The 57,671-nt window shown below is 71.2% G+C and carries 49 protein-coding genes (1 of these 49 running past the window's edge); 34 read left to right on the top strand and 15 right to left on the bottom strand.

Going from position 1 to position 57,671, the window contains the following annotated elements; all coding sequences use genetic code 11:
• On the bottom strand, positions 1-420 hold the 5' portion of the coding sequence (locus ACFWV3_RS21365; RefSeq protein WP_382413151.1) for a DUF1996 domain-containing protein. The gene continues 489 nt to the left of window position 1, outside the view; 420 of the gene's 909 nt are visible here — the first part of the coding sequence; its start codon is at positions 418-420; its stop codon lies beyond the left edge, outside the window.
• A gap of 187 nt (positions 421-607) precedes the next feature.
• Between ACFWV3_RS21365 and ACFWV3_RS21360 the strand changes: the two genes are divergently transcribed.
• Positions 608-2,725, top strand: a complete 2,118-nt coding sequence (locus tag ACFWV3_RS21360) for a discoidin domain-containing protein (RefSeq protein WP_382413150.1) — start codon at positions 608-610, stop codon at positions 2,723-2,725.
• A 138-nt stretch (positions 2,726-2,863) separates the two neighbouring features.
• On the top strand, positions 2,864-3,250 hold the full coding sequence (locus tag ACFWV3_RS21355; RefSeq protein WP_382413149.1) for an STAS domain-containing protein: 387 nt from the start codon (positions 2,864-2,866) through the stop codon (positions 3,248-3,250).
• Here the strand turns inward: ACFWV3_RS21355 and ACFWV3_RS21350 are convergent, their stop codons facing one another.
• Complete coding sequence (locus tag ACFWV3_RS21350) at positions 3,251-4,168, bottom strand: MerR family transcriptional regulator (protein ID WP_382413148.1); 918 nt, start codon at positions 4,166-4,168, stop codon at positions 3,251-3,253.
• Positions 4,169-4,504: 336 nt separating this feature from the next.
• On the opposite strand from ACFWV3_RS21350, the gene ACFWV3_RS21345 reads away from it, so the two are divergent.
• The 3 genes from ACFWV3_RS21345 to ACFWV3_RS21335 all read left to right on the top strand — a co-directional run bounded on the left by ACFWV3_RS21345 (position 4,505) and on the right by ACFWV3_RS21335 (position 7,229).
• The gene (locus ACFWV3_RS21345; protein ID WP_382413147.1) at positions 4,505-5,065 is read left to right on the top strand and encodes a snapalysin family zinc-dependent metalloprotease; all 561 of its coding nucleotides are present in this window, start codon (positions 4,505-4,507) and stop codon (positions 5,063-5,065) included.
• Positions 5,066-5,209: 144 nt separating this feature from the next.
• Positions 5,210-5,875 carry an SGNH/GDSL hydrolase family protein gene (locus tag ACFWV3_RS21340; RefSeq protein ID WP_382413146.1) on the top strand — a complete coding sequence of 222 codons (666 nt, stop codon included), beginning with the start codon at positions 5,210-5,212 and terminating at the stop codon, positions 5,873-5,875.
• 253 nt (positions 5,876-6,128) lie between these two features.
• Positions 6,129-7,229, top strand: a complete 1,101-nt coding sequence (locus ACFWV3_RS21335; protein WP_382413145.1) for a DUF4268 domain-containing protein — start codon at positions 6,129-6,131, stop codon at positions 7,227-7,229.
• 15 nt (positions 7,230-7,244) lie between these two features.
• Here ACFWV3_RS21335 and ACFWV3_RS21330 read toward each other — a convergent pair whose 3' ends face one another.
• From ACFWV3_RS21330 to ACFWV3_RS21315, 4 genes are all read right to left on the bottom strand, one after another.
• Positions 7,245-8,210: an ABC transporter permease subunit gene (locus tag ACFWV3_RS21330; protein WP_382413144.1), complete on the bottom strand. Its 966-nt coding sequence runs from the start codon at positions 8,208-8,210 to the stop codon at positions 7,245-7,247.
• Positions 8,207-9,091 (bottom strand): ABC transporter ATP-binding protein, encoded by an 885-nt coding sequence (locus ACFWV3_RS21325; RefSeq protein ID WP_382413143.1) that lies wholly within the window; start codon positions 9,089-9,091, stop codon positions 8,207-8,209. The genes ACFWV3_RS21330 and ACFWV3_RS21325 overlap by 4 nt, the downstream gene beginning before the upstream one ends.
• The gene (locus ACFWV3_RS21320; RefSeq protein WP_382413142.1) at positions 9,088-9,483 is read right to left on the bottom strand and encodes a GntR family transcriptional regulator; all 396 of its coding nucleotides are present in this window, start codon (positions 9,481-9,483) and stop codon (positions 9,088-9,090) included. The genes ACFWV3_RS21325 and ACFWV3_RS21320 overlap by 4 nt, the downstream gene beginning before the upstream one ends.
• Positions 9,484-9,546: 63 nt before the next feature.
• Positions 9,547-9,879, bottom strand: a complete 333-nt coding sequence (locus ACFWV3_RS21315; protein WP_382413141.1) for a hypothetical protein — start codon at positions 9,877-9,879, stop codon at positions 9,547-9,549.
• 157 nt (positions 9,880-10,036) lie between these two features.
• On the opposite strand from ACFWV3_RS21315, the gene ACFWV3_RS21310 reads away from it, so the two are divergent.
• On the top strand, positions 10,037-10,321 hold the full coding sequence (locus ACFWV3_RS21310) for a winged helix-turn-helix transcriptional regulator (protein WP_382413140.1): 285 nt from the start codon (positions 10,037-10,039) through the stop codon (positions 10,319-10,321).
• A gap of 15 nt (positions 10,322-10,336) precedes the next feature.
• Here ACFWV3_RS21310 and ACFWV3_RS21305 read toward each other — a convergent pair whose 3' ends face one another.
• Positions 10,337-10,699, bottom strand: a complete 363-nt coding sequence (locus tag ACFWV3_RS21305; RefSeq protein ID WP_382413139.1) for a winged helix-turn-helix transcriptional regulator — start codon at positions 10,697-10,699, stop codon at positions 10,337-10,339.
• A 60-nt stretch (positions 10,700-10,759) separates the two neighbouring features.
• On the opposite strand from ACFWV3_RS21305, the gene ACFWV3_RS21300 reads away from it, so the two are divergent.
• The 4 genes from ACFWV3_RS21300 to ACFWV3_RS21285 all read left to right on the top strand — a co-directional run bounded on the left by ACFWV3_RS21300 (position 10,760) and on the right by ACFWV3_RS21285 (position 13,215).
• Positions 10,760-11,266, top strand: coding sequence for a hypothetical protein (locus tag ACFWV3_RS21300; RefSeq protein WP_382413138.1), 507 nt, complete (start codon positions 10,760-10,762; stop codon positions 11,264-11,266).
• Positions 11,267-11,269: 3 nt separating this feature from the next.
• The gene (locus ACFWV3_RS21295; RefSeq protein ID WP_382413137.1) at positions 11,270-12,286 is read left to right on the top strand and encodes an LLM class flavin-dependent oxidoreductase; all 1,017 of its coding nucleotides are present in this window, start codon (positions 11,270-11,272) and stop codon (positions 12,284-12,286) included.
• A 56-nt stretch (positions 12,287-12,342) separates the two neighbouring features.
• Positions 12,343-12,768 (top strand): MarR family winged helix-turn-helix transcriptional regulator, encoded by a 426-nt coding sequence (locus ACFWV3_RS21290; RefSeq protein WP_382413136.1) that lies wholly within the window; start codon positions 12,343-12,345, stop codon positions 12,766-12,768.
• A gap of 108 nt (positions 12,769-12,876) precedes the next feature.
• Entirely contained in the window at positions 12,877-13,215 is a 339-nt protein-coding gene (locus ACFWV3_RS21285; protein ID WP_382413135.1) for a DUF1330 domain-containing protein, read from the top strand.
• Here the strand turns inward: ACFWV3_RS21285 and ACFWV3_RS21280 are convergent, their stop codons facing one another.
• Positions 13,216-13,518, bottom strand: coding sequence for a hypothetical protein (locus tag ACFWV3_RS21280; RefSeq protein WP_382413134.1), 303 nt, complete (start codon positions 13,516-13,518; stop codon positions 13,216-13,218).
• A 20-nt stretch (positions 13,519-13,538) separates the two neighbouring features.
• On the opposite strand from ACFWV3_RS21280, the gene ACFWV3_RS21275 reads away from it, so the two are divergent.
• Positions 13,539-14,216, top strand: coding sequence for a FadR/GntR family transcriptional regulator (locus ACFWV3_RS21275; protein ID WP_382413133.1), 678 nt, complete (start codon positions 13,539-13,541; stop codon positions 14,214-14,216).
• A gap of 24 nt (positions 14,217-14,240) precedes the next feature.
• Here ACFWV3_RS21275 and ACFWV3_RS21270 read toward each other — a convergent pair whose 3' ends face one another.
• Positions 14,241-15,077 carry an alpha/beta fold hydrolase gene (locus tag ACFWV3_RS21270; protein ID WP_382413132.1) on the bottom strand — a complete coding sequence of 279 codons (837 nt, stop codon included), beginning with the start codon at positions 15,075-15,077 and terminating at the stop codon, positions 14,241-14,243.
• Between the two features lie 192 nt (positions 15,078-15,269).
• Here ACFWV3_RS21270 and ACFWV3_RS21265 point away from each other — a divergent pair, with 192 nt between their 5' ends.
• A complete protein-coding gene (locus ACFWV3_RS21265; protein WP_382413131.1) occupies positions 15,270-15,617 on the top strand; it encodes a 2Fe-2S iron-sulfur cluster-binding protein in 348 nt (115 codons plus the stop codon).
• A gap of 2 nt (positions 15,618-15,619) precedes the next feature.
• Positions 15,620-16,531: a catechol 2,3-dioxygenase gene (locus ACFWV3_RS21260; protein WP_382413130.1), complete on the top strand. Its 912-nt coding sequence runs from the start codon at positions 15,620-15,622 to the stop codon at positions 16,529-16,531.
• A 94-nt stretch (positions 16,532-16,625) separates the two neighbouring features.
• Here ACFWV3_RS21260 and ACFWV3_RS21255 read toward each other — a convergent pair whose 3' ends face one another.
• Positions 16,626-17,075 carry a DUF5980 family protein gene (locus ACFWV3_RS21255; protein ID WP_382413129.1) on the bottom strand — a complete coding sequence of 150 codons (450 nt, stop codon included), beginning with the start codon at positions 17,073-17,075 and terminating at the stop codon, positions 16,626-16,628.
• A gap of 224 nt (positions 17,076-17,299) precedes the next feature.
• Between ACFWV3_RS21255 and ACFWV3_RS21250 the strand changes: the two genes are divergently transcribed.
• From ACFWV3_RS21250 to ACFWV3_RS21230, 5 genes are all read left to right on the top strand, one after another.
• The gene (locus tag ACFWV3_RS21250) at positions 17,300-18,319 is read left to right on the top strand and encodes an aldo/keto reductase (protein ID WP_382413128.1); all 1,020 of its coding nucleotides are present in this window, start codon (positions 17,300-17,302) and stop codon (positions 18,317-18,319) included.
• Between the two features lie 77 nt (positions 18,320-18,396).
• Positions 18,397-18,882, top strand: a complete 486-nt coding sequence (locus tag ACFWV3_RS21245) for a TetR/AcrR family transcriptional regulator (RefSeq protein ID WP_382413127.1) — start codon at positions 18,397-18,399, stop codon at positions 18,880-18,882.
• Between the two features lies 1 nt (position 18,883).
• Positions 18,884-19,237, top strand: a complete 354-nt coding sequence (locus ACFWV3_RS21240) for a hypothetical protein (protein WP_382413126.1) — start codon at positions 18,884-18,886, stop codon at positions 19,235-19,237.
• 82 nt (positions 19,238-19,319) lie between these two features.
• Positions 19,320-20,009: a M15 family metallopeptidase gene (locus ACFWV3_RS21235; RefSeq protein ID WP_382413125.1), complete on the top strand. Its 690-nt coding sequence runs from the start codon at positions 19,320-19,322 to the stop codon at positions 20,007-20,009.
• A 71-nt stretch (positions 20,010-20,080) separates the two neighbouring features.
• Positions 20,081-21,295 (top strand): CynX/NimT family MFS transporter, encoded by a 1,215-nt coding sequence (locus tag ACFWV3_RS21230; RefSeq protein WP_382413124.1) that lies wholly within the window; start codon positions 20,081-20,083, stop codon positions 21,293-21,295.
• A 3-nt stretch (positions 21,296-21,298) separates the two neighbouring features.
• On the opposite strand, the gene ACFWV3_RS21225 is transcribed toward ACFWV3_RS21230, so the two are convergent.
• The 3 genes from ACFWV3_RS21225 to ACFWV3_RS21215 all read right to left on the bottom strand — a co-directional run bounded on the left by ACFWV3_RS21225 (position 21,299) and on the right by ACFWV3_RS21215 (position 24,429).
• Positions 21,299-21,793 (bottom strand): SCO family protein, encoded by a 495-nt coding sequence (locus ACFWV3_RS21225; RefSeq protein ID WP_382413123.1) that lies wholly within the window; start codon positions 21,791-21,793, stop codon positions 21,299-21,301.
• The gene (locus ACFWV3_RS21220; protein ID WP_382413122.1) at positions 21,790-23,337 is read right to left on the bottom strand and encodes a hypothetical protein; all 1,548 of its coding nucleotides are present in this window, start codon (positions 23,335-23,337) and stop codon (positions 21,790-21,792) included. The genes ACFWV3_RS21225 and ACFWV3_RS21220 overlap by 4 nt, the downstream gene beginning before the upstream one ends.
• Before the next feature lie 84 nt (positions 23,338-23,421).
• Positions 23,422-24,429, bottom strand: coding sequence for an SDR family NAD(P)-dependent oxidoreductase (locus ACFWV3_RS21215; RefSeq protein WP_382413121.1), 1,008 nt, complete (start codon positions 24,427-24,429; stop codon positions 23,422-23,424).
• A gap of 74 nt (positions 24,430-24,503) precedes the next feature.
• Between ACFWV3_RS21215 and ACFWV3_RS21210 the strand changes: the two genes are divergently transcribed.
• Positions 24,504-25,430 (top strand): AraC family transcriptional regulator, encoded by a 927-nt coding sequence (locus ACFWV3_RS21210; protein ID WP_382413120.1) that lies wholly within the window; start codon positions 24,504-24,506, stop codon positions 25,428-25,430.
• Positions 25,431-25,439: 9 nt separating this feature from the next.
• Here ACFWV3_RS21210 and ACFWV3_RS21205 read toward each other — a convergent pair whose 3' ends face one another.
• Positions 25,440-28,457, bottom strand: coding sequence for a BTAD domain-containing putative transcriptional regulator (locus ACFWV3_RS21205; protein WP_382413119.1), 3,018 nt, complete (start codon positions 28,455-28,457; stop codon positions 25,440-25,442).
• 172 nt (positions 28,458-28,629) lie between these two features.
• Here ACFWV3_RS21205 and ACFWV3_RS21200 point away from each other — a divergent pair, with 172 nt between their 5' ends.
• From ACFWV3_RS21200 to ACFWV3_RS21130, 15 genes are all read left to right on the top strand, one after another.
• On the top strand, positions 28,630-28,788 hold the full coding sequence (locus tag ACFWV3_RS21200) for a hypothetical protein (RefSeq protein ID WP_382413118.1): 159 nt from the start codon (positions 28,630-28,632) through the stop codon (positions 28,786-28,788).
• Between the two features lie 4 nt (positions 28,789-28,792).
• The gene (locus ACFWV3_RS21195; RefSeq protein WP_382413117.1) at positions 28,793-29,359 is read left to right on the top strand and encodes an SdpA family antimicrobial peptide system protein; all 567 of its coding nucleotides are present in this window, start codon (positions 28,793-28,795) and stop codon (positions 29,357-29,359) included.
• Positions 29,356-30,246 (top strand): sporulation-delaying protein SdpB family protein, encoded by an 891-nt coding sequence (locus tag ACFWV3_RS21190; protein ID WP_382413116.1) that lies wholly within the window; start codon positions 29,356-29,358, stop codon positions 30,244-30,246. Before ACFWV3_RS21195 ends, ACFWV3_RS21190 begins: the two co-directional genes overlap by 4 nt.
• 158 nt (positions 30,247-30,404) lie before the next feature.
• On the top strand, positions 30,405-31,355 hold the full coding sequence (locus ACFWV3_RS21185) for a ParB/RepB/Spo0J family partition protein (RefSeq protein ID WP_382413115.1): 951 nt from the start codon (positions 30,405-30,407) through the stop codon (positions 31,353-31,355).
• 172 nt (positions 31,356-31,527) lie between these two features.
• Positions 31,528-31,980 (top strand): VOC family protein, encoded by a 453-nt coding sequence (locus ACFWV3_RS21180; protein ID WP_382413114.1) that lies wholly within the window; start codon positions 31,528-31,530, stop codon positions 31,978-31,980.
• Complete coding sequence (locus tag ACFWV3_RS21175) at positions 31,977-32,858, top strand: hypothetical protein (protein ID WP_382413113.1); 882 nt, start codon at positions 31,977-31,979, stop codon at positions 32,856-32,858. Before ACFWV3_RS21180 ends, ACFWV3_RS21175 begins: the two co-directional genes overlap by 4 nt.
• 41 nt (positions 32,859-32,899) lie before the next feature.
• Positions 32,900-33,091 (top strand): MbtH family protein, encoded by a 192-nt coding sequence (locus tag ACFWV3_RS21170; RefSeq protein ID WP_382413112.1) that lies wholly within the window; start codon positions 32,900-32,902, stop codon positions 33,089-33,091.
• The gene (locus tag ACFWV3_RS21165; protein ID WP_382413111.1) at positions 33,088-39,339 is read left to right on the top strand and encodes an amino acid adenylation domain-containing protein; all 6,252 of its coding nucleotides are present in this window, start codon (positions 33,088-33,090) and stop codon (positions 39,337-39,339) included. The genes ACFWV3_RS21170 and ACFWV3_RS21165 overlap by 4 nt, the downstream gene beginning before the upstream one ends.
• Positions 39,336-46,511, top strand: a complete 7,176-nt coding sequence (locus ACFWV3_RS21160) for an amino acid adenylation domain-containing protein (RefSeq protein ID WP_382413110.1) — start codon at positions 39,336-39,338, stop codon at positions 46,509-46,511. Before ACFWV3_RS21165 ends, ACFWV3_RS21160 begins: the two co-directional genes overlap by 4 nt.
• The gene (locus ACFWV3_RS21155; protein WP_382413109.1) at positions 46,504-47,742 is read left to right on the top strand and encodes an MFS transporter; all 1,239 of its coding nucleotides are present in this window, start codon (positions 46,504-46,506) and stop codon (positions 47,740-47,742) included. The genes ACFWV3_RS21160 and ACFWV3_RS21155 overlap by 8 nt, the downstream gene beginning before the upstream one ends.
• A 15-nt stretch (positions 47,743-47,757) precedes the next feature.
• Positions 47,758-48,501 (top strand): TauD/TfdA family dioxygenase, encoded by a 744-nt coding sequence (locus tag ACFWV3_RS21150; RefSeq protein ID WP_382413108.1) that lies wholly within the window; start codon positions 47,758-47,760, stop codon positions 48,499-48,501.
• Positions 48,498-50,039 carry an acetolactate synthase large subunit gene (locus tag ACFWV3_RS21145; RefSeq protein WP_382413107.1) on the top strand — a complete coding sequence of 514 codons (1,542 nt, stop codon included), beginning with the start codon at positions 48,498-48,500 and terminating at the stop codon, positions 50,037-50,039. The genes ACFWV3_RS21150 and ACFWV3_RS21145 overlap by 4 nt, the downstream gene beginning before the upstream one ends.
• 11 nt (positions 50,040-50,050) lie before the next feature.
• Complete coding sequence (locus ACFWV3_RS21140) at positions 50,051-50,932, top strand: NAD(P)-dependent oxidoreductase (protein WP_382413106.1); 882 nt, start codon at positions 50,051-50,053, stop codon at positions 50,930-50,932.
• Positions 50,929-51,138, top strand: coding sequence for an MbtH family protein (locus ACFWV3_RS21135; RefSeq protein WP_382413105.1), 210 nt, complete (start codon positions 50,929-50,931; stop codon positions 51,136-51,138). The genes ACFWV3_RS21140 and ACFWV3_RS21135 overlap by 4 nt, the downstream gene beginning before the upstream one ends.
• 12 nt (positions 51,139-51,150) lie before the next feature.
• Entirely contained in the window at positions 51,151-55,989 is a 4,839-nt protein-coding gene (locus ACFWV3_RS21130; RefSeq protein WP_382413104.1) for an amino acid adenylation domain-containing protein, read from the top strand.
• A 209-nt stretch (positions 55,990-56,198) separates the two neighbouring features.
• On the opposite strand, the gene bioA is transcribed toward ACFWV3_RS21130, so the two are convergent.
• Entirely contained in the window at positions 56,199-57,527 is a 1,329-nt protein-coding gene (gene bioA / locus ACFWV3_RS21125; RefSeq protein WP_382413103.1) for an adenosylmethionine--8-amino-7-oxononanoate transaminase, read from the bottom strand.
• Between the last annotated feature and the right edge of the window lie 144 nt (positions 57,528-57,671).

Below are 57,671 nucleotides of genomic sequence, written 5' to 3'. Positions count from 1 at the left end.
GACCACGAACCGGAGCCCCGGCGGGAACGGCACGACGTCCTGGTACCTGAGGATGCCGGACTTGTAGTAGATGACCTGCGGGAAGTTGGGCGGGACGATCTGGTCGCCGTTGTAGACCGACGGGAACCAGTACGCCGACTTGTCGTCCGGGGTCTTGCAGTTGGTCTGGGCGGTTTTGAGGGAGTCGTTGGTGCTGCGGGCGTTGGTGGACGGGTTGCCCAGGAACGTGTGCATGTGCGACGCGCCCGGCAATCCCGGGAACACGATCGGGTCGTCCGGGAGATGGGTCGTGACCGAGCAGTTCGCCTGGAACTCGTGGTGCGTCACCAGGTCATCGGCCTGAGCCGACTGGGCGGCCACCGCGACCACGGCGGTGACCAGGCTGGCCGCGACGGCCAGCGCGCTGAGTTTTCGGGACAACTGGAATCCTCCTGCCGACGTGCGAACACGGGCTGGGAGAGCGCTCTCCCAAACAGCGTCCCGCTGGTGAGGGGCGGTGTCAAGAGAGCCGTTGACATCCCTGATGCCTGTTCGTAACATTCGCCGCCAGGGGTTGTGAGAGCGCTCTCCCGCATCTCGTTCCCCATTCGACCCCGCAGGAGACGCAATGCTCCGCCTCCGCTCAATCGGCACGGTGCTCGCCGTGCTCGTGGGACTGGCACTCGTACCGGGCACGGTCAGCGCCGCGCCCTCCCTCCTCTCCCAAGGCAAACCCGCCACCGCCTCCTCGTCGGAGGGAGCCGGCACCCCGGCCTCCGCGGCGGTCGACGGCGACTCCGGCACCCGCTGGGCCAGCGCGTGGAGCGACCCGCAGTGGCTGCGCGTCGACCTGGGCGCGACCTCGACCGTGACCAGGGTCGAGCTCGACTGGGAGTCGGCCTACGCCACCACCTTCGAGATCCAGGTGTCGGCCGGCGGCGACTCGTGGACGTCGATCCGCTCGGTGACCGGTGGCGCCGGTGGCCGGCAGGGCTTCGACGTGAGCGGCACCGGCCGGTACGTCCGCGTCTACTCCACCCAGCGCGCCAACGGGTACGGCGTCTCGCTGTGGGAGCTCCGCGTCTACGGCGAGCAGGGTTCGAACCCGCAGCCCGGTTCCGGCGTGCACGTGACCGGGACGCAGGGCAACTGGCAGCTGCTGGTGGACGGCAAGCCGTGGACGGTGAAGGGCCTGACGTGGGGTCCGCCCGCCGCGGATGCCGCCAGGTACATGCCGGAGCTGAAGGCCATGGGCACCAACACCGTGCGCACCTGGGGCACCGACGCGTCCACCAAGCCGCTGCTCGACGCGGCGGCGTCGAACGGGTTGCGCGTGATCAACGGGTTCTGGTTGCAGCCCGGTGGCGGTCCCGGTTCCGGCGGGTGCGTGAACTACGTGACCGACGGGCAGTACAAGGCGGACATGCTCGGCCAGATCCGGCAGTGGGTCACCACCTACAAGGACCACCCCGGCGTGCTGATGTGGAACGTCGGCAACGAGTCCATCCTCGGCCTGCAGAACTGCTACTCCGGCACCGAGCTGGAGAACCAGCGCATCGCCTACGCCAAGTACGTCAACGAGGCCGCGCGGGCGATCCACGCGATCGACACCAACCACCCGGTGACGAACACGGACGCGTGGACAGGCGCCTGGGTCTACCTCAAGGCCTACACCCCTGATCTGGACCTGTACGCGGTCAACTCCTACGGCAACGTGTGCAAGGTCCGGCAGGACTGGGTCAACGGCGGCTACACCAAGCCGTACATCCTGACCGAGGCCGGCCCGGCGGGGGAGTGGGAGGTGCCCAACGACGCCAACGGGGTTCCCCTCGAACCGACCGACGTGCAGAAGCGCGACGGGTACACGCAGGCGTGGAACTGCATCATCGGCCACACCGGCGTCTCCTTCGGCGGCACGTTGTTCCACTACGGCACGGAGTACGACTTCGGCGCGGTGTGGTTCAACCTGACGCCCGCGGGCAAGAAGCGGCTGTCGTTCTACTCGGTGCAGCGCGCGTTCGGCGGCCCCACGCCCGCCAACACGCCGCCGGTGATCTCGTCGATGAGCGTCCCGCAGACCGTCGCGGCGGGTGCGTCCCTGCCGATCGACGTGGCGGCGTCGGACCCGAACGGCGACGCGATCACGTGGTCGGCGGCGTTCAACAGCAAGTACATCGACAACAGCGGCGGTCTCGCGAACGCCCCGGTCCAGGTCAACGGCAACCGGCTGACCGTCACCGCCCCCGACCGGCTGGGCGTGTGGAAGGTCTACGTGATGGCCGAGGACGGCCGCGGCAACATCGGCATCGAGACCCGGTCCGTGCGGGTCGTCGCGCCGCAGCCGGCCGGGGTGAACGTGGCCCAGGGCAAGGCCGTCACGGCGTCGTCGTACCAGCAGGTCGGTGACGGTGCGCCGTATCCGCCGTCCAACGCGGTCGACGGCAACGCCTCCTCCCGCTGGGCCACCGACTGGGCCGATCCGCAGTGGCTCCGCGTCGACCTCGGCGCCGTCACCACGTTCCAGCACGTCCAGCTCGTCTGGGAGGGCGCTTACGGTCGTGCCTACGAGATCCAGGTGTCGGACGACGGCACCAACTGGCGCTCGGTCTACGGCACCACCAGCGGAAACGGTGGTGTGGACTCGATCGACGTGACGGCCACCGGCCGATACGTGCGGTTGTACGCCACCCAGCGCGGCACCGGCTGGGGCTACTCGCTGTACGAGCTCGGCGTCTACCGCCGCTGAGGCGAGCACGGGGTCCACATCGGCGCGAACCAGTCGTCCGGTGTGGACCCCGGAGCGGTGCTTTTCGTCACCTCCGTGTTTGAACCTCCCTCCCTCCGGGCAAAGCCGGTGGACAGCGATGTTCCTGGAGGGGGCGCGATGACCGTCGAGCCAGTCGAGCCAGTCGAGTCCGTCGACGGCCCTGCAGCCGGTGTGGACACCGACGACCGCGACGGGGTGCTCGTCGCGACGATCAGCGGGGAGCTCGATCCCGACACCGTCGACGCGGTCGGAGCCGCCCTGTTCGACCTCTTCGACGAGAAGCCGCACGCCCTGGTCGTCGACCTCGCCGTGGCCTTCATGAGCTCGGCCGGGTTGTCGATGCTGCTGAAGCTGCACAGCCGGGCGCAGACCGACGAGATCGGGTTCGCCGTCGTGGCGAAGAACAACGCCGCTCAGGACCCGTTGTTCATCAGCGGGTTGAGCGAGGTCCTGCCGCTCGCCGACACCGTCGACGAGGCGGTCGAGTCGTTGCGCAAGAGCTGATCAGCTCGGTGTCCTGCCGTCGATCACGATCCGCAGGGCGGTGGCCAGCCACCGCAGTTCCGCGGTGGCGTCCGGCGCGCTGCGCCGTCCCCGCACACGGCCGACCAGGCTGCGGTACCGCTCCGCACCGGCGTCGATCCCGGCGTCGAGGGACACCAGCACCGCGGTGAGGTCGGTGCGGGGGAACAGGGTGGAGATCAGGTCCCTGGCGGCAGGGCTGTCGGGTTCCGCGCCGCTCTCCCGGACGGGTGCGACGCCGGCGATGACGTGCCGGGCCCACCAGATGCCCGCGCCGGGTGGCGGCGGCTGTCCGGGGCTCGAGACGGTGAGCTCGAAGAAGGCGGTCAGCCGACCGCGGAAGTCCTCGTCCTGCACCAGTTCCGCGAGCTCGATCCACGCGTCCACCTGGTCGGGCGTGGGGTCTTCCGGCAGGTCGATGCTGAGGTCGTGCACCCGTGCGCGCAACGCCGGGTCGATGTCGAGGCGGCCGTACACATCCGCCTTGAAGTCGTCGATGATCTGGGCGCGTTCCACGGCCGAGAGCCGTGCCAATCGGTTCATCAGGGTCGTCTCCTCGAAAGTGGGTCGTCGTTTCGCCACGGTGGACAGCACCGCCCGGCTCACCTTCAACGCGCGGATCTGCGCGTCGATCGCGGTCACGTGCGCCGCGGCGACCTCGGCGACCGACTCCTGGCGCTCGAGCACCCGGCGCACGTCGTCGAGCCCGAGACCCAGCTCGCGCAGCGTGCGGATCATGTCGACGCGAGCCACGCACGCGGCGTCGTAGAGCCGGTACCCGCTCGCCGAGCGGCCGGCCGGGGTGATGACGCCCTCGTTCGACCAGAAGCGCAGCGTTCGCGCCGACAGGCCCGTGCGGCGTGCCAGCCGGCCGATGGTGAGCAGGTCGTCTTCGTCCATGGATGAATCCTGAACGTTGCAGCCGCTGGAAGGTCAACGGAAAATTCTCGATCGGACGGCATCGCCTCAGCCGTCGGCGCGAGCTTCAGCGGCGCCACGTGCTCGATGCGAGAGAGCAGCCTCAGGCGGGGCGAAGGCGTCTAACGCACTGTGACGACTATTCGCCCCTTTCTCACGTCTTTCACCGCGTAAGTCCGAATGACGGGCAACGTCAACCGTCAAGAGCGGTGGGCCGCTTCACGCCAATGGCGGGCGAGTGGGCGCGACGACCTTCCTTACGTTGGGTGACGGGACCCCCAGGTTCCATTCTTCGCACCCTGCAAGCGAGGAGAACCCATGTTCAAGAAAGTCGTCCTGTCCGTCGCGCTCGCCGCGGCCACGACCGTCGTCGCACCCCTGACCGCTCAGGCGTCGGCAGCCGAGGGCCCGATCACCGCGGCGGCGGTCAACGTCTACTACGACACGAGCAGCGCACCCACGTTCGCGAGCGCCATCCGGCAAGGCGCGGCGAACTGGAACGCCCGCGTGAGCAACGTGAAGCTGGTCGAGAACCGCAGCGCGGCCACCCTGCGCTACCGCGAGGGCAACGACTCGCGCGGGTCGTACGCCTCCACCAACGGCCACGGCAGCGGCACCATCTTCATCGACTACACCCAGGCGCGGCAGTACTACGTCACCCGCATCACCGCGCACGAGACCGGGCACGCCCTCGGCCTGCCCGACCACTACAGCGGCCCGTGCTCGGAGCTGATGTCGGGCGGTGGCCCCGGCACGTCGTGCACCGTCGCCTCGCCGAACTCCACCGAGGCGGCCCGCGTGAACTCCCTGTGGGCCAACGGGTTCGTCGGCACCTACGAGTGGAAGACGATCTACGAGCAGATCCCCGTCCACTCCTGATCGCGCATCACCGCGAGGCCCGGGTCCTCTGTGGACCCGGGCCTCGCCCCACTTCCGCGCGCTGACGACGACCTGGTGCGCGAACCAGCTCGCTGCCAGCCCGGCGTGCGGGACCTGCCAGCGCACCGGGCCAGGGTCGTCACCATGACGATCACGCTCGACCCCGGCAGCAGGGTCATGTTCACCGGCGACTCCATCACCACCCTCTGGCGCCCACCGGGCGAGGACCGCGCCGCCTACCCGCTGCAGGTGGCCGGCCGCTGGTGCTTCGAGCACCCCGACCGCCCGATGACCTGGCTCAACACCGGCTACCCCGGCAACACGACCGCCGACCTCGAGGCCCGCTGGCAGGCGGAGGTGCTCGACGCCCGCCCGGACGTGCTGTCGATCCTCGTCGGCATCAACGACGTGGGCACGCCGATGATGGTCCCCGGCGCCGAACCGATCTCGCTGGACGAGTTCGCCGCCACCTACGACCGCCTGCTCGCACCGCTCGGGAACACCCGGCTGGTCCTGGTCGAGCCGTTCCTCCTGCCGATCGCCGGCGTGATCGAGCACGATCTCCACCTCGGCACCGGCCCGCACCGGGTGCGGATCGGCCCGGACGAGCGCAAGCAGTGGCGTGCGGATCTGGACCCGCGCATCGAGGTCGTGCACGAGCTCGCTGCCCGGTACGGCGCTGAGCTGCTTGCCGCGGATCGCCTGTTCGCGGAGCTGGGGGAGCCGGAGCGGTGGTCGGACGACGGCGTCCACCCGACTCCGGCCGGGCACAGCGTCCTGGCGGAGGCGTGGCTGGAGCTGGTCGCCTGACCACGTCAGGTCTCCCCGGGCTAGGCCGAACGGGTTGTGGGTCGCGATCAGTGGAAACGATCCGCTGGACGAAGCCGACATGCCGAGCGCAAGCGTGAAGGTTCAGTGGCGAGTCGGGGTGAGGGGGCGGGGCCGCGGGACCTCGTGAGACGAAGAAGCGCTGTTCACTCGGCGTGGGCACGTCGACGATTCCGCGTACGCTCCCGAAGCCCTTTCTGTCCACTGTGGATCCGTGAGGCCGGTGGATGATTCTGTGTCCGACTTGAGCTCGTTGAACGGCGACAGCCTGCTCGTCGCGTCTCACGACGCCGAGGTGGCGGTGGCCGAGACACCGCTGGTGAGCCTGAGCCGGGTGCAGTCCGTGCCGATCACTTCGGTGTGGCCCACCGAGCCGCACCACTTCACGCCGTGGCTGCTCGCCAACGCGGACTTGCTGAGCGAGGTCCTCGGACTCGACGTCGAGCTGGTGTCGCGGGAGTACAAGGTCGGAAAGTTCTCCCTCGACATCATCGGCCACGAGGTCGAGACCGGCACGCCCGTGATCGTCGAGAACCAGTACGGCCAGACGGACCACGGCCATCTCGGGCAGATCCTGACCTATGCCGGTGGCACGAAGCCGACGACCATCGTGTGGATCGCGGAGCGCTTCCGGGAGGAGCACCGCGCCGCGCTGGACTGGCTCAACACCCACACGGAGCCCGGCATCCGCTTCTTCGGCGTCCGGCTCGCCGCCGTCACGCTGACCGGAGCACCAGCAGGACTCATCGCCCCGTGGCTGGAGCTGGTGGTCAAGCCGAACGACTGGGAGAAACACGCGATGGCCGCCGCCACGGCGGGAACGGGCCCATCGCAGACCCAGCAGCTCTACCAGCAGTTCTGGTCGCTCTTCGAACCGCGGGCGAAGGAACGGGGCTGGACCAACGCCTCCGCGCCCGCCCAGAACTGGTGGAGCATGCCGACCGGGGTGTCCCATGCGATCTGGTCGGTGTCCTACGCGACCTTCGGCTGCCGCTCGGAGCTCTACTTCGAGCACCCGGACCCCGATGTCAACCTCGTGCGCTGGCAGACGCTCGACGACCGCAAGCAGGAGATCCTCGACGAGTTCGGCGACGACCTGATCTTCGACGAGCTGCCCGGCAACAAGGGATGCCGCATCGAGACCAGGCTGCACGGTCCGAAGATCGGGGAACAGCAGCGGTGGCACGAGGTTCTGGCGTGGATGCTCGACAGCCAGACTCGCCTTCGGCGCGCGGTGAGCGTGGTGGGCGGAGTGCCCACCACGACCGCGGCCCCGACGAGCGGCTTCGCAGAGGACGCGACACAGGAAGCACCGTCTGCGGCCACCGACGGGTGACCTCGCGGTCAGGCGCTAGATCAGGCGCCGCCGCACCCGCCACACCACCACACCGATCAACACCGCCGCCAGGACGACGAACAACACCGACTCGATGAGCTGGAACGTCCAGAACCGATCAGCCGGGTGGTAGACCATGAACTGCTGAACCCCCTGCGAGTGCAGGAACTGGTTGAGGTTCGTACCGGCCCGATCGGCGGCGGCCTCCAGCGCGTGGTACTCGGACGAGCTCAGCCTGCGCCCGGCGGCGTCCGCGTAGCCGTGCTGGATCGTCCAGCCCGCGAAACCGGGTCCCGCTCGGCCTGTCGAGCCACCGGCGGGGACCGGTTCCACGGCGGTGAGCGGCGTGGCGAACGCGGGGCGGGCCAGCAGCGCCACGGCCATCCGGGCGGCGAGGAACGCCCCGAACGCCACGCCGAACGCGGGCAGGCTGCGCCGCAGGATCGCTCCGGCGGCGGTGGCGACGCCGAACGCGAACAGCGCGTACGTCACCGGGACCAGGCCCTCCAGGTCGAAGGCGTCGTACTGGAACCGGCCCTCCCACGCGTCGAACGGCTGGCGGAACCAGGTGAGCACCGCGGTGAACATCCCGGTGAGCACGACGGTGACGCCGGCCAGCGCCGCGAGTTTGGCGGTCAGCCAGCGCAACCGCGGCACGGCCTGCGTCCAGGCGAGCTGCCAGGTGCCGTCCTCCAGCTCGCGGGCGAGCAGGGGAGCGCCGAGGAACGCGCCGATCACCACCGGGACCAGGTAGAAGAACGCCAGGAGGTTCTCGACGAACCCGTACCCGTCGTCGAGCAGGCGGAAGGAAGCCGTGCAGGCATCGGTGAAGCCCGCCTCTCCCGCGCACCGGGCGGCACCGCCGGGGAACAGGTCATGTGCCTGCGTGCCGAGCACGAGCAGGGCGATGCCGGACAGGCCCACGAGCAGACCCAGGACGCCGACCTCGGTCCGGTGCTGGCGCCAGATCAACCACGTCACGACGCCCCCACCTCCGCGGCCGCCTCGGACGGGCGGCGCAGGTACGCCAGCACCAGGTCCTCCAGCGCGACCGGCTTGGCCTGCCAGCCCGGCGCGGCGGGGAGAGCGCCGTCGCGCACCAGCAGGGTCGTGTGCCGGTCGCTGTGGACGGTCTCCACGACGGCGCCCGCGCGGTCCGGGTCGGCGGCGGTGCGCGGGCCGACGAGCAGCCGGTGCTCGGTGAGGAGGGTGTCGATGTCACCGGTGAGCGTGACCCGGCCGTGGTGGAGCACGACCAGGTGGTCGCAGACGCGTTCCAGCTCGTGCACGACGTGGGAGGAGAACAGGACGGTCACCCCGCCCTCGGCCACCGCTCCCATGAGGACCTGGAGGAACTCGTGCCGTGCCAACGGGTCGAGGCTCGCCACCGGCTCGTCGAGGACGAGCAGGTCCGGCCGCTTCGCCAGCGCCAGTGCCAGCGCGACCTGGGCCTGCTGCCCGCCGGAGAGCGCGCCGGTCCTGCGGTCGAGCGGGATGCCCAGCGTCGCCAGCCGGCGCTCGGCCAGCGCCTGGTCGAACCGCAGGTTGCAGGCCCGGCCGAAGCGGAGCATCTCGGCGACGGTGAAGCGCTGGTACAGCGGGTGGTCCTGCGCCAGGAACCCGATGCGGGACAACGTGTGCGGCGTGCTGGCGGTGACGTCCTGGCCGAGGACCTCCACCGTGCCCGTGCTCGGCGCCACCAGCCCGACGGCCAGGCGCAGCAACGTGGTCTTGCCCGCGCCGTTCGGCCCGACCAGGGCGATCACACCGCCCGCCGGCAGGGCCAGGGTGCAGTCGCGCAACGCCCAGCCCTTCCGGTACCGCTTGCCCAGACCGTCGGTGCGCAGCGCGAGCCCGGTCACGCCACGCCCTCGTTCCTCGTCTGCTGGTGCACGGAGGCGAAGAGCGCGGTGACCGCCTGCTCGTCGAGGCCGGCCGCGTAGGCGCGGCGCAACCAGGTGGCCAGGCCGCGCTGCAACGACGTGTACGTCGACGCCGACATCACGGCCGACTGCTGCTCGGTGACGAACGTGCCCTGGCCGGGCCTGCCGGTGACCAGGTTCTCCTGCTCCAGCTGCCGGTACGCCTTGGCGACGGTGTTCGGGTTGATCGCCAGGTCCTCGACCACCTCGCGGATGAGCGGGAGGCGGTCGCCGGGGTGGAGGAAGCCCAGCAGCACCGCCTGGCGGACCTGCTGGACGAGCTGCAGGTACGGCGGCACGCCGGAGTGGGTGTCGAGCCGGAAGACGAACACGGTAGCCCCTCACTGCTTTACTAGTGTCATAGTAAAGCAGTAATTGGACTGGTCAAGCCCCGGTCATGCGGGGACGACCACGACGCGTCTGCTGTGGACGGTCGGGGTGACGAGCTCGTCGGTCACGGCTCGGGCGTACAGCGCGTGGGGCAGCTGTGCCGTCGCCTGCTCGCGGGTGACGGGTTCGGCGACCAGCCGGTAGTGCTGCTCGTGCCCGGTGCCGAACCCGGCGGGTGGCGCGAGGACGGCCCAGCTCAGCGACGTCGTGTCCAGAGTGGACAGCGCCCGGCCGTGAGCCTCGGCGAACGGCCTGAGCCGGGGCGGGAACAGGGCGGGGTCGTCCATGACGTTCTCGCCCGAGTCGAGTGCGAGAGTGGCTGTCAGGCCGACTGTCACCAAGCGCCGGCTGGGATGGTGCCAGTTGTCGTCCAGGTCCGTGACGATCTTGGCGTAGTAGTCGGCGTCGAAGCCGTCGAACGACTGTGAAGGCGCTGGGCGCCTCTTCGCACCGTGCGGAGTGCCGGGTCGAGCGGCTCGTGGCGGGTGGACCGCGATGATCGTCCTGTGCCTCCAGGCCGGTCCGCGGAGGTTCGGCGTCCTCCGCCGGCACCTCCGTCCGATCAGCGCGAAGGTCCTCGCGGAGAGTCTGCCGGCCATGGAACGGGACGGGCTGGTGCACCGTCGTCCGATCGACGGTGCCGGCGACGGCGGCGTCGAGTACGAACTGACGCCGCTGGGGAGCACGCTGCTCGATCTGATCGAGCACACCCGCGCGTGGGCGCGTTCCCACCTCGGCGAGTGGTCGCGTGCGCGGGACGAGTTCGACGGCGTCTCGTGAACCGCCGGGTGCCGGTCAGCGTGCGTTGTCGCGCTCGGCCCACTCGTTGCTCCACGCGGCCACCGCGTGCAGCACGGGAGCGAGCTGGGCTCCGATCGGCGTCAGCCCGTAGGTGACCTGGACCGGGCGTTCCGGCCCCACGACGCGTTCGACGATGTCGGCGTTCTCCAGTTCGCGCAGCCGCTGCGAGAGCATCGCGTCGGTGAGCCGGGGGACGCCGCGGCTGATCTCCGAGAAGCGCAGGGGCCCCTGCAGCAGTCGTTGCAGGATCACGCCGTTCCAGCGGCGGCCGATCAGTTCGATGGCCGCGTGGAACCGGGGGCAGTGCCCGAGGGTGCCGTCCGGGTCGTCCGCCTCCTGCGTCACGTCACTTGCCACGACCACAGCATAGTGACTATAAAGTCCGTAGTGACTACGGAATCTATAGTTGGAGTGGACATGACCGCCGAGAACACCGCCGCCCAGGTCGCCGGGCCGTCGCCGAGCCCGCGGTTGCGCGAGCTGGACTTCTTCCACGGGGCCTGGGAGGCCTCGGGGCTGTTCCACGAGACCCCGTTCGGTCCGCGCAAGGACATCGAGATGCGCATCGAGACCGCGGCCGTCGAACGCGGTCACTGGGTGATGGTGCGCACGGAGGAGCTCGCCACCCCGGCGAACCCGGCCCCGCTGACCGCGCGCTACCTGTGGGGTCACGACGTCGCGACCGGCGAGTTCGTGGCGGACTGGTTCGACAGCAACGGCGGTCACGCGGTGCAGCGGTCGAGCGGCTGGGACGGCGAGACGTTCGTCCTGACGGGCGTCATGACGATGGCGGGCACCAGCGTGCCCCTCCGCGACACCTTCACGCGGCTGGGTGACAGCTCCTACCACCACATCGGGGAGATCGACCTCGGCGGCGGCTGGATCCCCGTCGACGAGGAGACGGTCACGCGGGTGGGGAACTGACCGGTGGAGATCGGCATCGGCACTCTCGGCGACCTGCCCCAGGACCAGGGGCACGGCGACGCGGGGGACAGGCTGGCCCAGATCATCCGCGAGGCCGAGGCCGCCGAGGCGGCGGGACTCGACGTCGTGAGCGTCGGCGAGCACCACAGCCCCGACTTCGCGGTGTCCTCGCCCGCCGTCGTCCTCTCGGCCATCGCCGCCAGGACGGACCGGCTCCGGCTCACGAGCGGGGTCACCGTGCTCGGCGTCCACGACCCGGTCCGCGTCCTGCAGGACTTCGCCACGGTCGACCTGATCAGCGGGGGCCGGGCGGAGATCACGGTGGGGCGCAGCGCGTTCACCGAGCCGTTCGCCCTGTTCGGCTACGACCTGGAGGACTACGACGACCTGTTCCGGGAACGGCTCGACCTGCTGCTGCGGCTGCGCGACGAGCCGGAGGTCCGGTGGCGAGGCCGCTACCGCGCCGCGCTTCCCGGCATCCCCGTGCCGCCGAGACCCACCCCGTCCGGCTTGCCGATCTGGCTGGGCGTCGGCGGGTCGCCCCGGAGCGCGGAGCGGGCGGGCGGCCTCGGCCTGCCCATGATCGTCGGCTACCTCGGCGGCCCGCCGCACCAGCCGGCCGCGATGGCGGAGATCTACCGCGAGGCCGGCGCTCGGGCCGGCAACGCCGCGGAACTCCGCCTCGGCATCGCGGTGCACCTGCTGATCACCGACGACGAGAAGGAGGCCCGCGACGCCTATCCGCACTACCGGGAGTTCCTGCGGCCCAAGCGACCCGGCGGCTCCGGCTACCTGGTCAGCCCGCAGGCCTACGCCGAGGGGAGGGGCCGCGACGGCGCTCTCCTGATCGGCACTGTCGACCAGGTCGCCGGGAAACTGGTGCGGCTGCACGAGATCACCCGCTTCGACCGGCTGCAGGTGCTGACCGACTGGGGCGGGCTGCCGGACGACCAGGTGCTCACCTCGATCACCCGGCTGGGCAAGGAGATCGCACCGTTGCTGCGTGACCGGGTGAGCTGATCGGGTGCGCGGTCCGCGGCGATAGACTGACCATCCGGGACGGAGAGGAGGCGGGCGTGAACCACGGCGACAAGCTCTTCTGGCTGTCCGTCCTGATCCAGCGCAGGTATGCGCAGATCTGCTCCCAGTACGACCTGACGTCGTCGCAGGCCACGCTGCTGTGCGCGGTGAGGGACGAGCCGAAGCGGATGGCGTACCTCGCCGCGTCGCTCGGCATGGCCAAGAACGCGCTGAGCCAGCTCGTCGACCGCACCGAACGGCGCGGCCTGGTCAGCAGGGCGACCTCGGAGCTGGACCGGCGGGTGATCATGCTCGGCGTGACGCCGGAGGGGAAGGTGCTGGCGGAGGCCGTGTACGCCGAGACCTCCAAGCGCCTTCCTGACATCGCGGGGCACCTCGACGCGGACGACCAGCGCGAGTTCGAACGCCTCACCACCACCATCGTGGACACTTCGGACCTCTCACCCCCCGGCTCGTCCTGACCCGCCTTGCCGGTGCGACCGGTCTGCGGGGCGGGGCCCGCCGCACTCGCGCCGGGAATGGCCCGGGGGCAAGCTGTACACATGGCCGTGGATCCACGTGGTGCGGACTTGAAGCGACTGCTCGCCGAGGACCAGGGCGGGCCGGTGGTGATGCTGAACCTGCTGCGGTTCGCCGAGGGAGGCGCGGAGTCGTACGACGAGTACGCGCGGCACCTGCGCGAGACGTTCCTGCCCCGCTACGGCGGCGAGATCCTCTACGCCGGCACCGGATCGACGGTGCTGGTGGCGGAGGAGGGGCAGAGCTGGGACGCGGTAGTCGTCGTGCGGTACCCGGACCGGGCGGCGTTCAGCCGCATGGTGGCCGACCCCGAGTACCAGGAGGTGACGCGGTTGCGCACGGCCGCGTTGACCGAGGCGGTGCTGCAGGCGACGGTGCCGTGGACCTGATCACCGCTGCGGCACGCCGTGGTGATCAGGGTCGTTCTCGCGGCGGTTCTCCACGGGGCGCAGCTTGAAGATCAGGATGCCGAGGTACCTGTTCAGCCACGCCTTCTTGTGCGGGTGGCGCCGCGCGGCTTCCTCGCCGAGCTGGGGTTCGACGGTGGTCTCGATCCACAGTCCCGCCGCGCTGAACGCGTTGAGCACGTCGGACATGGTGCAGGCGCGCTTGGTCAGCGCGATGTCCTCGTTCCAGCCGGTCCAGTGAGTCCTCCCTGGCGCGGGCCGGCGAGGCGAATCGACCGCGGCCACCCCTGTGCGAGACTGCGGTCATGACGTCTGTGCCGGACCGGATCGCCGCCGAGCTCGAGAAGGAGATCCTCGAGCGGCGGTTCGAGTCGGGCGCCCGCTTCGCCCTGCGCACCGAGCTGATCGAGCGGTTCAGCGTCAGCGCCAACGCGATGAACGAGGCGTTGCGCATCCTCCGCGAACGCGGCGTCGTCCACGTCAAGCCAGGTGCGCAGGGCGGTGTCTTCGTCGCCCAGCCGCCTCCGCAGGTCCGGCTCGGCGTGATCGACGTCTGGTTCCGCGGGCTGAGGGTTCCGGCGGCCGAGGTGTTCGAGGCGCGCACGGTGCTGGAGAACACCTTCGCCGAGGTGGCCGTCGAACGCACGACGCCGGCGGACGCTCGTGACCTGGACTGGGCGTTGGAGGAAATGCGCGCCCGCAAGGGGGACGCGGTGCAGTACCTCGAAGCGAACATGCGTTTCCACGCGGTCATCGCCCGCGCGGCCCGCGTGCCGTTGCTCGCGGACTTCTACGAGTCCATTGTGGTCTTGTTGCGCGGAGCGTTGGTGCGAGCGGAGTTCGCCGTGCCCGACCCGCGTCCCGAGCTGGACGCCAACATCGCCGTGCACGCCCGGCTCGCGAAGGCGATCGTCACCGGCGACCGCCGGCTGCTGGCGGCCGCGCTCGTCGACCACACGGCCGACCTGGTCCGGTTCTCCTAGCCCGTCCGGCACGACTCGCGGTGATCACACGGCGGCCTGCTCGGCCAGGAAGCTCTCCAGCAGCGCCGCGAACCGTTGCCCCTGCTCGATCTGGACCCAGTGTCCGCAACGGGCGAACACGTGCAGCTGCGCCCTGTCGAGCAGTTCCAGCAACCGCACCGAGTTCGACAGCGGGATGACCTGGTCGTCGCGTCCGTGGACGATGAGCGTCTCGTGCGGCACCGCCGCGATGAGCTCGTCCGCGAGCGTGAGCAGGTCGACGCCGTCCTGCCGCGGCTGCGGGAACATGCCGGCGTAGGCCTCGTGCACACCGGGCCTCGTGGCGGCGTCCAGGCGGAGGCGGACCAGGTCCTCGTTCACCGCGGAACCGTTGTAGGTGAACACGCGCATGAGGTTGCGCATGGCGTCCAACGACGGCTCGAAGCCCCACACCGCGTCCAGGCCGGGCGTGATCTCGAACGGGACCCCGACGCTCCCCATCAGCACGAGCCGGTCGACCCGTTCGGGCGCGGCGATGGCCAGTCGCAGCGCGAGCGCGCCACCGAAGCTGTTGCCCACCACGGACACCTTGGGCACGTCGACCGCGTCCAGGAAGCCCAGGAGGTGCTCCAGCCACACGTCGGGTCCGTAGACGAGGCCGGCGGGCCGGTCCGTGTAGCCGAAGCCGACGATGTCCGGTGCCAGCACGCGGTGAGCGCGCCCCAGCAGGGGGAGCACGGTCCGCCAGTTCGCCCAGGCCGACACTCCGGGTCCGGAACCGTGGATCAGCAGCACCGGCGGGCCGTCGCCCAGGTCGTGGTAGTTGGTCTTCACACCGTTGACGTCGACGCTCAGGCCGACTTCCTCGCTGGGCTCATCCATGCCGGCGATAGTTGCACCATTTTGCGTTTCTTCCCTAGGAAGTTGGATCGACGACCGACGGCGGGTCGGTGGATGCCGTGATGAGCACTGCTTTCAGGTCACCAGAGGATCGCCAATCTTGCGGAAGTTTCCGGAACAATCGCGTATGTTCAACCTTGAACTAACTAGGGGAAGGCTCCTAGGCTGACCGGCATGCCCGTCATCACCGTGCTGCCCCACGGCGTGCAGGTGAGCGCCCGGACCGAGGAGTCGGTCGTGGACGCCCTGCGCCGCAACGGATGGCGCAGTCCGTACAAGTGCCGCCGCGGTGGCTGCGGTGCCTGCCGGGCGCGCCTGGTCGAGGGGACGGTCCGCTACTCGGCACCCGTCGCGGCATCCGTGCTGGACGACTCCGCCCGCGAGGACGGCCAGTGTCTGCCCTGCCGCGCGCTGCCCGAGACGGACCTGGTGATCGACATCGGCGCGCACCCCCTCCGTGCCGTGCTGGCCAGTGAGCCTCGCTCCAGCCGGTCCGGCGCCACCATCCCGAAAGGACGTTGACCATGGGAGTCATCAGGCTCGGCTACGTGCACGTGCGGGTCACCGACCTGGCCCAGGCCCGGTCGCACTACCAGGAGACCCTGGGCATGGACGCCGTCCACGAGGAGGAGGGCAAGGTCTACCTCAAGTCGTGGGACGAGGACGACCACCACTCCGTCGTGCTGGAAGAAGGTGGCGTGGGCCTGGTCAAGTTCGGCTACAAGGTCACCGGCGACGGCACGCTCGACGTGATCGAGAACAGGGCGCGCTCGTTCGGCGCCACCTGCGAGCGGATGTCCAAGGGCGACAACACCGGCGTGGGGGACGGCCTGCGCGTCACCCTGCCCTCCGACCACGTCCTGGAGCTCTACTCGGACGTCGAGCTGCTGGGCACCAAGGTCGGCAAGCTCAACCCCGACCCGTGGCCGCGCGACCTGCGCGGCATCGGCGTGCCGCGGATCAACCACGCGCTGGTCACCACCGAGGACCCCGCGCTGCTGGAGCGCTTCTTCGAGGACGTGCTCACCTTCCGCCCCTCCGAGCGGCTGGTGGCGGGCGACGAGGACTCCGACCTCGTCGGCTCCTGGATGTACTGCGGCGACCAGCCGCACGACATCGCGTTCGTCAAGGGCGCCAACGGCAAGCTGCACCACTTCGCCTACGAGATCGACGACTGGAGCGCGTTGCTCAAGGCCGGCGACATCATGTCGATGGACGACGTTCCGATCGACTTCGGCCCCGCCCGGCACGGCATCACCCGCGGCGGCACGATCTACTTCTTCGACCCGGCCGGCAACCGCAACGAGGTCTTCTCCGGCGGCTACCGCACCGGCCCGGACTTCCGGCCCATCACCTGGACCATGGACCAGGCCGCGCGCGGCATCAACTACACCCACCGCGAGGTCGACCAGGACTTCCTCCAGGTGGTCACCTGAGTGCCCGCCTGCGGTGGGGCGCCCGTCCGTCGTTCATCTCCATTGCTTCAGTGTTGGCCGAAATAAATGCTCGACCGATCGGCCGGTGCCGGGTTCACGCCCGATTCATGCACTCCACCCAGGACTCGGTGGAGACGATGATGTCGGTGGGAAGCGTCTCGGTCACAACCCCGTCCGACACCCAGATGTGCGCGCGGTAGGTGGCGATCGGCACCGAGGTGGGCCCCTGCACGGCGACGAACCCGTTGACGGCGATCCCGCCGTCGGGCGTGTGGTAGTTGGAACCCGGTGGGAGGGAGGACTCGGTGGCGCTCCAGCCGGGAGGCAGGTCGCGCATCCCGAACTCGAGGTCGGTGCTCCACTTCCCGCTCACCACGAAGATGAAGTAGGAGCCGTGCGTCCGGTCGGGACCGTGCAGGACGCACATCCGGCTGACTCTGTCGAACTGCTCCAGCTGCCACGTCCGGGTCTGCGACGTCTGTGCCGAGGCGACCGCGGACGTGCCGGCCACGGACAGCAGGACCACCGAGGCAAGGACGAACATCGATCTGGCGATTCGCAACATCACTCTCACTGAACCCCTCCTGAACCTGGCGCGAACGTGCCTCGGCCGACGCTAGCGACTCGGTCTCAGAGCCCTGTGAGAATCGCCGGCTCGGCAGGAGCTCGGGGCGGTGGTGCCACCGCGTGGCCGAGTTCCGGGGATCGATAGTCTGCCTCGCGCAGAAAGACTCTCGGATCCCTTTGTTGCCAATGGAAGGATCTTCAATGGCACGGCTCGGCCGCACTGACGTCGACGTGTTCCCGCTCGTGCTCGGCGGCAACACGTTCGGCTGGACCAGCGACGAGAACGAGTCGCACCGGGTGCTGGACGCGTTCGTCGCGGGCGGTGGGAACTTCATCGACACCGCGGACAGCTACACCGCGGACGTGCCGGGCAACTCCGGCGGTGAGTCGGAGACGATCATCGGTTCGTGGCTGGCCGCCCGCGGGAACCGCGACGACCTGGTCATCGGCACCAAGGTGAGCCAGCACCCCGCGTTCAAGGGCCTGGCCGCCGGCACCGTGACGGCGGCGCTGGACGCCTCGCTGGTGCGGCTGGGGGTCGACCACGTCGACGTCTACTACGCGCACTTCGACGACCCCAAGACGCCGCTCGCCGAGACCGCCGGCGCGTTCGACGCGCTGCACAAGGCGGGCAAGATCCGGGTGGTGGCCCTGTCGAACTACACCGCTCCGAGGATCAGGGAGTGGCTCGACATCGCCCGCCGCGAGGGGTTCGAGCCGCCGGCGGTCGTGCAGCCGGACTACAACCTCGTGACGCGGCACCGCTACGAACGTGAGATCGCTCCCATCCTGGCGGAGGAGGGGATCGCGGCGGTGCCGTACTTCGCGCTGGCAAGCGGTTTCCTCACCGGCAAGTACCGCCAGGTCGGCCCGTACCGCAAGGCGCTGCCGTACTTCCAGCTGATCGGCGCGTTCGTCACCGGCAAGAACCGCAGGAACAAGCAGGAGTTCGGCGAGGTCGTCCGCCGCGTCCTGGCCAGCAGGTACTTCACCGAGGCGGGACTCGCGGTGGTCGAGGCGGTGGAGGAGATCGCGTCCGCCAGGGGAGTGGAGATGTCGACGGTGGCGATCGCCTGGCTGCGCGGGCGTCCCGGTGTCGTCGCCCCGATCGCGAGCGCCCGCACCGCCGAGCAGCTCCCCGCGCTGCTGGCGTCGGCGGAGTTCGAGCTCACCGAGGACGAGGTGGCCGCGCTGGACGAGGTGTCCGCACGGGTCGAGTAGGGGCTCCGGGGTTCTGGCCGAAATTCAGGAACGATTGTTCTTGACTGACCGTTCCTGAAAACGCTAGCGTTGTCGCCATGGGACGACGACGGTCTTTCGACGTGGACGAGGTCGTGGAGGCGGCTGCCGGGTTGTTCGCTCGCCGCACCTACGACGGTGTCTCGATCGACGACCTGGTCACCCGGCTCGGAGTGCATCGCAACAGCCTCTACGGCGTGTTCGGCAGCAAGCGCGGGCTGTACCTCGCGGCGTTGCGCCACCACGTCGACCAGGAGGTGCGTCCGCACCTGGTTCGAGCGGCGCAGTCGCAGGACGCCCCGACGTGGGATCTGCTGCTGCTCGCGGCGGTCGACCGCGCACCGGAGGACTCGGAAGTGGCCGAGCTGGTGTCCGCGGTCTTCGCCGAGCTCGACGAGGCGACGGGTGACCCGGCGGCCACGGATGTGTTGCTGGGCAAGTGGTTGCGCACGCGACCCGGCGCCGGGCACCGCGGAGCGGCCGCGTCCGACCACGTCCCACCGAACCCCGACGCGCCGGAAACGGCGTCCGACAAGGAGATCTGACATGGCTGTGGTCACTGTGCAAGGCCAGGACCTGGTGGTGGAGATGGAGGGTCTGGACAAGCTCTGGGCCCTGAAGAGCAAGCTGACGATTCCGCTGGCGAACGTCCGGGGCGCCACCGTGGACCCGGGCATCGTGGGTGAGCCGAAGGGTGTCCGGGCGCCGGGGACCCACGTGCCCAAGGTGATCACGGCGGGCACGTTCCACCACGAGGGCGAGAAGGTGTTCTGGGCGGTGCGGGACGGGCAGAAGGCCGTTGTGGTGGAGTTGGCCGACGAGACCTACTCCCGGCTCGTGGTGGAGGTCGACGACCCTCGCGCCGTGGTGGCGATGGTCGAGGCCGCGACCAGCCGATGACCTGGTCATCGAAGTTGACGTTGTTCGCGCACCACTGGCAAGGTCGATCTCCTGGGGGCTGGGGAGATCGAGAGGAAGCTCTGTGAAGTCGAGAAACGGACTTTTCGCGCTCGTCACGCTGGCACTGTCCGCGGTCCTGGCCGGGGCAGGCGCGGCGTCCGCCACCACCGCGCAGACCGTGGAGCTCGCCGCGCCCGCAGGCAGCGGCCTCCCGCCGTACGTCGCCGTGATCAAGCCGGTCACGGCGCAGCGGCTCGCTTCCAGCTGGCGTGAGGGTTGTCCCGTCGGGCCCGACCGGCTGCGGCTGGTCAGCCTGAGCTTCGTGGGCTTCGACGGTGCGGTGCACCGCGGTGAGCTGGTGGTCAACGCCGATCTCGCCGTCGAGGTCGCGCGCGTCTTCGCCGACCTGTACTTCGACCGGTTCCCCGTCGAGCGGATGGAGACGATCGAGAAGTACGACTCCGACGACGACGCGTCGATGGCGGCCAACAACACCTCGGCGTTCAACTGCCGCGCGATCACGGGTGGCACCGAGTGGTCCAACCACTCCTACGGGCGGGCCATCGACATCAACACCGTGCAGAACCCGTACATCTCCCGCAGCGGCGCGGTGTACCCGCCCAACGGCGCGCCTTACGTCGACCGCGCCCAGATCGTGCCCGGCATGATCCACGCGGGCGACGCCACCGAGCAGGCGTTCACCACGCGCGGCTGGACGTGGGGCGGTTCCTGGGACACGCCGATCGACTACCAGCACTTCGAGAAGCCCTGACACGAGAGGCGCCTGGGAGGGTGACGCACGGCACGTCCCGCAGGGGCTCTTCGACACCCTAAGGTCGAGGAATGCCCGATGATGGTCACCGTCCACTGTGGGCTGGACGTGTGGCCGCGTTGCTGGGCATCGCGCTCGTGGCGCTCACCCTGCGCCAGGCGGTCGCGGCGGTGTCGCCGATCATCGGCGACATCCGGGTGGACATCCCGATCTCGAACCTGGGCGTCGGGTTGCTCGGCACGTTGCCGCCGGTCCTGCTGGCGGTGTTCGGGTTCATCGCACCGCACGTCGCCCGTGTCATCGGCCTCGACGGCGGCATCGTGCTCGCGCTGCTCATGCTGACCCTCGGTCATCTGGTGCGCGCGTTCGCCCCGAACTTCGGGGTGCTGCTCGTCGGCAGTGTCGTCGCGCTGGCCGGCACGGGCATCGGCAACGTGCTGCTGCCGCCGATCGTGCGCCGCTACTTCCCGGACCGGGTGGCGTTGCTGACCGCGGTCTACGGCTGCATCGTGGGCGTGAGCACGGCCGTGCCCGCCGCGGTCGTCGCCCCCGTCGCCGAACAGCTGGGCTGGCGGTTCGCCCTCGGCATGTGGGCGGCGACCTCGATCGTCGCCCTCGCCCCGTGGATCGTCGTCATCGCCCGCGAACACCGCCGGCGGCTCGCGGACACCGTCGAGGTCTCGCCCTCCGCCGTCGTCACCGGGCTGTGGCGCTCCCGCGTGGCCCTGTCGATCACGGTGCTGTTCTCGACCAGCACGATCTGCACCTACGCGGCGTTCGCGTGGCTGCCGGAGATCCTCGGCGACATCGCCGGCTCGACCCCGACCGAGGCCGGCGTCCTGCTCGCCGTCACCGGCCTGATCAGCGTGCCCGGCGCCCTGGTCGTGCCGCTGCTCGTCGCCCGGCTGCGCAACGTCGGCCGGCTCATCGCCACCGGCACCGCCAGCTTCGTGCTCGGCTACCTCGGCCTGCTCCTCGCCCCGGCGACCCTCACCCTGGTCTGGGTGCTGCTCATCGGGTCCGGGTCGATCCTGTTCCCGATCTGCCTGGTGCTCATCAACGACCGCACCCGCACCCACGACGGCACGGTCGCCCTGAGCGGGTTCGCCCAGGGCATCGCCTACGGGATGGGCGCACTCGGTCCGCTCCTCGTCGGGCTGCTGCGCGACCTGAGCGGTGGGTGGACCGTGCCGTTGCTGTTCCTGCTGGCCGTCATCCTCGTGACCGCCGTCCCGGCCGTCACGCTCGCCAAGCCCGCGTTCGTCGAGGACGAGCTCGCCCGCTAGCGCTCACGAGCTCAGGTGGGCTCGCAGCCGTCCGACGATCTGCTCCTCGCCGAGCGCATCGGGGAAGTGGTCCACGTAGTCCCCTTCCGGCGACACCAGGTAGGTGATGGCCGTGTGCGGCACGGAGTAGCCGTCGGGGTCCTCGGGATCGTCCTTGCGCCGGGCGAAGACGCGGAACTCCTCCTTGGCGTGCTCGACGGCCTCGGCCGAACCGGTGAGCCCGAGGTGGCGGTGGTGCGGGCGCAGGAACTCCGCCAGCACCGCTGGTGTGTCGCGGTCCGGATCGACCGTGATGTAGAGCGGCTGCACGTCGTCCGCCTGGGCGCCCAGCTCACCGAGCACCCCGGACAGCTTCGCGAGGGCTCGCGGGCACACCACCCGGCAGTGCGTGAACCCGAAGAACACCAGCATCCAGCGCCCGCGGAAGGTCTGGTCGGTCACCGGCGTGCCGTGGTGGTCGACGAGGGAGAACGAGGGCCTGTCGAGTCCGGTGGTCATCGGTCCTGCCTGAAGGTGAAGGTGGTCGGCTTGTCGCCGCACAGAAGGAGAAGCTGATCCGCGCGGACGTGCGCGGCGTCCGCCCAAGGGCCGGTGAGCTGGGCGGCGGTGCCCTCGACGTGCCCGATGGGCTGCTCGTCGGCTTCCACCGTCCACCGGCCTCGGCCGACCAGACCGGTGACGACGACGGTGCCGTCGCCGGGATGCTGCCGGTCGCGGCGCAACCGGGTGTGCAGGACGCCGTCGACCACCTCCGCCCTGCTGACCTCGACATCGCGGTCGACCTTGCTCAGCGCGGGTTCGGTGAAGTGCTCCGGCCGCCAGGGCCGGTTGTAGATGCCCCACAGGCCGTCGGGCACGTTGAGCCGTGCGTACCCCAGCAGCACGTTGCCGGTCATGGGATCCATCGCGACCTGGTGCCCGTCGCCGTCGGTGGCGGCGTCGTTGCGCGGGTAGTACAGGCCGCCGTCCCGCCACTTCGGGCTCATGTACCGGTCGGCGTGGGCGAGAAGACCGCGCACGGTGTCGCCGTCCCCCATCTCGGACGCCCACACCGTCGTCCAGCCGAAGTCGCAGTTGTCCGCGACCACCTCCTGGCCCATCACCGGCGCTCGGGGAGGTGTGCGCACCGACAGGGTGCCGTCCGGGCCCGGAACGAGGAAGTCCGCGACCTGCCGGGGGTAGTGGGTGTGCACGAAGTCGTGGTTCCACATGTTCATCAGCGAGCCGCACCAGGCGTCCATCCACGGGGACGGGCCGTGGTTGGCCATGATGGTCCTGGAGTCCTCCAGCACCATCGAGTTGTAGTGCCCGCCGGCGTCGAGCCTGCCGAACCCGGCCCACGCCTGTTCGTACCCGGCGACCACCTCGTCGGCCCTGGTGCCCCCGGTGATCAGGTCGTGCAGCCGGAACCCCAGGATCGCCGGCTGGTTGCAGATCTGGAAGACGCAGTTCGGCTCGCAGGCCACCCCGAGGTAGCCGTTCTGCACCATCTGCCAGTAGATCTTCTCGTTGAGCGAGTGGCGGTCGTAGGAGAACCGCTTCTCCTGCCCGCCCCAGAAGAACGACCAGTGGGCGAACGTCAACGAGTCCTGCCGCGCGTACCGGTCGCTGCCGAAGAGGTGGTCGTGCAGCAGCGACATCGACTGGACGTAGGCGCTGTACATGATGTTGTCGCGCGCCACGGGGTCCCACTCCTCGTGCAGCCGGTCCGCGAGGTGGGCGTTGAACACCGCCCCGCCGCGGCTGACGTCCCGCCAGTACATCCACACCTCCGGCAGGAGGATCTTGTCGACCAGTCGCTGCATCGCCGGCTGGAACAGCCCGGGAGCGGCCGGCAGGCGGTGCACGTGCGTCAGGGCCAGGGCGTAGGCCATGTACGCCAGCTGGAACCGGAAGGCGCCGAAGTCGTCCTGGCCGTGGCCCTTGCCCTGCATCAGGGACCAGTCGTTGGGCAGCAGGCGGGACAGGTTGTCGAAGTGGCGGAGGTGGCCGAGCTGCTCGGCGTCGAGAACCCGCGCCGGCGAGGTGTCAGCGTTGCTCACCGATCCAGTCTCCTTGAAACCCTTGCCGGTGGGGAGGTAAGCGGTTTCCCCTCCGGACCTGGTGTCCGGAGGGGACTTCGGGTGTCAGCCCTTGAGCATCGTCTCGCTCAGCTCCCACAGCCGCCGCGCCGAGCCGGGGTCGACGGCGTGCCGGGCGACCAGGGAGGAGGCCATCGGGTCGAAGACCGGTTCCTCCAGCGCGGAGACCTCGTTGTTGCGCAGGTAGACGCCGCCGATGTCGTCGAGGAGCGGGCTGGTCGCGGCGAACACCGCGGTCGACGCCCCTTGCGCCGGGGTCTTCTTGTCGGTCTCCGGGTCGATGATCGCGGTGCCGTCGGCGTCGACCAGGCCCATCGCCTGGAACTGCGCGAGCGCGCCGTCGTGGAGGACCAGCGGCTCCCCGGCGGCGCGCTGGGGGCCGAGGCCGGTGCCCAGGACGATCCCGGGGTGGACCGCGTAGGCGCGGATGCCCTGCTCGGCGTACCGGCGGTCCAGCTCGACGGTGAACAGGACGTTGGCGGTCTTGGACTGGCCGTAGCCGGCCCAGCCGAGCTCGTCGTAGCCGCCCGCGGCGAACTGAGGGTCGTCCCAGCGGATGTCGGTCATCCGGTGGGCGCCGGAGGTCATGGTGACGACGCGGGCGCCGCCGGCGGCCAGGAGGGCGGGCAGCAGGTCGCGGGTCAGCTGGAAGTGGCCGAGGTGGTTCGTGGCGAGGTGCGACTCGAACCCGCGGGCGTCGTGGACCAGCGGGCCGCCCATGACGCCCGCGTTGTTGATGAGCACGTGCACCGGCTGCCCGGAGGCGACCCGGCGTGCGGCGAACGCGGTGACCGAAGCAGGGTCGGCGAGGTCGAGCCGGTCGACCGCCACGCCCTCGATGCCGGTCAGCGCGGCCGTGGCGCGGTCGACGTCGCGCGCACCGACCGTCACGGACGCGCCCGCGCCGCTCAGGGCGCGGGTCATCTCCCGGCCGAGCCCGGTGTGGCCACCGGTGATGATCACGTTCTGGCCGGTCAAGTCGATGCCCGCGAGGACGTCGTCGGCCGTGGACGCCGCGGTGAACGGGGATCCGATGGGGTGCTGAAGGCTCATGTGATCTATTCTGGGAGCGCCGCACCGGACTGGGAATCATTGAAAGTCCGCATTCCATGCGTGAGAATCCGGATGTGGTGGATGACCAGCTGTCCGAGGTCTTCGAGCTCGTCGAGGTGCGCGGCGTGCTGTCCGACGGCTTCGCCGTGAGCGGGCCCTGGGTCGTGAGCGGGGAGCTCGCGGAGGAGTCGTTGAAGCTCATCGCCTCCGTGACGGGGACGGCCGAGCTCACCGTCGACGGCGTGGACGAGCCTCTGCGCCTCGAAGCAGGGGACGTGGCGGTCCTCAACGGCCGGTCGTGGCTGAGGTTGCGCGGCGGTGAGGGAGACGGACCACCGGCGGAGCTGGTGCCCGGCGAACCCTTCGCGGCCCTGGCGGGCGCGGACCGCGCGGCGGCCGGGAACGTCTGCATCGGCGGCCGCATCGAGCTCAACGAGACGGGCCGCGCCCTGCTGCTGCCGGCGCTCCCACCGGCCGGCGTGGTCAGGGCTCCCGCCGCACCGAACCTGAGGCACGACCTGGACCGGGTGGCCGACGAGCTGATCGGGGGCCGCATCGGCTCGTCGTTCGCCATCCGGCAACGCGGTCAGCTGCTCGCGCTGGAGGTGATGCGCGCCTTCGCCGGCCATTCCGCGTTGCCGGCGGGATGGTTGCGCCTGCTGGCCGACGGCAGGCTGCGCCCGGCGTTGAGCCTGATGAGCGCGGACCCCGGCAGGCCGTGGGGACTCGAGGAGCTGGCTCGCGCGGCCGGCATGTCGCGCACCACGTTCGCGGAGCGGTTCCGCGCCGCGGCGGGGATGCCGCCCCTGGCCTATCTCGGCCACTGGCGGATGCTCCTCGCGCAACGGGCCCTGCGCGACGACGACGCGGGGATCCGCGCACTGGCCGGCGAACTGGGCTACGCGTCGGAGAGCGCTTTCAGCGCCGCGTTCAAGCGGGTGGTCGGTGAGGCGCCCGCGCACTACCGCACCAGGGTCCGCAGCGGTGCTTCCCGGTTCTGACGAAGGGAATCAGCCGACGGCACACCGTTCACACGGGGAGTCGGGGGTCTCCAGGTGCGTGCGAGCGTGAGCCTGGTCGGCGAGCGTCTCCGGGTACTGCGTCAACGCGCGCTCCCACAGCCGCCGGGCCTCCGACGGATGGCCGAGGCGCAGGGCGATGTGCGCCTGGCCCTCGGCGGCGCGGGCGATCTCCAGGGTCAGGTCGTGGTCGGTGGCCAGGCTTTCGGCGCGCTTGTGCAGGTTGGCGGCCATCTCGAGGTCGCCCAGCGCCTGGTAGGTCTCGCCGAGGCAGTTGAGCGCGTCGCACTCGACGTCGGCGACTCCGGCCGCCGCGCCCACGTCCAGGGCCAGCCGGCCCAGTTCCAGCGCTGCCGGGAGGTCGCCCTGGCGGCGGTGCAGGGCGGCCAGCCAGGCCAGTGCCCAGCCCTCGCCGAACCGGTAGCCGATCTCCCGGCTCAGGGTCAGCGCCTCCGTCAGGTGGGACGTGGCCCGGGCGTAGCGGTGGAAACGGCCGTGCAGCCGGCCGATGTTGGCCAGCGACAGCGCCTCGCCCTGCCGGAAGCCGGTGGCCCGGTTGATGGCGAGCGCCCGCTCGAACCGGTCCAGGGCCTCGGAGTGCTCGCCGAGGTCCGCTGCGACGAACCCGAGGTTGTTGATCAGGACGCCGACGTCGCGCAGGCTGCCCAGCGCCTCCGCCAGGTCGTGGGCCGTGCGGAAGCACTCCCGCGCCTCGCGGTAGCGGGCGAGCCGCAGGTAGGTGATGCCCAGGTCCGAGGTCTGGTACGCCTCGCCCGCCTGGTCGCCGGCGGCCCTGCTGATCAGCAGCGCCTGTTGCAGCAGCTCGATCGCCTCGGTGAGCCGGCCGAGCTCGCGGCGGATGACGGCGATGTTGGCCAGTGCGGTGGACTGGCCGCGCGGGTCGTCCAGCTGCCGCGCCGTGGCCAGGGCGCCCTCGAACAGGTGCAGCCAGGCGGCGCGGAGGTTCATCCGCTCGAGGAACGGCCGCAGCACGCAGGGCAGCTGCCAGGAGTGCGCGGGCCGGCCGGACGCCTGCGCCTGGCCGGCCACCGCCATCAGGTTGTGGTGCTCGGCCTCCAGCAGGCCGATCGCCTCGACCTCGTCGAGGGCCGGCGGCACCGGCACCGGGCCGGACGGGATGTCGGGTTCGAAGCGGGAGATCTTGCGCGCCATCGGGTCGCAGTGCAGGTGGGCCAGGTACAGGTAGTAGTCGAAGAGGCGGGCGGCCGCGTCGTGGCGGCCCGCCTCGGTCTCCTCGGCCTCGACGAGCTGCTCGGCGCAGTCGCGGACCAGGTCGTGGAGCTGGTACCGGCCGGCGGCGGGCTGCATGAGCAGGTTGCAGTCGCAGAGGCTCTCCAGCTGCTGCTCGGTCTCGTCCACGGGCAGGCCGGTCAGCGCGGCGACGGCGTACCGGTCGAAGTCCTGTCCGGGGTGGACGCCCAGCAGGCGGAAGGTCCGCCGCTGCAGCTCCGGCAGCGACTCGTAGGACAGCCGCAGCGTCGCGTACACGCTGAGGTCGTCCACGGCCAGCGTGTGCATCCGGCGGCGGGTCTCCCTCAGCCGTTCCGCCAGGTCCGCCACGGTCCAGGCGGGTCTGTGCCGCAGGCGGGACGCGGCGATCCGGATCGCCAGCGGCAACCGGCCGCACAGCTCGACCACGTCGTCGACCCCGGCCGGGTCGTCGGTGGCCCGGTCGGCGATGCGCCGGAAGAGCGCCACGGCGTCGGCGGAGGACAGCACGTCCAGCGAGACCGGTCGTCCGCCGTCCAGCGTCGTCAGCCGGCGGCGGCTGGTGACCAGCGCCAGGCCTTCGGTGGTACCGGGCAGGAGCGGGCGCACCTGGGCCGCTTCCGCCGCGTTGTCGAGCACGACGAGGATCCGCTTGCCCGCTGCCGTCGCACGCCAGCGCTCGACCCGTTCGGCGAGTCCTGGCGGGATCAGCTCGACCGGTGTCCCCGCCTGCCGGAGCAGGACGTCCAGCGCGGCCTCCGCGGTGCGCGGCTGCTTGCCGACCGTGTAGCCGTGCAGGTCGATGAAGTACAACCCGTCGGGGTAGTCGTCGGCCAGCAGCTCGGCCAGGCGGACGGCGAGCGCCGTCTTGCCGACGCCGCCCATCCCGTCGATGGCGGTGATCACCAGCGGTGCGGCCGGATGCCGGCGCACGTCGGTGAGCACCTGGCCGATGTCGGCCGACCGCCCGACGAAGTCGCTCGTGCCCGCCGGCAGGTGGCGTGACCGGGACCGGGGCGGTGGCGGGGGCTCGGGAACGGCACCGCGCAGGACCTGGGCGTGCGCTTCCCGGAGCTGTTCCCCCGGATCGAGGCCCAGCTCGTCGGCGAGCAGCCGCCGGCCTTCCTCGTACACGGTCAGGGCCTCGGTCTGCCGGCCCAGCGCGGTGAGCGTGAGCATGAGCAACGCGCGCAACGGCTCGCGGAAGGGGTGCTCGCCGACCAGACCGATCAGCTGGGCCACGAGCTCGTCGGCCTGGCCGAGCCGCAGCCGGAGCGCGCCCAGCCGCTCCACCGCGACCAGGTGCTGCTCGTCCAGACCGGCGGCCGCGGCGTTGATGGGGTCGAACGCCTGAAGAATGGCTACTGTGTTTACACGCCAAATAGCGGCGTCGTCCGACAGCGCCGCCCCCTTCTTTTCGGGGCCCCCGGACGCCTCCGCCCTCTCCGCCGCCTGGATCTCCGCCGAGAACCTGTGCAGGTCGAGGCTGCTCTCGGGCGCGATCAACCGGTAGCCCGCCGGCTCGGTGGCGATGCTGTCGCCGTCCCCACCGGCCGCGATGAACGCGCGGCGCAGAGCCCAGACCGCGTTGTGCAGCTGCGCCTGGGCCGTCGAGGGCACGGCCTCGTCCCACAGCCCGTCGACCAGGCGGTCAGGGGTCACCACCTCGTTGAGGTGCATCAACAGCATCGCCAGCAACCGCTGCTGGCGGCGGCCACCGAGGCGGACGATCCCCGCTCCCGTTCTCGCCTCGAGCGGCCCCAGGATCCGGAAGTCCATGCGCAACAACCCCCTTTGTGCTGCGTAGCGACACAGACAGTAAACCAACGAACAAGCCCGGCGAGGCCCGATAGAGAACGGAGAGGGGCCGTTGCCACGATGGCCTGGCTGGGGGAACTTCCTGGTGGGCGGCGGGAAATCGCCGCGAGTCGTTCGAAGAAGGAGTGTGCGCATGCGGAAAGCCGTGCTGACCGGCGTGGCCGTCGCGGTGGTCGCCCTGGGCCTGGTGCTGGGCCTGACCGGAGTGAGCGGGGGACCCTCGCCGATCCGGTCCGACGCCGACCCGACGATGATCAACAACGGCATCCCGGTCTGCTCACCCGGTTGCTAGACCGATGACGGAACCAGCTTCCACGGCGGCGAGCACCAGGGGCTTCGTCACGATGGCCGTCGCGCTGGCCGTGGTGTTCGCCGTGACGTGGTCGCTGCAGTTCGTCTCCCCGCGGTCGGCCTCGGTCTGGTGGGCGCGGCAGGCCCAGGCGGCGAGCCTGGTGTGGCACCAGGACTGGCGGGTCTTCACCAAGGTGCCGACCGGGTCGGACGTCCTCGTCTACGACGCACGGACCCTGACGCCGATCACCTCGTACGCCACCAGCGGCACCAACCGCTGGGGCCTCAGCAGGATCGCCTACACCCAGTGGATGGAGACCGCGGCGCTGGACCAGGACGTCCCCGCGGAGCAGTGGCACGACTGCTCCGCCGAGTCGATCGAGCAGTGCCGTCCGGCCCTGGCGTCGATCCCGGTCTTCACGGTGGCGAACCCGACCCGCGACGCGACCCTGTGCGGCCGGATCGTCTTCTCCCGGGAGACCCCGATCTCCTGGCGGGACGCCGAACCCGCCGCGGGCAGGACCCGCCGGATCGACTCCGTCTCGCTGCTGGACGTGACATGCGTCCGGTGACTCGTCTGTGGACGAGCGTGACCCACGCCGCGGACCGGTTCGAGCCGCGCGGCCTGCCGTTGAGCGTGGGCCGGTCCCTGTTGGCTCTCGCCAGCGGGTTGCTGCTGGTGCTCAGCCCGGACCGGGCCTTGTTCCCGCGCACGGCGGGGGTCGCCGACGGGCCGGTCTGCGACGGGATCGGCCGGGTCTCGCTGTGGTGCGTCGCCGAGTCCGCCGGCGTGGACCTCTTGGTGTGCCGGGTGATCGCGCTCGCGGTGCTCGTGGTCGTGGCACTCGGCTACCGGCCGCGGTGGACCTGCGTTCCGCACTGGTACGTCACGTACAGCCTCAGCGTGGCCGTGGTCCTGCCCGACGCGGGGGAGCAGGTGATCCGCATCCTCACGCTGCTGCTCGTCCCCATCTGCCTGGGTGACGGCAGGCGGTGGCAGTGGCGGCAGCCCGACGACCCGATGCCCGCCGTGTGGCGGGGACGGGCCTGGGCGGCGCAGCTGTTCGTCCGCGTGCTGGGCGTGACGATCTACCTCCAGGCGTCGCTGAGCAAGCTCGCCGTGCGGGAATGGCGGGACGGCACAGCGGGCTACTACTGGCTGGTGCACCCGCACTACGGCTCGGACATCGCGGTCCACGCGCCGCTCGGAACCCTTCTGCAGCATCAGATCGGCGTGTCGGCCGTGACCTGGGGCGCGCTGGCGGCCGAACTGACGATGGCCCTGTGCCTGCTCGGTTCCGGTCGCGTCCGCAGGGCGGGCTGGGCGCTCGCGATCGCCATGCACGGCTCGATCTCGGTCCTGATGGGGTTCACCACCTTCGCCATGACCATGGCAGGTCTGTGGGCGATCGCCTGCGCGGGCACGACGAAGTCCCGGGAACCCGCGAACTCCGCCTGACCGGACTCCCTCTCTCCACCGGTGCGAGTGCCGCTCTCCGACCCCCTCTCCGACGAAGAGGACGCCTCTCGCCCGGTGCGAGAGCCGGCTGAGAGAACTCGGTTCTAGCGTCGGACCGGTTGAGTCGATTCCGACAATCCGGCGTTGTGGGGGAAATCGTGTCGGGAACCATCCGCGGCCGTGTGGGCACGGCCTTGTCACCCGAGGTCGAACGGGTATCCGTCGAGATTCCGCTGCCTGCCGAGTCGCCCAGGCTGAACGGGGAGAACCTCGAGTACGTGCGGCTGCTCGCCGAGATCGGCACCGAACTGCCGCCGATCATCGTCAACCGCCGCACCAACAGGGTCGTCGACGGCATGCACCGGTTGCGCGCCGCCCGGTTGCGCGGCGACCGGGAAATCGACGTCCGCTATTTCGACGGCGACGACGAAACCGCGTTCCTGACCGCGGTGGAGATCAACGTCCGGCACGGGCTGCCGTTGTCCCTCGCCGATCGCGAGGCGGCCGCGACACGTGTGCTGGCCATCCGGCCGCACTGGTCGGACCGGGCCGTCGCGGAGCTGACGGGCCTCGCCTGGACGACGGTCGGCGCCCTCCGCAGGCGTGGTGGCGCGAACATCGTGCAGCCCGCGGCCCGGCTCGGCAAGGACGGCAGGAGCCGTCCCGTCGACGGGAGCGTCGGGCGGGTGCGGGCCGGCCAGGAGATCGAGGCCAGGCCGGACGCGTCGTTGCGGCAGATCGCGAAGGCGGCGGGGATCTCCGTGGCGACCGCGCGGGACGTGCGGGACCGGGTGCGGCGCGGGGAGGACCCCGTTCCCGAGCGGTTGCGCCGGAAGGCCGGGCAGGCGGGCAGGCCCGTGGAGGTCGTCGACGTGCTGGCGACCGTGCGCGGCCTGCGGAGCGACCCCTCGCTGCGGTTGACCGAGTCGGGCCGGGCGCTGCTGCGCTGGCTCGACGGCCACGTCATCGAAAGCGAGGAATGCGCGGCACTGGCGGCAGCCGTTCCACCGCATTGCGCCGAAGTCGTCGAGGCGATCGCGCGCAGGTGTGCCGAAACGTGGTCCGAGCTGGCCACCTCACTGCGGAACCACACCTGTTCAACCGGGTGATCACACCGGTCGAACACCGTGTCAGTCGCACTTCTTGCGTACTGGTCGCGGTGGCCGCCATTGTTCTGCGGGCCAGGCCGCGGCGTTTTCGGATTTCGCCCCGGTAGTGAAATCGCCGGCCGATCCGGCCGGGAAACCGTCACACGATGCCGAGCGGCGAAAGGTGCGGACAGTGCTGAGTGTTCACCACGTGGGCGTGCAGACCGACGATTTCGACAATTGCCTGAACTGGTACCTCGATTTCTTCGAGGCCAAGCAGATGTGGCAGCTGGACCGGTTCTCCCGGCTCACCCTGCAGCGGTTGCCGGGAATCCGGCGGCTCACCGAGGTCGGTGTGGGCGACGTCCGGTTCCACCTGTTCGACCGCGCCACGCACACGGGCCGCACGGCGCTGCCCGACGACTTCCAGTTCCAGCACGTGTGCCTGGCCGTCGACGACGCGGAGGACCTGCCGCGGATCCGGCTGCGGTGGGTGCGGCTGTACCAGTCCGGCCGCTACCGGTTCGCGTTGCCGGACCCGCCCACCGAGATCGTCACCGACGCCGACGGCGTCCAGAGCCTCTACCTGTTCGACGTGAACGGCCTCGAGCTCGAGTTCACCCACGTGCCGGAAGACCACCGATGAGTGAGTCGAGGACGGGTGTGCTGGCCCCGGCCGCGCGGCGGTGGGACTACGGCGACTTCCCCTACGGGCTGGAGCCGCTGGTCATGCCGCCCTGCGGGCCCCAGACCGCCGCGACCGTGCAGCCGTTCGACCTGCTCGCGGTGTACGAGGTGGAGCGCGCGCTCATCGACGCCGAGCCGGTGGGCGACGGCGTGGAACCGTCCACTTCGGACGTTCTGTACTGGTTCCGGTGGATCACCGGCCACCAGGTCACGTTCCTGCTGTGGCACCTGATGGCGGCGCACGTCACCGCGATCGGCGACGGTCAGGTGGCCGACGACTCGACGCTGGCGAGCCTGGAGTCGTACACCGACGGCTACTCCGCGATGCTGCACTACAGCGGGTCGTGCCCGGTGGAGGTCTACCAGGCGCTCATCCGGCCCCGGCTCTACCTGCAGCACCGCGGTTTCAGCGGGGTGTGGGCGGCGGACTTCGCTCCCTTGCGGCGGTTGCTGCGCGGGTACGAGCAACCGTGGATGACCGGACCGGGCGGTGCGAGGCTGGCGGCCGCCGTCGACGCCAACCGGACCGCCCACGAGGCTCTCGCGGCGCGGCTCGTGCCCGACGGGAAGTCCCTGCTGCAGGAACGAGCTCCGGGCACGGTCGTCCGGCCTTCTGCGCGCAGCACCGCCTTGTTCGACAACATGTTCCTGACGTTGCGCGCGCCTGTCGACCGGGACGCGGTCCTGGCGCAGCTGTTCCGCCGGCTGCGGGCCGTGCGCGTGGACCTCCTGACCAACGGGCTGCTCCCGGACGGATCCGACGACGACTGGATGGCCGACGTCTTCCGGCAGGTCGTCGCGTCCGCGCTGACCGACCGCGAACGCCTCGCGCGCTGAGCCCTTGCCGCAGTCCCCGCCGAGAACGATGGAGTGGAGCCATGTCCGAGGATCTGATCTACCAGGTCGTCCGCAACCACGAGGAGCAGTACTCGCTGTGGCCGGCCGCGCGTCCGCTGCCGCCCGGCTGGTCGGCGGAGGGAACGACCGGGTCCCGCGAAGAGTGCCTCGCGCGGGTGAGCGAGGTGTGGACGGACATGCGGCCGCTGAGCGTCCGCCAGGCCGCGCGATGACCACCACCGACGCGCCCGCGTCGGTGGACCTCCGGTGGCGACGGGCAGAGGACCGCACCGCGCTCTCGTTCGCCGAGCGGCGGATGTGGTTCCTCGACCAGCTGCACCCGGGATCCACCGGGTACCTCCTGCCGCACGTGTTCCGCGTCCGCGGCCCGCTCGACCACGCGGCGCTGCGCACCGCGATCACCGGCCTGCACCGGCGGCACGAGGTGCTGCGGTCCCGGTACCGCACCGAGGGCGGCGAACCACGACGGGTGGTCGACGCTCCCGGCGAGGTGGCGCCGGTGCTCACCGTGGTGGACCTGCCAGGTGACGAGCCGGGCGTCCGCGAGGTGCTCGCGCGTGATCACCGGACGCCGTTCGACCTGACGGCCGAACACCCGATCCGGTGGACGCTCCTGCGGCTGGCGGCCGACGACCACGTCCTGGCGCTCACCGTGCACCACATCGCGTTCGACGAGTGGTCCGGGTACGTCCTCGGCGAGGACTTCAGCGCTCTCTACGACGCCGCGGTGGCCGGCGTGCCGCCCGCGCTGAGCCCGGTCGTGTTCGACTACGCCGACCACGCGGCACGCGAACGCGTCGGCGGGGCGATCGAGTACTGGGAGCGGCAGCTCGACGGCGTGGGCGTTCTGGACCTGCCGCTGGACCACGCCCGCCCGCCGGTGTGGCGTCCCGGCGGCGACCACGTGCCCGTCGAGCTGCCCGCCGGCCTGGTGGCGGACCTGACCGCACTCGGCCGCACCGCCGGGGCCAGCCGGTTCATGACGATGCTCGCCACGTTCACCGGCCTGCTCGCGAGGCTCAGCGGCGACACCGACATCTGCGTCGGCACGCCGGTGGCCTGCCGCACGGACGAGCAGACCCACGCCATGGTGGGCCTGTTCGCCAACACCGTCGTCATCCGGGGGAAGGTGGGCGAACGCACCACCTTCCGGGACCTGCTCCGCGACACCGCCGAGACGTCGTTGGCGGCCATGGAGCACCAGGACGTCCCGTTCGACCTGCTCGTCGACCGCGTCGGGCCGGATCGCGACCTCGCGCGCAACCCGCTGTTCCAGGTCATGTTCGTGCTGGAGGAGGGGTCCGGCAGCTCGTTCGCGCCCACCGGCCTGCGCTTCGAGGAGATCACCGCGCCGCCGTCGGACGCCAAGGTCGACCTGACGCTCGCGTTGTGGGACAACGAGAACGGCGGGTTGTCCGGCTACTTCGAGTACGCGACAGCGCTGTTCGACCGGGCGACGGTCGAGCGGTTCGCCGGGCTTCTCCGGCAGTTCGCCGAAAGCGCGGTCGCCCGGCCCGGCCGGCGCGTCGCAGAGACTCCGCTGTCCACTGTGGAGCGTCAGCGCGACGAGATGGACCACCGGCCGGCCGACGTCGAGGAAGTCTCGGCGGTGGAACTGGTCGCGCGGCAGGTGCGCCTGCGTCCGGACGCCATCGCGGTCGAGGAAGGTCTTGGCTACCAAGCCCTCGCCGACGCGGCGAACAACGTCGCTCATGCCTTGACACAGGAGGGCGTCGGCCGCGGGTCCGTGGTGGGGGTCTGCGTGCGCAGGGGTCCGCACCTGGTGCCCGCACTGCTCGGCGTCATGGCGTCGGGAGCGACGGTCCTGTGGCTCGACCCCGCGCAGCCGTCGGAACGGTTGCGAGAGCTCGTCGCCGACGCCGGGGCGCGGTCGGTCGTCGTGAGCCGCGGGCTCGGGAACCTCGGCGCACCGGCGCTCGACGTCGAGGCGGAGCGCGCACCCGCCGATCGCGACCACCTGTCCGCGGTGCGGATCGACCCGTCGGACACCGCCTACATCGCCTACACGTCGGGCTCGACCGGAAAGCCCAAGGGAGTGCGGATCTCCCACGCGGCACTGGGCGAGCACCTGCAGGTCATCTCGGCCGAGTACCGGATCACCGAACGCTCCCGCGTGGCGCTGGTCGCGGCCATCGGCTTCGACGTGTCGTTGGAGCAGATCCTCACCGCGCTCGTCCGCGGTGCCCGCGTGGTCCCGCTGGATCCCCGCAGCCTGAGCGCAGACCAGCTCCTCGACGGCATCCGGCGGCACCAGGTCACGCACCTCAACGTGACTCCGCTGTACTACCGGGAACTGGTGGGCCGGGCGGCCGTGCGGGACCCGCGGCTGGCGTCGGTCGAACTGGTGAACCTGGGCGGGGACGTCGTGCGCGGCAGCGACATCCGGCGCTGGCGCGACGGTGGTTTCACCGCGCGGCTCACGTGTTGCTACGGCCCGACCGAGTCGACGGTCACCTGTGCCGTGCTGGACACGCCGGACGCGTTCGCCGGGGAGAACGTCGTCCCCATCGGCCGGCCGGTCGCGGGCACGCGGGCCTACGTCCTCGACGGCGCCCTCCAACCGGTCCCGGTCGGTGTGCCGGGCGAGCTGTTCCTCGGCGGCCGCCGGATGGCCACGGGCTACCACGACCAGCCGGACGTGACGGCGGAGCGCTTCCTGCCCGACCCGTTCACCGACGAGGCCGGGGCCAGGATGTACCGCACGGGCGACGTCGTCCGCCGTCGCGCCGACGGGGTCCTCGAGTTCCGCGGCCGGGTGGACCGCCAGGTCAAGGTCCGCGGCCACCGGGTCGAGCCCGCGGAGATCGAGGCGGCGCTGCTCGCCCACCCGCGGGTCCACGACGCCGTGGTCGTGGCACGCGACGCGGAGCTGGTCGCGTACGTCGCGGCCGGGTCCGACGACGGCATCGGCGAGTTCCTCCGGGACCGGTTGCCCGCTCACCTGGTCCCCACCGCGATCGTCGCGCTGGCCGAGCTGCCGCTGACGCCGTCCGGGAAGGTGCGGCACGCCGCGCTGCCCACGCCGCCGCGGACCCGGCCGACGTCCGGAGCCGAGGTCGTCGCGCCGCGGACCGCCGCCGAGGCCACCGTGGCCGAGGCGTTCTCCGAGGTGCTGGGCGTCACCGGGGTCGGGGTGCACGACGACTTCTTCCGGCTCGGCGGCCACTCGCTGGCAGCGATCCGGTTGGTGGCGAGGCTTCGCGACACGGCGGGCGTCGACCTGCCGGTGAAGGCCGTGTTCACCGCACCGACGCCCGCCGCGCTCGCCGTGCAGCTCGGCAGCGCCACCGCGCACTCCGGCACGTCGACCCACAAGGCCGACCGTGGCGCACCCCTCGTCCTGTCCGCGGCTCAGCGCCGGCTGTGGCTGCTCGACCAGCTCGACGTGTCGCGCCAGGAGTACCTCGTCCCGATGACGTACGTCATCAAGGGCGGCCTGGACGTCACCGCTCTCCAGCGCGCGGCCGACAGCCTCGCAGAGCGCCACGAGATCCTCCGCACGCGCTACGTCGCCGACCACGGCGACCCGGTGCAGGTCGTCGACGAACCCGGCGCCGTCGCGCTGGACGTCGTCGACCCGGGCGGGCGTCCGGTCGAGCAGGTGCTGGCCGGCCTGACGGCGCACGGCTTCGACCTGGCCCGCGACCACCAGTTCCGGCTCGCGCTGGTGCGCATCGCCGCCGAGGACCACGTCCTGCTCGTCCTGACCCACCACATCGCCTGCGACGGCCGGTCGTGGCACATCATCGGCACGGAACTGGCCGAGCTCTACCGCCAGGCGGAACTCCCGCCGCTGACGTGGCAGTACGCCGACCACGCCGCCTGGGAGAGCACGCGGGACCTGGTGCGCGGACTGGGTTTCTGGACCTCGGCGCTGTCCGGGACCACCCCGCTGCACCTGCCGGTCGACCGGCCGCGGCCCGAGGTGCGCGACCCCGCGGGCGCGGTGTGCTCGTTCCGCCTGCCCGGCGACGTGGTCCACCGGGGACGGTCGGCCGGCGCGACCGCGTTCGCCACCTGGTTCGCGCTGTACGCGGCGCTGCTGAGCCGGGTGACGGGGCAGTCCGACGTGGTGGTCGGCACCCCGGTCGACGGACGTGACGGTGCCGGAGCCGACGCGCTGATCGGGTGCTTCGTCAACACGATGGCGCTGCGCGTGCCCGAGGTGGGCGGGAGCTTCCTCACGCTCCTCGAGTCGGTGCGGACGCTGCTGGTCGACGCGTACGAACACCGGCACACGCCGTTCGACGACGTGGTCGCCGCGCTGGGCCTGAGCCGTGACCCGGCCAGGACACCCGTCTTCGACGTGATGTTCCAGGTGCTCGACGAGGCCGCGCCGGCGTTGCCACTGGACGGGCTTTCCGTGCAGGAGCTCGAACTGACCGCGCGTTCGGCCGTGGCCGACCTGAGCCTGTCCCTGCGCCCCAACCCCGACGGCAGCTGGACCGGCGAGTTCGAGTACGCCACGGCGTTGTTCGAGCCCGCCACGATCACCCGGCTTTCCGAGCGGTTCGTGCGGCTCGCGGCCGCGGCGGCCGGGCAGCCGGAGGCGGACCTCGCCGGCTTCGACCTCCGCACGGACGCCGAGCGGGCCGAGCGGACCGCCGGCCACGACGACGATCCGCGGCCGGTGACCGAGATCTTCGCCGAGCACGCGATGAACCGGCCCGACGCGGTCGCGGTCACGGGCCCGGCGGGGACGCTGACGTACCGGGAGCTGGACGAGCGGAGCAACCAGCTCGCGCGGCACCTGGTCGCGCAAGGCGTGGTGCCCGGTTCCACGGTCGCTGTCCAAGTAGGACGGACGGAGTGGACGGTCATGTCCCTCCTGGCCGTGCTCAGGTGCGGCGCCGTCCACCTCCCGATCAGCGAGGCGGAACCGCAGGACCGGATCGACTCGGTGATCGAGGAGACCGCACCGGTCGTCGTGATCGCGACAGGCACGGTCCGCTACGGCGTGCCGGTGATCGACCTCGACCGGGACGCGGCCGCGATCGCCGCGCAGTCGCCCCGGCCCCTGCCGGCACCACGGGCAGACCTCGCCTACCTGATCTTCACGTCCGGCTCGACCGGCCGTCCCAAGGGCGTGGTGGTCGACCACGCCTCGTTCTCCCACCACTGCCAGGTGATGGCGCGGGCGTACCGGCTCGGACCGGGGGAGCGGCTGGCCCTGCTCGCGTCGCTGAGCTTCGACGCCTCGATGGACCAGATGATGGCGCCACTGGTCAGCGGGGCCGCGGTGGTCGTGCTCGACGCGCGGGCGGTCACGCCGGAGCGGATGGTGCAGGACATCCACGACCACGGCGTCACCGTCGTGGACGTCACCCCGGTCTACTACCGGGAGCTGCGCCGCGCGGCACGGCCTGGTGATCCCCGGCTCGCCCGGCTCCGGTTGATGAGCGTCGGCGGTGACGTGGTGACCGGCGTGGACGCTTCGGCATGGCACGAACTGGGCGTACCGGGGGAGTTCGGCTGCACGTACGGGCCGACCGAGGCGACGGTCGCGTGCACGTTCCAGGTCGTGGACGAGCAGGAGGCCGCGCGGGCAGGGGGTGGAGCCCTCCCGTTGGGACGGCCGCTGCCCGGCACCCGGCTGGCGGTGCTCGACCCGGCGATGCGCCCGGTCGTCCCCGGCGCAATCGGCGAGCTGTACGTCGGTGGCCGCCGAGTCGCCCGCGGGTACCTGGACCGGCCGGACCTGACCGCCGACCGGTTCGTGCCGGACCCGGCCGGGGCGCCGGGGGCCCGGCTGTACCGCACCGGCGACCTGGTCCGCGTCCGGCCGGACGGCGTCGTCGAGTTCTTCGGCCGCGCCGACCGGCAGGTGAAGATCCGCGGGTTCCGCATCGAACCGGCCGAGATCGAGTCGGTGCTGTCCGCCTGTTCCGGAGTGCGGTCAGCCGTCGTGGTTCCCGGCTGCCTGCCCACCGGCGAGGAGTGCCTGCTGGGTTACGTCGTCGTGGACGCGGGAACCGGAGCCGACGCCGTCCGTGCGCATGTCCGGCAACGACTCCCGCAGCACATGGTTCCTGCCGCGGTGACCCTCGTTGAGGAGATCCCGTTGACGCCCAACGGGAAGGTGGACCGCGCACGGCTGCCGGAACCCGTCTTCGCCGACAGGCAGGCGGAAGCCCGTCCGATGGACCCCACCGAACAGGCGGTCGCCCGGATCTGGGCCGACGTCCTCGGCGTGTCCGGCATCGGGCCCGCGGACGACTTCTTCCGGCTAGGCGGCCACTCCCTGTCGGCGACACGGGTGTCCATGCGGGCACAACAGGTGTTCGGGGTCGAGCTCCCGCTGCACCGGTTCTTCACGGCGACCACGGTCGAGGCGCTCGCCGCCGCGATCCGCGCCGAGGTCGAAGCGGCCTTCGCCGGTCTTTCCGATGCCGAGGTCATGGCACTAGCAACCGAGAACTTGGAGGCCGACCAGCGATGACGACCGACGCACAGCCCACGGGGCTCACTTCCGGGCGCACGCTCGCCGATCTGCGCAAGGCACTGCTGGAACGGCAGCTGGCCGGCCGGGCACCCGCTCGGTCCGCTGCGGACGAGATCCCGAAGCTCTCCCGCTCGCGGCCACTCGCGCTGTCCTTCGCCCAGCAACGGCTCTGGCTGCTGGACCAGCTGCGCCCCGGCCAGGACGAGTACCTGGTGCCGATGGCGATCCGGCTGGACGGTGAGCTCGACGAACGTGCTTTGGCCGACGCGCTCACCGCGGTGGTCGCACGCCACGAGGTCCTGCGCACACGGTACGTCCTCGACGGTCGCGAGCCGGTTCAGGTGATCGACGAACCCGCACCCGTACCCCTGCACCGGACCGCGTGCGACGAGGCCGGCCTCCAGTCCGCGATCGCCGACCTGACCCGGACACCCGTGGACCTGCGCCGCGACCACCCGATCACGGCCCACCTGGTGGCACTCGGCCCGGACAGCCACGTGCTGGTGGTCTGCGTGCACCACATCGCGTTCGACGACTGGTCCACCGGCCTGCTGCTGCGCGAGATCTCCGAGCTGTACTCGGCGAAGGTCGAGTCCCGGCCGCCGTCGCTGCCCGAGGTGCGCACGCAGTACGGCGACTACGCGCGCTGGCAGCGCAACCGGATCCGGGGGAGCGCCGGCCAGGGACAGCTGGAGTACTGGCGCACCGAACTGGCCGGGCTCGACGCGTTGGCGTTGTTCACCGACCGGCCCCATCCGGCCGAGTGGCAGCCCGCCGGCGGTTCGGAGGGGTTCGTCATCCCCGCGGTGGTGGCCGACGCGGTGCGGGCGAAAGCAGGGGAAGCCGGTGCGACGGCCTTCCACGCCCTGCTCGCCGCGGTGCACACGTTCCTCGGCCGGTGCACGGGACAGCAGGACGTCGCCGTGGGCGTGCCGTCCGCGTCACGGCCCAGGGCCGACCTGGCCGACACGATCGGCTACTTCGGCAACATGCTGGTCATGCGCGCCGACCTGGCGGCCGACCCGTCCTTCACCGGCCTGCTCGACCAGGTGCGGGCCACGGCCGTGGACGCGTACGCCCACCAGGACGTGCCCTTCGACTGGCTGGTCACCGAGCTGCGGCCGAACAGGGACCTCTCGCGCAACCCGCTGTTCCAGGTGAGCCTCACCGTGGCGGAGGGCGACGACGAGGACGTGGCGATGACCGGGCTGACCGGGACGCCTGTGGACGTCGACTGGATCGCGGCCAAGTTCGACCTCTCGTTCGCCGTCACCGTGACCGCGGAGGGCGACTGGACGGGCGACATCGTCTACCCGGCCGCCCTGTTCGACCAGGCCACCGTCCACCGGATGGCCAGGCACTTCGAGGCACTGGTCGCCGCGCTCGCCGCGCAGCCGGAGACGCCCGTGTCCCTGCTCGGTTTCACCACCGCCCTCGACCGCGGGGACACCGTTGCGGCGGCTTCGATCCCGGTCGGCGACGCGATCCACGACGCGGTCGCACGGCGCGCCGCCGAGCTGGGCGAGCGCACCGCGGTGACCTGGGGTGCCACTCGACTGTCCTATCAGGACCTCAACGGACGGGCCAACCAGCTCGCCCGCCACCTGCGGGAGCTCGGTGCCGGACCGGGTGAGCTGGTCGGCGTCCGGCTGACCGGCGGCCCGACGTTGGTCGTCGCGCTGCTCGCGGTGCTGAAGACCGGAGCGGCGTACCTCCCGCTCGACCCGGAGCAGCCGGAGGACCGCGTCAACTTCATGATCGGTGATGCGGCGGCCCGGCTCGTCCTCACCGAGTCCCAGCTGCCCCGGCGACTCGACGCGCAGACCGTCGTCCTCGACGACGCCGCGACGCAGGACGTGCTCGGGGCGTACGCCACGGACGACCTCGATGTCGTCGTGAGCCCGGACGATCTCGCGTACGTCATGTACACCTCGGGGTCGACCGGTCTGCCCAAGGGCGTCATGGTCACGCATCGCAACGTCATGCGGCTGTTCGGCGCGCTGGACCTCGAACTGGCGACCGGCCCGGACGACGTGTGGACGGCTTTCCACTCGTACGCCTTCGACTTCTCCGTCTGGGAGATCTGGGGCGCGCTGGTGCACGGCAGCCGGCTCGTCCAGGTGCCGTTCGAGATCTCCCGTTCGCCCGAGGACTTCCTCCGGCTGCTCGGCGACGAGGGCGTGACGGTGCTCAGCCAGACGCCGTCGGCGTTCACGGGGCTCACCCAGGCGCTCGAGGAACGGGGTGAGTACGGCGGACTGGCCGTGCGGGCGGTGGTCTTCGGTGGCGAGGCGCTCGACCCCGGCCTGCTGGAGCCGTGGTTCCGCCTGGCGGGTCCGGACGCCCCCGCGATGATCAACATGTACGGCATCACCGAGACCACAGTGCACACCACCGTCCGGACGTTGACACCCGCCGAGTGCCAGGTGCGCACGGGAGTGGGCCGCAGCCCGATCGGTCGCGCGCTGGCTGACGTCCGGCTGCACGTCCTGGACGCCGCCGGACAGCCCGCGCCGATCGGCGTGCCCGGTGAGATCCACGTCGGCGGGGCCGGGGTCGCGCGGGGCTACCACGGCCGGCCGGCGCTGACCGCGGACCGGTTCGTGCCCGACCCGTTCGGCACCGAGCCCGGTGCCCGGCTCTACCGGTCGGGCGACCTCGGCAGGCTGACCGCCGGCGGCGAGGTCGAGTACCTCGGCAGGGCCGACCAGCAGATCAAGATCCGCGGCCACCGGATCGAGATCGGGGAGATCGAGGCTGCCCTGGCCGGTCACCCCGCCGTGACCGCGGCGGTCGTCGACGTGGCCTGGTCGGGCCCCGGTGACGGACGCGTCTTCGGCTACGTGGTCACGGCGGGCGACTTCGACCCCGCGGACGTGCTGCGGCACGCGGCGGCGCGGCTGCCCGGCTACATGATGCCCGTCGCGGTCATCGGCATCCCGAGGATCCCGTTGACGGCCAATGGGAAGCTGGACCGGGCAGCGCTGCCCGCACCGCGGGTGGAGTCCACGACCGCCTACGTCGCACCGCGTTCGGCGCCGGAGACCACGGCCGCGGAGGTCCTCGCCGAGGTCCTCGAAGTCCCCAGGGTAGGAGCGCGGGACAACTTCTTCACCCTGGGCGGCGACTCGATCCGGGCCGTGCGCGCGGTGGGAATGCTGCGCGCACAGGGCTTCGACGTCACGGTGGCCGACCTGTTCCGGCGCCAGACCGTCGAGGAGATCGCCGAACTGGCGGGCGGCTCGGTCGAGGCGGAGGAGCTGGTGCCGCCGTTCGCGCTGATCTCGGACGAGGACCGCGACCGCCTGCCGGACGGCGTCGTCGACGCGTACCCGCTGGCCGGGGCGCAGGCCGGCATGCTGTACGAGCTGCTGCGCGACGACGACGTCCATCGCTACCACAACGCGACCAGCTATCCCGTGCGGGAGAAGGACACGTTCTCACTCGACGCGTTGCAGCGGGCCGCCGAGCTCGTGACGACGCGCCACGACGTGCTGCGGACCTCGTTCGACCTCGCGACCTTCAGCACGCCGCTGCAACTGGTGCACGCGCGGTGCGAGGTCGAGATCCGGTACACCGACCTGCGGGGCCTGCCGGAACACGAACACGACACCCGTCTGTGGGAGGTCGTCTCCGCCGAACGGGCCGACGTGTTCGACGTCGCCGCGGCACCGTTGTGGCGGCTGCACGTCGTGCTGTCGGCGCCCGACCGCTGGCAGCTGTGCGTGGTGGAGTCCCACCCGATCCTCGACGGCTGGAGCCACAACTCGTTCGTCATGGAGCTCCTGCGGACCTACGAAGCGGTCAAGGACGGCACGGTTCCCGCGCAGTCCACTTCGGACACCCTGCGGTACGCGGACTACATCGCGCTGGAACAGGCCGCGATCCGGTCGCCGCGGGACCGGGCGTTCTGGGCCGAGCGGGTCACCGGGCAGTGGGACCGCCTGACGCTGCCGGAGCTCTGGTCGGGCCCGGCCGGGGCGCCGCACTACGAGGTGCGCGTGCCCACCGAGGCGATCGAAGGCGGTCTGCGGGAGCTCGCCCGGCTCGCGGGGGTCCCGTACAAGACGGTCCTCTTCGCCGCGTACCTGCGGGTCCTCGGGATCGCCGCGGGCCAGGAGTCGTTCTTCGCGGGCCTGGTGACCAACGGCAGGCTGGAACGCCTGCGGGGCGACGACGTGCGGGGCATGTTCATCAACATCGTGCCCTGCCCGGCACCGGCGGTCGCGGACACGTGGGTGCGGTACGTCGGGGACGTCTTCGCCGAGGAGATCGCCATCCAGTCGCACCGCCACTACCCGCTGGCGACGATGCAGCGCGACTGGGGCGGGGACGTCCCGCTGATCGACACGATCTTCAACTACCTCGACTTCCACGTGCTGGACGAGGACCTGGTCGAGATCGACGACGTCCAGGACGTCAGCCCGAACGAGTTCGCGATCGCGGTGTCCACCGAGCACGACTGCGTGGCGATCACGGCCCGTCCGGAACGGGTCGCGCCGGAGTTCGGTGAGCTGCTCGGCCGGCTGTTCACCCAGGTGCTGACGGCGATGGCGACGGCACCGCACGGCGACCCCCGGCAGTGTCAGCTCGACCCGGCCGACCGGCGGCGCGCCCTGGCCCTGTCGGTGTGGCCCGAGGTGCCCGCCGACGAGTCGATCGTCGAGATCCTGGACCGCTGGGCGGTCGACCGGGCTGGCGAACCGGCCGTGTGCGAGACCGGGCGTGAGCTGACCTACGGCGAGCTGCGCCGGCGGTCGTGCCAGGTGGCCGCCGGGCTGGTGGCCCGCGGGATCGGGCGCGAGGCGGTCGTCGCGATCAACCTGCCGCGGGGTGCGGAGCTGATCGCCACGTTCATCGGCGTCCTGCGTGCCGGCGCCGCGTTCCTCGTCCTCGACCCGACGCAGCCACGGGCCAGGTGGGAGACGTTGCTGCGCGAGTCCGGCGCGGTTCTCCTGGTAGGCCCCGAAATCGACCCCGGCGGGATTCAAGCGGTGGACACCGCTTGGTTCGACGACTTCACCGATCTCGAGGCGCCGGTCGAGGCCGACCCGGAGGCGCTGGTCTACCTGGTCAGCACGTCCGGCTCCACCGGAACCCCGAAGAGCGTCATGCTGAACCACCGCGGCCTGACCAACTTCGTCGGCCCGCAGACCGCGCGGCTGGACGTCAAGCCCGGCGACCGGGTCGCCCAGGTCGCCCCGGTCGTGTTCGACATGGCGCTGCTGGAGATCTTCCAGGCGCTGGCGCACGGCGGCACCGTCTGCGTTCCCGACCCGGACGTGCTCGCGGTCGGGGACGTTCTGGCCAGGCAGCTCGCCGAGTTCCGGGTCACGCACCTGGTCACCGTGCCGTCGGCGCTGGCGGTGCTCGACCCCGACCAGGTGCCGAGCCTCGAGGTGGTGGCCGTCGGCGGCGAGGAGTTCCCGCCGCAGCTGGCCGGCACGTGGGCGCACCGGGTGCGGCTGTTCAACATCTACGGCCCGACCGAGTGCACGATCTTCACCACGGGCACGGAGATCGTCCCCGGTCTCGACCGGGGCATCACCATCGGCCGGCCGCTCGGCAACGTCACCGGGTACGTCCTCGACAGGATGCTCGACCCGGTCCCGATCGGCGTGCCCGGCGAGCTGTGCCTCGGCGGCCCGGCGGTCGGCCGCGGCTACGCCGCCCGCCCGGACCTGACCGCCGACCGGTTCGTGCCGGACCCGTTCGGGGACGTGCCGGGTGCGCGGCTCTACCGCACCGGCGACCGCGTGGTCCGCCGCCAGGACGGCGACATCGTCTTCCTCGGCCGGTTCGACCAGCAGGTGAAGGTGCGCGGGCACCGGATCGAGCTCGGCGAGATCGAGTCGGTGCTGGAGACCCACCCGCAGGTCCGCCAGGCGGTCGCGGTGGTGCAGGGCGACACCGACCTGCGCCGCCTGGTCGTCTTCGCCGCCGCGGCCGACGGCAGCCCCGTCACCGAGGCCGGGCTCGACGACTTCCTGCGCGCCCGGCTGCCGGCGTACCTGCTGCCGGACCGGATCGCCCGGCTCGACGACCTGCCGAGGACCGAGAGCGGCAAGCTCGACCGCAAGGCCCTGGCCGGGATCGAGGTGGCGGAGGACCGCCGGACTCCCCTGGTACCGCCCCGGAACGCCGTCGAGACGACCATCGCGGAGGTCTGGCAGCGGGTCCTCGGCGTCGACCGGCCCGGCGTGCACGACGACTTCTTCCAGGTCGGCGGGCACTCGCTGCTGGCGGTGCGGCTGGCGTCGCAGCTCGCGACCGCGCTCGGGCACACCGTCTCCAGCGCCGACGTGCTGGGCAAGCGGACGATCGCCGGCATCGCGGAAGCCGTGACCACCGGCGACGGCGAGCCGGCGGAGGGACCGCTGGTGTGGTTCCGCCGGGAGGGCAGCCGGCCGCCGCTGCTGTGCGTGCACCCCGGTGGCGGCAGCGCGCACTGGTACGACAAGCTCGCCGACGAGCTGCCGGCCGACCAGCCCGTCGTCGCGTTCCAGTACGAAGGGGCGCAACGGTTCCCGGACGGCCTGACGGCGAACGTGCTGGCCCGCCACTACATCGACTCGCTGGACGTGCCGCTGTCCGAGGTGCGCCTGATGGGCTGGTGCAGTGGCAGCCCGATCGCCTGGGAGATGTCCCGGCTCCTCACCGAGGCCGGCCACGACGTCACGCTGACGCTGCTCGACCCGGTGGCCCCGGTGTCCGACCTGGACTACCTGCTGCGCGACTTCCAGGAGTGCGAGGACCTTTTTGGCCGGCTGTGCGCGACCGGGCCGGACGACCAGGTCCGCGCCCAGGCGCTCGGCCTGCTGATGGGCCTGCTCGCGGCGGAGGTGCCGCAGGACGAGCTGACCGACGACGAGTGGCTGGTGAGCGTCCGGGGCTGGCACAACCTGCTCAAGGCGATCCTGGGCTACGGCTACCCGTACAAGGCCGAGTGGCCGGTGAACCTCGTGTTCAGCCAGGAGGTCGCGAGCGGGAACCACGAGGTGGTCCCGGACAGCGACGCGACCACGTACATCGACTCGTGGAACCCCCTGCTGGCCGACGTGACCCGCACGGAGAACGTCATCCCGCGCGGCCACTACGAGGTCATGGAGCCGGAGCACGTGGGCCTGCTGGCCGAGCTGCTGACCACGCTCTGGGGCACGCGTGAGTGAGCGCGCCCTGCGGCACAACCGGGACTTCCGGCTGCTGTGGCTCGGCCAGGCGTTGTCGGCCCTCGGGTCGACGATGTCCTCGGTGGCCCTGCCGCTGCTGGTGCTGCTGATCACCGAGTCGCCGGTGAAGGCCGGGATCGTCGCGCTGGCGGGCAACCTGCCGTTCGTCCTGCTGCAGCTGCCCGCCGGCGCGTACGTCGACCGGCTCGACCGGCGCGCGGTGATGCTCACGTGCGACCTCGGCAGGGCGGTCGCCGCGGGCAGCGTGGCGGTGGCCCTGGTCCTGGGCGAGGTGCGGTTCGCGCACCTGGTGGTCGTCGCGGCGGTCGACGCGACGCTGGCGGTCCCGTTCCAGCTGGCCGAGTCGGCCGCGCTGCGCAGGATCGTCGACGACGAACGGCAGCTGCCGACGGCGATCGCGCTCAATCAGGCCCGCACCTACGGCACGGAGCTCGCCGGCCAGCCGCTGGGCGGGCTGCTGTTCGGGATCAGGAACTTCCTGCCCTTCGCAGCCGAGGCCCTGGCGTACGTGGGCTCGTTGCTGACCGTGCTGGCCCTGCGCACCCCGCTGCCCGCGCCCAGCCGGACCGAGGCGCCGCACCTGCGCCGTGAGATGAAGGAAGGCCTCGTCTGGTTCTGGCGCAACCGGTTCCTGCGCACGACGGCGTTGCTCGTCTCCGCGAGCGACTTCGTCATCAACGGCCTGTTCCTGCTGCTCGTCGTCATCGCGCAACGCCGCGGGATGTCCGAGGTCGAGATAGGCCTCGTGCTCGCCCTCGGCGGCGCCGGGGGAGTGCTGGGCTCCGTGGTGGCACCGCTGGTGCAGAAGCGGGTCACGTCGCTGCGGCTGATCGTCGCGGGCGTCGCCTGGATCGGCGCTCCCGCGGTCGCGGCACTCGTGCTGGCGACCGACTTCGTGTCGATGGGGCTGCTGCTCGGTCTCACGCTGTCGGTCTGGCCGGTGTGGAACGCGGTGATCATGGCGCGCTGGCTGGTGCTGATCCCGGACGAGCTGATGGGCCGGGTGCAGAGCGCGGCGGTCCTGGTGGCCGGTGCGCCCGTGCCGCTCGCCGGGCTCACCGGTGCCTTCCTGTACGAGAACGTCGGCGCCACCGGTGCGTTGCTGGTGTTCGCCTCGATCATGTTGATCGTGGCCGTCTTCGCCACGGTGAACAGATCGGTCCGCGCCGCGAGTGCGCAGGACCAGCTCGTGACCCACCACAACACCTGATTCGAGGAGGATGTCATGGCCAGGAGTCCCGACAGCGTTCTGTCCTGTGTGGACATGAACGGCACCGGGCTCGCCGACGGCGTGCTGCGGTACTCGTTCCGGCAACTGCTGGGGAACAACGGGTTCGTGCACGTCGTCGACGTTCCGGAGGCGTTCGACCACGTGGCTTTCCTGAAGGAGATGGGCGAGTTCCAGCCCACGTCCACCGGGACGCTCGTGGGGGACGTGAAGCCGGAACGCGGGATGGACGACGTCAACCACGGGCAGAACCGCGGAGCGTTGACGCCGCACACGGAAGGCTACGAGTTCGACGGAACTCCGCCTCGCTACCTCGCTCTCTGGTGCGTCAACCCGCCTGCGGGACAAGGCGGGGAGACCACGATCTTCGACGGTCACCGCATCCTCGCCGAGTTCACCGAGGACGAGCGCGCCCACCTGCGGGACACCGTCTACCGCTGGGGTTCCACCGAAGGCCTCGCCCGCCACGGTGTCCGTCCCACGGCGGAGCACCCGGTGCTGGAGGAACGCGGTGACGACCTGATCCTCCGGTTCTCCACCAACTACCTCGCCGTCCCGGACGGCGACGAGGTGGCCCGGCGGTTGCTCGACCGCGGCAACGAGCTGTTCGCCGGCAGCCACATCGCGGTCCGCTACCGGCGGCGTGACCTCCTGGTCTGGGACAACTGGCGGATGTTGCACTCCCGCAACGCCTTCGAGGACCCCCAACGGCACCTCAAGCGCGTGCAGATCGCGGCATGAACGGCGCCCAGGTGGTGGTGGAGACCCTCGGTGCCGCCGGCATCGGGGTCTGCTTCACCAACCCCGGCACGTCGGAGATGCACCTGGTCGCCGAGATGGCGGCCAGGCCCGCGATCCGCAACGTGCTGTGCCTGTTCGAGGGAGTCGCGACCGGGGCGGCCGACGGCTACGGCCGGATGGCCGGGACACCCGCGGCCACTCTGCTGCACCTCGGGCCGGGGCTCGGCAACGGCCTGGCGAACCTGCACAACGCCCGCCGGGCCGGCACGCCGCTGGTGAACCTCGTCGGCGACCACGCCACGTACCACAAGGCGTTCGACCCGCCGCTGGACTCCGACGTCGAGGCCATGGCCGGCACGGTCTCGGCCTGGGTGCGGCGGACCACGCGCGTCGAGGACGTCGGCAGGGACGTGGCGGAGGCCGTCGTCGCCGCGCGCACGGGACCCGGAGTGGCCACTCTCGTGCTGCCATCGGACGTCTGCTGGTCGGACGGGGCGAGCGTGGCCCCGATCCCGGCGGCGGGGCAGGACGAGTTCGACGCCGCCGAGGTCGAGCGGATCGCCAAGGTGTTGCGGGAGCAGGACGGCTGCCTGCTGTTCGTCGGTGGTGCGAACATGCGGCGGGCCGGACTGCGGGCGGCGAGCCGGATCGCACGGGCGACCGGTGCCGCGCTGCTGGCGGAGAAGTCTCCCGCCCGGCACGAGCGCGGGGGAGGCATCCCGGACCTGGCGCGACTGCCGTACCCGGTCGACGAGGCCTTGGCCGCGTTGCGCGGACATCGGCACGTCGTGTTCGCCGGTGCCCGGCCCCCGGTCGCGTTCTTCGCGTATCCGGGAAAGCCGAGCGATCTCGTCGCCCCGGACACGGAGGTGCACGAGCTCAGCCCGGCACCGGCCGCACTGGAGTACCTGGCCGAACTGCTTGCGGCCGAGGCAGTTCCGGACGACGGCCCTTCGGCACGTCCGAGTCTGCCCACCGGGGCACTGACGGCAGACGCGGTCGCCGCGGTCGCCGGTGCCTTGTTGCCGGAAGGTGCCGTGCTGGTCGACGAGTCCATGACCTCGGGCCAGCGGTTGCCGGCCGCGACGGCCGGTGCGCCGTGGCACGACTGGCTCAGCCTCACCGGCGGGTCGATCGGCATGGGGACGCCCGTCGCGACCGGCGCCGCACTCGCCTGCCCCGACCGGCCGGTGCTCTGCTTCGCGGCCGACGGCAGCGCGATGTACACACCGCAGTCGTTGTGGACGCAGGCACGGGAGGGCCTGGACGTCACCACGGTGATCCTGAACAACTCGTCCTACGCGATCCTGGCGGGCGAACTGGGCCGGGTCGGTGTCTTCGACGACGCGGACCTGGTGCGGGCGCGGGAGTTCATCGACATCTCGGGAGTGGACTTCGTCGCGCTGGCCGCGGGGATGGGCGTGCCCGCCACACGGGCCGACACCGCGGAGGGGTTCGCGGGACAGCTCCGGGAGGCGCTCGCCGAGCCGGGACCCCATCTCATCGAGGCCGTCGTGCCGCCCGTATCAGCGTTGTGAGGTGCTGAGCGATGACATCCACGTTCTCCCAGATCTCCGTGCTGCCGGGGGTCTGGCCGTCCGCCGAGCTCATGGAGCGGTTGCGGCCGATGAGTGAGAGATCGCCGTTGGTCCTCGATGAATGGCCCTCGGCGGTACGAGGTTCGTTCGCCACAACGGACGCAATCCTGGCCGGGTGGAAGGACGAGCTCGGCGCCGAACGGCTGGCGCAGCTGCCCGCGTTGCGCTACATCGGCTTGCGTGCCACGTCGACCGATCGCGTTGACCTGGACTACGCGAGCAGGCACGGCGTCACGGTCTCGCCGATCCACGGTTATGGCGACATCGGCACGATCGAGTTCATCGCCGAGCAACTCCTCCTGCAGGCGCGGCACGCCACCCCTGCGCGCGGAGAGCTGTCCGGACGACGTCTCGGCATGGTCGGCTACGGCAACGTCGGGCAAGGCGTCGGCCGGATCGCGACGGCACTGGGCATGGACGTCGTGTTTCACACCCCCAGGCCGCGCGAGACACCCGCGGGCACGCCGCGGTGGGCTCCGCTGCACGAGGTGCTGGCCACCGACTACCTGTCCTTCCATTCGCCCGCCTACTGCCACGTCGTCGGCCCGGAGGAGTTGAAGATCATCCCGCCGGACGCCGTCGTCCTCCTGACGACCCTCGGCCTGCCCATGGCCGAGACCGCGCTGGTCGAGTGGCAACGAGCCCGCACCGGGAAGGTCGTCCTCGACCTGTGCGCGGGACACGGCCTGTCCGCCACCGCCCGGCAGTTGCCCGGGCTCGAGCTGCACGAGCTCTACGCCGCCAGGACCACCGAGTCGGTGCGCAGGGCCGAGGCCGGGTTGCTGGCCAACCTCGTCTCCGCACTGGACCCGGGTGAAAGGAGAAGTCCTTGAGCACCAACCCGTTCGACGCAGCGGACGAGCAGTTCCGCGTGCTGGTCAACGCCGAGGGACAGCACTCGCTGTGGCCCGCGTTCGCGGACGTGCCCGCGGGCTGGACCGTCGTCTTCGGACTCGCCGGCCGCGAGTCGTGCCTGGCGCACGTCCAGGAGCACTGGACCGACCTGCGACCGAACAGCCTCCGGGCACAACTGAGCTGACAGGAGCGAGCAGTGAACGTCGGTCATCTCATCTACGAACAGATCCGCCTGCGTGGCGACTCCGCGATCGCGGTCGCGGCGGACGACGGCCGGCTGACCTACCGCGAGCTCGGTGTCGCCGCGGGCGAGGTCGCCGCGGCACTCCTCCAGGCCGGTGTCCGGCCGGACGACGTCGTGGCGGTGCGACTGCCGAGGGGGAGCGGACTCGCGGCCACGCTGCTCGGGGTGCTCTGGTCCGGCGCCGCCTACCTTCCGCTCGACCCCGACGTGCCGGATCCACGCGTGCGACGGATGGTCGACGCCGCGGGGGCGAGGTTCATCGTCACCGACGAACCCGCACCTGCTGGTGTGCAGGTGGTCAAGCCGGGGCGGGACGTGACCGGACCGCGCCCGGCGCACCCCGACGACCTCGCGTACGTCGTGTTCACGTCCGGTTCGACCGGCGAGCCGAAACCGGTGGCGGTCCCGCGTCGTGCGCTCGCGAACCACGCGGTCGCCGTGGCGCGGAAGTACGCGCTGACTGCTGAGGACCGGGTGCTGCAGTTCGCCAACGTGGCGTTCGACGTGTACGCCGAAGAGCTCTTCCCGACGCTGGCGGTCGGTGGCCGGGTCGTGGTGATGCCCGAGGCGGTGCCGCCACCCGCGCGCCTGGAGGCCTTGCTGGCGCGCGAACAGGTCACGGTGGTCAACCTGCCCACCTCGTACTGGACGCGGTGGACACGCGGACTCGGGCAGGCACTGCCGGCCAGCCTGCGACTGGCCGTGATCGGCAGCGAGGCGGGCCATGCCGCCGACCTGCGGCTGTGGCGGCAGCACTGCTCGGTGCCGGTCGTCAACGCCTACGGGCTCAGCGAGACCACGATCACGACCACCGCCGCGGAGCTGTCCGATGTGGACGAAGGCGTGCTGCCCATCGGGCGGCCGCTCGCCGGCATGCGGGCCTACGTCCTGGACGACCGGCTCAGGCCGGTCGCGGAAGGGACCGTCGGCGAGCTCTACCTCGGCGGTGCCGGCCTGGCTCGCGGCTACGTGGACCGTCCCGGCCTGACGGCCGAGCGGTTCGTCGCGTGCCCTTTCGAGGCGGGCGGGCGGATGTACCGCACCGGCGACCTCGTCCGGACGAGTCACGACGGCGAGCTGCGGTTCGAGGGCCGGGCGGACGACCAGGTCAAGATCCGGGGAATCCGCGTGGAGCCGGAAGAAGTCCGGGCCGCGCTGGAAGAACATCCCGGTGTCTCGGCCGCCGCCGTGGTCGTCCGCCGGGCCGGCAGCGGCGACAGCGAGCTCGTCGGGTACGTCGTCTCCGAGGAGTCGGCGGAGCGCGTCCGGGAGTGGCTCGGCCACCGGCTGCCGTCGCACCTGGTACCGCGCGCTGTGGTCCGGATGGAGCGTCTTCCGTTCACCGGCAACGGAAAGCTCGACCGGTCCGCCCTGCCGGAACCTCAGGGGGCGGCCACGATCACCCCGCCGCGCAACGCCGAGGAAGCGCGCCTGTGCGCGTTGTTCGCCGAGGTGCTGGGTGTGGCCGAAGTGGGGGTGCACTCGAACTTCTTCGAACTGGGCGGGCATTCGCTGCTGGCCGCTCAGCTGGTCGGCCGCCTCGACGCCGACGTCACCGTCCGGGGTGTCTTCGACGCTCCGACCCCCGCACTGCTGGCGGGTCTGGTGCGAGCGCGGGGGACGGCCCGTGCGGCGGTCCGGCCGGTGGAACGACCCGACCTGGTGCCGCTTTCCCCGGCACAGCAACGCCTGTGGTTCCTCGGCCAGCTGGGCGCGTCGCCGACCTACAGCCTGCCCTCCGCCATCCGGCTGCGCGGCGACCTGGACCGCGCGGCCCTCGAAGCCGCGGTGGCGGACGTCATCACCCGGCACGAGGCCCTGCGCACGGTGTTCACCGAACACCAGGGCACTCCGCACCAGACCGTGCTCCCGGTCGAGGCGGTGCACGTCGACCTGCCGGTCGAGCACACCGACGACCTGGACGCCGCGATCCGGCAGGAGGTCGACACACCGTTCGACCTGGCCGCGGACCTGCCGTTGCGGGTGCGGTTGTTCGGCCTGGGACCCGGCGAGCACGTGCTGTTGCTGACGATGAACCACATCGGCACCGACGGCTGGTCGATGCGTCCTCTGGCACGGGACCTGCACGACGCGTACGCCGCCCGGCTGGCTGGCGAGGCACCGGACTGGTCCCCGTTGCCCGTGCAGTACGTGGACTACACGCTGTGGCAGGCCGGGTTGCTGGGGCCCGCGGGCAACCGGGCACCGTCGATCGTCCGGCAGCTGGACTTCTGGCGCCGGACCCTGCGCGACCTGCCGGAGGACGCACCCGCCGCGGACCTGCCCCGGCCGCCGGTGGCCACGGGCCGCGGGGGAGCGGTGCCGATCGCGATCGGGGCCGAGCCGCACCGGGCCGCGGCCGCACTGGCCAGGCGGACCGGCACCACCGTCTTCATGGTCGTCCAGGCCGCCGTCGCCGCGGTGCTGACGAGACTCGGTGTGGCGGCGGACGTCCCGATCGGCACCCCGGTGTCCGGCCGCGGCGACCCGGCGCTCGACGACCTGGTCGGGTTCTTCGCCAACACCGTGGTCCTGCGCACCGACACCTCCGGCGACCCCACGTTGCTCGACCTGGTGCGCCGGGTCCGGAAGACCGACCTGGACGCGTTCGACCACCAGGACGTCCCGTTCGACGACGTCGTCGAGGCGGTCAACCCCGGCCGGTCGCTCGCCCGCAACCCGCTGTTCCAGGTCATGCTGCTGCTGGCGGGGGAGAGGGACGGCGAGGGCTTCCGGTTGCCCGGCCTGGTGGCCGAGACGACGGACGTCTTCACCGGCGCGGCGCTGGTCGACCTCGTGTTCGACCTCACCGAGCGGCAGAGCGCCGACGGGTCGCTCGCGGGCATCGACGGCAGGCTGGAGTTCGCCGGCGACCTCTACCTGCCGGACTCCGCATCGTTGCTGGCGGCGCGGTTCGCCGCGCTGGTCGAACGCTGGATCGCGGAGCCGGACCTGCCACTGTCCGAAGTGGACCTCTTCGTCGGCGCCGAACGCTCGGACGTCCTGCACACGTGGAACGCGACCGAGGTCCCGCTGCCCGACACCACCCTGCCCGAGCTGGTCGAGAAGCAGGTCGCCGCGACACCGCAGGCCGTCGCCATCAGGTCCGTGGAAGGCGAGATCACCTTCGCGGAGCTGAACGAACGGGCCAACCGGATCGCGCACCTGCTCCTGGCGCACGGCATCGGTCCCGGTGACCACGTGGGTGTCCTGCTGAGCCGTGGCCCGCGGCAGGTCGAGGCGTTCGTCGGCGTGCTGAAGTGCGGCGCCGCGTACCTGCCGATCGACCCCGCCCATCCGGACGACCGCATCCGGTTCATGATCGAGGACGCCCGTCCGGCGATCGTTCTCACCGCGGACGGCTCTTCTCCCTTCGGCACAGTGGTTCTGGACGACCTCGCCGACCGGCCCGCGACGAACCCGGTCGCGGAGGACCGCCCGTCGCCGTTGACACCGGACACGCCGAACTACGTGGTCTACACGTCCGGTTCCACCGGGCGGCCCAAGGGCGTGGTGCTCCCGGCCAAGGTGCTGGTCAACGAGATGCTGTGGCACGCCACCCAGGCGCCGTACGAGCCGGGCTCGCGGGTGGCCCAGTTCAGCGCCGTCGGGTTCGACATGTCGGAGCACGAGATGCTCACCGCGCTGATCAACGGCAAGACGTTGTGCGTTCCCGACGACGACACCCGCGCGGACCCGGCGCGCCTGGCCCGGTGGCTCGACGAGGAGCGCGTCACCGAGCTCTACGCCACCAACGCGGTCATGGCGGCGGTCTACGAGGCCGCGACCGAGCAGGGCCTGGGGCTGCGGGCGTTGCGGCACCTCGTGCAGGGCGGCGAGATGCTCCAGCTGACCCCGGCGGTCCGGGCCTTCCACGCGGCGCGGCCGGATCTGGTGCTGCACAACGAGTACGGCCCGTCGGAGACGCACGGGGTGACCGGCGCCGCCCTGCCGGCCGACCCCGGCGACTGGCCGCGCCAGCCCACCGTCGGCCCGCCGATCTGGAACACCCAGGTCTACGTGCTGGACGAGCGCCTGCGGCCCGTGCCCGTCGGGGTCGTCGGCGAGCTGTACCTGGCGGGCAACAACGTGGCGCACGGCTATCTCGGGCAGCCCGGCCTGACCGCGGCACGGATGGTGGCGAACCCGTTCGGCCCGCCGGGAACGCGGATGTACCGCAGTGGCGACATGGGCCGCTGGCGTCCCGGCGGAGCGCTCGAGCTGGTCGGGCGGGTCGACGACCAGGTCAAGATCCGCGGCGTGCGGGTCGAGCTGGGCGAGCTGAACTCGGTGCTGACGACCCACCCGGCCGTCGGGCAGGCCGCCACCGTGCTGCGGGAGGACCAGCCGGGGGACCGGCGACTGGTCGCGTACGTCGTCCCCGACCGGTCAGGCCCCGCCCCGACACCGGCGGACCTGCGCAGGCATGTCGCCGCGGCGGTGCCGGAAGCCGTTGTGCCGTCGGCGTTCGTGGTGCTGGACGCGTTGCCGGTCAACGCCAACGGCAAGGTCGACCAGGCCAGGCTGCCGAAGCCGGCCAGGGTCGGCACGGCCCGGCACGCACCGACCACGGACCACGAGACGGTGGTGTGCGACCTGTTCGTGGAGGTCCTCGATGCCGCCGAGGTGGGCGTGCACGACAACTTCTTCGAGCTGGGCGGGCATTCGCTGCTGGTGACCCGGCTGGTGAGCCGGGTGCGCGGCAAGCTCGGTGTGGAGCTGACCGTGCGGATGGTGTTCGAGGCGCCGACGCCGGCCGAGCTCGCGGCCCTTCTCGACGCCGCCGTGTGACCGCTGCGAGAAAGGCGGTGAGCGAGAACCGCTCACCGCCTTTTCGCTAGTGGTGTGGCTCGGAACGTTGCCGGGGGAATGCGCGGTCAGACGGGTGCATCGTGGTGCCGCCCCCACGTCTTCGTACTGGTTGTACGTGGGCGTGGGGGCGGTGCCGCGAGGCGCCCTGCTGAGCGTGGATTACCTCGCCGACGTTCCGAGACGCGCCACTAGTTCGGGAAGACGTCGTCCAGCGACGCTTCCACAGCGCCGGCCATGAGCTCGAGTTCGTCGGGCGTGATCGCCAGCGGCGGCATGAGCACCAGCGTGTTGCCCAGCGAACGGATCCAGACCCCGCGGTCCTGCGCGGCCCGGCACACCTGGAACCCCGCTCGCGGCCGGTCCGTGGCCAGCTCGATGCCGGTCATCACGCCGAGCCGGCGCACCTCCCGCACCGCGTCGTGCTTCGCCACGGGCCCGAGCAGGTCACCGAGCAGCTCGCCCTTCTGCCTGGCCACCGCGGACAGGTCGAGCTCGGTCGCGATCGCGAGGTTCTCCAGCGCCGCCGCGCAGGCGAGCGGGTTGCCCGCGTACGTGTGCCCGTGGAAGAACATCAGCGAGGGGTCCGAATCGGCGAACGCGCTCGCCACCCGGTCCGTCGTCAGCAGCGCCGACAGCGGGAGCACGCCACCGGTGATCCCCTTGCCGCACAACATGATGTCCGGCACGATCCCCGCGTGCTCGGTGGCCCACATCCGCCCGGTCCTGGCGACCCCGGCGGCCACCTCGTCGCAGACGAGCAGGAAGCCGTACCGGTCGGCCAGCGCACGGCACGCCCGCAGGAAACTCGCGTCGTACGGCCGCATCCCGCCGGCGCCCTGGATCATCGGCTCGACGATCAGCGCACAACACCGGCCGCCGACCTCCGCGAGCGCCGACTCCAGCGAGGCGATCGCCCGCGCCGCCGCGGCGACGGGATCCTCCCCGTCCACCGGGCCGGGCGACTCGGTTTTCTGCACCTTCAGCAGCAACGGCCCGTAAGCCGACTGCGACTGGTCGCCACCCATGATGCTCGACGCGCCGATGGAGTCTCCGTGGAACGAGCTCTCCAAATGCAGAATCACCTCCCGCGGCTTTCCGGAGCGCACGGAGAACTGATAGGCCATCTTGAGTGCCGCGTCGACCATTGACGCGCCGTCGTTGCCGTAAAAGACCTTCGAAAGACGCTCGGCGCTGTCGGCGGACGTCGGCGCCAGCTCGACCAGGCGCTCGGCCAGCCGAATTCCCGGCGTGTGCGTCGCCCCGAAGAACGACGAGTGGTCCAGCCGCTCCAGCTGCTCGGCCACGGCGGCCTTGATGCGCGGGTCCCCGTGCTGGTAGGCGGTCACCCAGAGCGAGCTGCACGCGTCGAGAAAGCGGCGCCCGGACACGTCCGTCAGCCACACGCCCTCGGCGCGGTCGATGACCAGCGGGTCGTCGGAAATCCAATTCTGGTGCTGCGTGTACGGGTGCCAGACCGCTTTCTCGTCCCGCAGCTGCCAGTCGTGAACAACGCTCATCGCTTTCATCCCGTCTCGGCGAGGTGATGCCAGTCGAACGCGGCATTCGGTTGGTGGAATGCCTGGCGTGGGTCGTTGATGAATGATGACCTCATCCTTGCCGCCGGAATCGCGGGGCGTCAATCTTGCCGTTTGCGTTTACGG

The sequence above is a fragment of the Lentzea sp. NPDC059081 genome (assembly GCF_042738015.1).
In the GTDB taxonomy this organism is placed as follows: Bacteria; Actinomycetota; Actinomycetes; order Mycobacteriales; family Pseudonocardiaceae; genus Lentzea.
This window is presented reverse-complemented; position numbering and strand designations above follow the sequence as displayed.

What these genes read in the sequence shown, in the direction of transcription:
- ACFWV3_RS21200 (WP_382413118.1), top strand. Translation starts at nt 28,630, where the DNA reads ATGCGGAAAGCCGTGCTGACCGGCGTGGCCGTCGCGGTGGTCGCCCTG.
- ACFWV3_RS21205 (WP_382413119.1), bottom strand. Translation starts at nt 28,457, where the DNA reads ATGGACTTCCGGATCCTGGGGCCGCTCGAGGCGAGAACGGGAGCGGGG.
- ACFWV3_RS21230 (WP_382413124.1), top strand. Translation starts at nt 20,081, where the DNA reads ATGCCCGATGATGGTCACCGTCCACTGTGGGCTGGACGTGTGGCCGCG.
- ACFWV3_RS21150 (WP_382413108.1), top strand. Translation starts at nt 47,758, where the DNA reads ATGGCCAGGAGTCCCGACAGCGTTCTGTCCTGTGTGGACATGAACGGC.
- ACFWV3_RS21260 (WP_382413130.1), top strand. Translation starts at nt 15,620, where the DNA reads ATGGGAGTCATCAGGCTCGGCTACGTGCACGTGCGGGTCACCGACCTG.
- ACFWV3_RS21310 (WP_382413140.1), top strand. Translation starts at nt 10,037, where the DNA reads ATGATCGTCCTGTGCCTCCAGGCCGGTCCGCGGAGGTTCGGCGTCCTC.
- bioA (WP_382413103.1), bottom strand. Translation starts at nt 57,527, where the DNA reads ATGAGCGTTGTTCACGACTGGCAGCTGCGGGACGAGAAAGCGGTCTGG.
- ACFWV3_RS21165 (WP_382413111.1), top strand. Translation starts at nt 33,088, where the DNA reads ATGACCACCACCGACGCGCCCGCGTCGGTGGACCTCCGGTGGCGACGG.
- ACFWV3_RS21355 (WP_382413149.1), top strand. Translation starts at nt 2,864, where the DNA reads ATGACCGTCGAGCCAGTCGAGCCAGTCGAGTCCGTCGACGGCCCTGCA.
- ACFWV3_RS21270 (WP_382413132.1), bottom strand. Translation starts at nt 15,077, where the DNA reads ATGGATGAGCCCAGCGAGGAAGTCGGCCTGAGCGTCGACGTCAACGGT.
- ACFWV3_RS21195 (WP_382413117.1), top strand. Translation starts at nt 28,793, where the DNA reads ATGACGGAACCAGCTTCCACGGCGGCGAGCACCAGGGGCTTCGTCACG.
- ACFWV3_RS21340 (WP_382413146.1), top strand. Translation starts at nt 5,210, where the DNA reads ATGACGATCACGCTCGACCCCGGCAGCAGGGTCATGTTCACCGGCGAC.
- ACFWV3_RS21300 (WP_382413138.1), top strand. Translation starts at nt 10,760, where the DNA reads ATGACCGCCGAGAACACCGCCGCCCAGGTCGCCGGGCCGTCGCCGAGC.
- ACFWV3_RS21215 (WP_382413121.1), bottom strand. Translation starts at nt 24,429, where the DNA reads ATGAGCCTTCAGCACCCCATCGGATCCCCGTTCACCGCGGCGTCCACG.
- ACFWV3_RS21265 (WP_382413131.1), top strand. Translation starts at nt 15,270, where the DNA reads ATGCCCGTCATCACCGTGCTGCCCCACGGCGTGCAGGTGAGCGCCCGG.
- ACFWV3_RS21160 (WP_382413110.1), top strand. Translation starts at nt 39,336, where the DNA reads ATGACGACCGACGCACAGCCCACGGGGCTCACTTCCGGGCGCACGCTC.
- ACFWV3_RS21225 (WP_382413123.1), bottom strand. Translation starts at nt 21,793, where the DNA reads ATGACCACCGGACTCGACAGGCCCTCGTTCTCCCTCGTCGACCACCAC.
- ACFWV3_RS21350 (WP_382413148.1), bottom strand. Translation starts at nt 4,168, where the DNA reads ATGGACGAAGACGACCTGCTCACCATCGGCCGGCTGGCACGCCGCACG.
- ACFWV3_RS21170 (WP_382413112.1), top strand. Translation starts at nt 32,900, where the DNA reads ATGTCCGAGGATCTGATCTACCAGGTCGTCCGCAACCACGAGGAGCAG.
- ACFWV3_RS21345 (WP_382413147.1), top strand. Translation starts at nt 4,505, where the DNA reads ATGTTCAAGAAAGTCGTCCTGTCCGTCGCGCTCGCCGCGGCCACGACC.
- ACFWV3_RS21175 (WP_382413113.1), top strand. Translation starts at nt 31,977, where the DNA reads ATGAGTGAGTCGAGGACGGGTGTGCTGGCCCCGGCCGCGCGGCGGTGG.
- ACFWV3_RS21275 (WP_382413133.1), top strand. Translation starts at nt 13,539, where the DNA reads ATGACGTCTGTGCCGGACCGGATCGCCGCCGAGCTCGAGAAGGAGATC.
- ACFWV3_RS21145 (WP_382413107.1), top strand. Translation starts at nt 48,498, where the DNA reads ATGAACGGCGCCCAGGTGGTGGTGGAGACCCTCGGTGCCGCCGGCATC.
- ACFWV3_RS21250 (WP_382413128.1), top strand. Translation starts at nt 17,300, where the DNA reads ATGGCACGGCTCGGCCGCACTGACGTCGACGTGTTCCCGCTCGTGCTC.
- ACFWV3_RS21360 (WP_382413150.1), top strand. Translation starts at nt 608, where the DNA reads ATGCTCCGCCTCCGCTCAATCGGCACGGTGCTCGCCGTGCTCGTGGGA.
- ACFWV3_RS21240 (WP_382413126.1), top strand. Translation starts at nt 18,884, where the DNA reads ATGGCTGTGGTCACTGTGCAAGGCCAGGACCTGGTGGTGGAGATGGAG.
- ACFWV3_RS21140 (WP_382413106.1), top strand. Translation starts at nt 50,051, where the DNA reads ATGACATCCACGTTCTCCCAGATCTCCGTGCTGCCGGGGGTCTGGCCG.
- ACFWV3_RS21255 (WP_382413129.1), bottom strand. Translation starts at nt 17,075, where the DNA reads ATGTTCGTCCTTGCCTCGGTGGTCCTGCTGTCCGTGGCCGGCACGTCC.
- ACFWV3_RS21245 (WP_382413127.1), top strand. Translation starts at nt 18,397, where the DNA reads ATGGGACGACGACGGTCTTTCGACGTGGACGAGGTCGTGGAGGCGGCT.